This window comes from Leclercia barmai (assembly GCF_049312895.1).
Classification (GTDB): Bacteria; Pseudomonadota; Gammaproteobacteria; order Enterobacterales; family Enterobacteriaceae; genus Enterobacter; species Enterobacter barmai.
Window position 1 is genome coordinate 171,332 of record NZ_JBMNWZ010000005.1, and the last position, 56,461, is coordinate 227,792.

Genomic DNA, 56,461 nt, shown 5'->3' on the forward strand with positions numbered 1-56,461 from the left:
AAAGTTATCACACCAATTTCCAGAGGCCGATGATTTTTTCGTGAGTTAGATCAATAAACGTCGACAAATAATCTACATCTAAAGTGTTAAATAACGCCTAACCCCGCGCCAGCTCTGGCCTGACAGAGCCTCGACATTACCCTTACAATTATTGACACTTTTGTGATGTCACTCACCTTTTAAAGTTGTATGACAAGTTATCGTTCTGCCGTCGCAAATTATAAGCCGACGGAATGCATTACCGGTGCCTCAGGCGTCGGACTCAGCGGTAAGGATACCGAATTATGCAAGTTACTTATGGCAAGGTTCGGGCCGTACCGGGAGTATTTCCGGTTACGCCCTCCCGTTAAAAACATCTCACGCCATGCGTAGAGATGCCCGTACTCCGGTGCGGCAATAACATAACGATGAGGTTTTACATGCGTAAAATTAAAGGGTTACGTTGGTACATGATCGCACTGGTGACGCTTGGCACCGTGCTGGGCTACCTGACGCGTAACACCATAGCGGCGGCTGCGCCAACGCTGATGGAAGAGCTGCACATCTCCACACAGCAATACTCCTATATCATCGCGGCCTATTCCGCGGCTTATACCATCATGCAGCCGGTAGCGGGCTACGTGCTGGATATCCTGGGGACTAAAGTTGGCTACGCCGTGTTTGCCGTCACCTGGGCAATCTTCTGCGGCGCAACCGCGCTGGCAGGGAGCTGGGGTGGCCTGGCGCTGGCACGTGGCGCGGTCGGTGCAGCTGAAGCTGCGATGATCCCGGCGGGCCTGAAAGCGGCCTCCGAGTGGTTCCCGGCGAAAGAGCGTTCCATTGCGGTAGGCTACTTCAACGTGGGTTCCTCTATTGGCGCGATGATTGCTCCGCCGCTGGTGGTGTGGGCTATCGTGATGCACAGCTGGCAGCTGGCGTTTATTCTCTCCGGCGTGCTGAGCTTCGCCTGGGCGATGTCCTGGCTCATCTTCTACAAACACCCGCGCGATCAGAAGAAGCTCTCTGACGAAGAACGCGACTACATCATTAACGGCCAGGAATCCCAGCACCAGACCAATAACGGCAAGAAAATGTCCGTGCTGCAGATCCTCGGCACCCGTCAGTTCTGGGGTATCGCCCTGCCGCGTTTCCTGGCTGAGCCAGCATGGGGGACCTTCAACGCCTGGATCCCGCTGTTCATGTTTAAAGTGTACGGCTTTAACCTGAAAGAGATCGCCATGTTCGCCTGGATGCCAATGCTGTTCGCAGACCTGGGCTGTATCGTCGGCGGCTACCTGCCACCGCTGTTCCAGCGCTGGTTTGGCGTGAACCTGATTGTCTCCCGTAAAATGGTTGTCACCATGGGCGCCCTGCTGATGATTGGCCCGGGCATGATCGGCCTGTTCACCAGCCCGTATGTTGCTATTGCCCTGCTGTGCGTCGGTGGTTTTGCTCACCAGTCCCTGTCCGGTGCGCTGATTACCCTCTCTTCCGACGTGTTCGGTCGTAATGAAGTGGCGACAGCGAACGGCCTGACCGGGATGGCTGCCTGGACCGCAAGCACCCTGTTTGCCCTGGTCGTCGGTGCGCTGGCTGACACCATCGGCTTTAGCCCGCTGTTCGCGGTTCTGGCTGTCTTCGACCTGATGGGCGCGGTGCTTATCTGGACGGTGCTGAAAAGCAAATCCGCTGAAGAGCTGCAGAAAGAGTCCCTCGGAAGGCCGGCGACGCAGAGTTAGATTTATTGCCGCCATACAACCAAAAAGCCGCTTCCGGGCGGCTTTTTTGCGAGCCAAATCTGGAGACAAATGGGTAAAAGTGGTATAACAAATAATTCGCCGTACCCTGCCTGGAGCGCATATGGAAATCAACGAACCCCGTCGTCTTTATCAGCAACTTGCCGCTGAGCTGAAAACTCGCATCGAGCAAGGCGTTTATCTGGTGGGTGACAAATTGCCTGCCGAGCGCTTTATTGCTGATGAAAAAAGCGTCAGCCGCACCGTGGTTCGTGAAGCCATCATCATGCTGGAAGTGGAAGGCTATGTTGAGGTGCGTAAAGGGTCCGGCATTCATGTGATCTCCAGCCAGGCAAAACACTCCCCGGCCCCGGATGAAAATCTGGAATTTGCTAACTACGGCCCGTTCGAGCTGCTCCAGGCTCGTCAGCTTATCGAGAGTAATATCGCCGAGTTTGCGGCGACCCAGGTGACCAAGCAGGACATCATGAAGTTGATGGAGATCCAGGATAACGCGCGCAAAGAGAAATGCTTCCGCGACTCCGAATGGGACCTGCAGTTTCACGTTCAGGTGGCTTTAGCGACGCAGAATACCGCCCTGGCTGCAATCGTGGAAAAAATGTGGACTCAGCGCGTTCATAACCCGTACTGGAAAAAACTGCACGATCACATCGATTCCCGTACCGTGGATAACTGGTGCGACGATCATGACCAAATTCTTAAAGCGCTGATTCGTAAAGACCCTCATGCGGCAAAACTGGCAATGTGGCAACATCTCGAGAACACCAAACAGATGCTGTTCAATGAAACCAGTGATGACTTCGAATTTAATGCCGACCGCTATCTTTTTGCTGAGAATCCGGTCGTTCACCTCGATAGCGCCGTCAGTCACGCAAAATAGTTTCCTTCTTCCTCTGGCAGGCGCTTCGCTGCGCCTTCCGCACCCGGTGGGTAAGTAAACATCTATAGTGTCAGCCTTTGTAAATAGCCTCGCGTCCTCTCCCTGGGTTAAGACAAAATCACTCTTCGACATACGCAATTTCTGTGACGGATCCCATTGGGGTTTGTTACAATTAGATGCAAATTGCCGTTTAGCTTGTTAGTTAGTGCTTGCTTACCTAGCCATTTAACAGGGAACAGTTCTGGCCACACACTGTGTCCGCGAGCGACCATAATGAAATCATAAAAAATGTCGCCGTGCTGTTTGACCCGGTTGACAGGTGCGTCGTTAACCGATTTCCAGGAACACTGAATGGAACTTTTGACCCAACTACTTAATGCCTTATGGGCTCAGGATTTCGAAACGCTGGCCAATCCTTCCATGATTGGCATGCTCTATTTTGTCCTGTTTATGATTCTGTTTCTTGAAAACGGTCTGCTGCCGGCCGCTTTCCTGCCAGGCGATAGTCTGCTGGTGCTGGTTGGCGTGCTCTGTGCAAAAGGGGCAATGCAGTTTCCGCAAACCGTGCTGCTGCTGACTATCGCGGCCAGCCTCGGCTGCTGGTTGAGCTATATCCAGGGGCGATGGCTTGGCAATACGCGCATCGTGCAGAACTGGCTGTCGCATTTACCGGCGCACTATCACCAGCGTGCGCATCATCTGTTCCACAAGCACGGGCTCTCTGCGCTGCTGGTCGGCCGCTTTATCGCCTTTGTCCGCACCCTTTTGCCAACGATTGCCGGTCTTTCCGGTCTCAGCAGCGCGCGTTTCCAGTTCTTTAACTGGATGAGCGGCCTGCTGTGGGTGCTGATCCTCACCACGCTTGGGTATCTGCTCGGCAAGACGCCGGTGTTCCTGAAGTATGAAGATCAATTGATGTCCTGCCTGATGCTGCTGCCGGTTGTGCTGCTGGTGTTCGGGCTGATTGGTTCGCTGGTTGTTCTCTGGAAGAAAAAACATGGAAGTCAGGGCTAACGTAATAGCCAGTTCAAACGCGTCACTGCGTCGTCTCTCTTATGCCATGATCGCGCTGGTGATGTTCAGCGCGCTCTTGCTGGCCTGGTCTGCTCTGCAAAAGCAGGAGTCGACGCTCGCTATCCGCGCCGTCAGTCAGGGCGTCAGCATGCCGGATGGTTTCTCCATCTGGCATCATCTGGATGCCAATGGCATTCAGTTCAAAAGCATTACCCCACAGAACGACGTGCTGCTGATCACCTTCGACTCCAGCGTAGAGAGCGCTGCCGCGAAGAAGGTGCTCGATCGCAGCCTGCCGCATGGCTACATCATTGCCCAGCAGGATGACAACAGTCAGACGGCAGCATGGCTGACGCGTCTGCGAGATACGTCGCGCCTGTTAGGTTAAATTTCCACTATTCTGAATCTTTTCACTCACTTTGGTGATATCACCGTTTACTTACTATGCTTAAGTACGCGGAGCACCTCTCATTCGTACTCCGCACGACCCTGGAAATCGACATTCCCGCAGGTTATGTCGAAAACAATGGAAGGTTTCAACAATGAAATACCGCATCGCCCTGGGCCTCGCCCTTTTTTCTTTGAGCACAGCATCGTTCGCTTCATCTCTTTGTCAGGAGAAGGAACAGGATATCCAACGCGAGATCAGTTACGCTGAAAAGCATAACAATCAGAGCAGAATCAATGGATTGAAAAAAGCTCTGAGCGAAGTAAAAGCTAACTGCTCCGACAGTAAATTGCGCGCCGATCATCAGCGCAAGATTGACGAGCAGAAAGAGGAGATTGCTGAACGCCGTCGGGATCTGGCGGAAGCAAAAGAGAAAGGCGATGCGGATAAAGTTGCCAAACGTGAGCATAAACTGCAAGAAGCGCAGAACGAACTGAAAGCGCTTGAGTCTCGCGACTACTGATCTAATGGACATCGTAACAGGAGAGAATCATGTCAAAAGATACCACGTCAGACCATTTACGCGCTGAACTGAAGTCCCTGGCGGATACCCTGGAAGAGGTGCTGAGCTCCTCAAGCGACAAGTCGAAAGAAGAGCTGAGCAAACTGCGCAATAAAGCGGAGAAGGCCCTGCACGAGAGCCGCTATCGCCTGGGTGAAACCAGCGACGTGCTGGCAAAACAGACCCGTGAGGCCGCCGCGCGCGCTGATGAGTACGTGCGTGAGAATCCTTGGGCCGGCGTAGGCATTGGTGCTGCGGTGGGCGTTGTCATCGGCATGCTGCTTACGCGACGTTAATTATGGAAGATTCACGTCAACCACAAGGGCCCGCAAAAAACGTCCTCGGTATCGGACAGCGGATTTTAACCACACTTGTCGGCATCGCTGAGACGCGAATCCGGCTGGCAGTGGTTGAACTGGAAGAAGAGAAAGCTAACCTCTTCCAGCTGCTACTGATGTTGGGGTTGACCATGCTCTTCGCCGCTTTTGGCCTGATGAGCCTGATGGTATTGATTATCTGGGCAGTCGATCCGCAGTATCGTCTTAATGTGATGATTGGCACCACCGTGGTGCTGCTGCTTGCCGCCCTGATTGGGGGAATATGGACGATGCGCAAAGTGCGCCACTCCACCCTGTTACATCATACCCGTAAGGAACTGGCCAACGATCGGTCGTTGCTGGAGGATGACAAAAAGTGAGCAGAAGCCGATCGGAACGTGAGCGAGAAAAAGCATTTTTGCTGAGCCAGATCCAGCAGCAAAGGCTGGATCTGTCGGCCGGCAGCCGTGACTGGCTGGAAGCGACGCACAGTTACGATCGCGGATGGACGATGTTCCTCAACCTGCGCGCCTGGGCGCTGGTAGGGAGCAGTATCCTGGCGGTGAAAGCTGTCCGCCATCCGAACAGGCTGATCCGCTGGGCGCGTCGTGGCTTTGGTATCTGGAGCGCCTGGAAGCTGGTTAAAACCACACTTACCCAGCAACAGCTTCGCAAATCCGAAACGCACTGACGTTTAGCCTGCTCCACTCGTAAAGCGCCTGAGGGCGCTTTATTTTTATCCCCTCCCCCTCTGCTTGCTCAATATCTTTGATAAAGATTGACAGTTTTCCTTGCTAACAATCGGCATTCGCCCCGTTTATGATTCTCTCCATCGACAGCGAGACCGCGGCATCCGCCCGATTTTGCACATTAAATAGGTTTCACAGCCCAAATGGTTCCCTGGAGAGTAAGATGAAAAAATTAGAAGATGTTGGTGTACTGGTAGCGCGCATTCTGATGCCAATCCTGTTTATTACTGCAGGCTGGGGCAAAATCGGTGGTTATGCCGGTACCCAGCAGTATATGGAAGCAATGGGCGTTCCAGGGTTCTTGCTGCCGCTGACCATTCTGCTTGAACTGGGTGGTGGTCTGGCAATCCTGTTCGGTTTCCTGACTCGTACTACCGCGCTGTTCACCGCAGGCTTCACCCTGTTGACCGCGTTCCTGTTCCACAGCAACTTTGCGGAAGGCGTGAACTCTCTGATGTTCATGAAAAACCTGACCATCGCGGGCGGTTACCTGCTGCTGGCTATCACCGGTCCGGGTGCGTTCAGTATCGACCGCGTCCTGAATAAGAAGTGGTAAGCACGCTATACTGAATCAAAAAGCGAGGAGATCTCTCCTCGCTTTTGCTATCTAAGGAGGAATAAATGGGACAACTCGTAGACGGCGTCTGGCAGGATACCTGGTATGACACCAAATCAACCGGGGGACGTTTCAAACGTTCTGTTTCGGCCTTCCGTAACTGGCTCACCGCCGACGGTGCGCCTGGCCCGAGCGGTGAAGGCGGCTTTGCGGCCGAGAAAGATCGTTATCACCTCTATGTTTCTCTGGCCTGTCCGTGGGCGCACCGTACCCTGATCGTCCGCGCCCTGAAGGGGCTGGACTCGCTGATCCCCGTCTCGGTGGTGCATCCGCTGATGCTGGAGAACGGCTGGACCTTTGGCGATGACTTCCCGGCGGCCACCGGCGACTCGCTCTATCACCATGATTTTCTTTACCAGCTCTACCTGCGCGCCGATCCGCACTACACCGGCCGCGTTACCGTTCCGGTACTGTGGGACAAGAAAAATCAGACCATCGTCAGCAATGAGTCCGCCGAAATCATCCGCATGTTTAACACCGCGTTTGATGCCCACGGAGCCCGGGCGGGCGATTATTATCCGCCTGCGCTGCGCGATAAGATTGATGACCTGAATAGCTGGATCTACGACAACGTCAATAACGGCGTCTATAAGGCCGGTTTTGCCACCAGCCAGGAAGCCTATGATGAAGCCGTGACTAACGTCTTTAAGTCGCTGGAGCGTCTGGAGCAGATCCTGGGCCAGCACCGCTATCTGACCGGCAACCAGCTGACCGAAGCGGATATTCGTCTGTGGACCACGCTGGTGCGCTTTGACCCGGTTTACGTCACCCATTTTAAGTGCGACAAACACCGGATCAGCGATTACCTCAACCTGTACGGTTTCCTGCGCGACATTTATCAGATGCCGGGGATCGCGGAGACGGTGGATTTTGACCACATCCGTAACCACTACTATCGCAGCCATAAAACCATCAATCCGACGGGCATTATTTCCATTGGCCCGTGGCAGGATCTGAACGAACCGCACGGGCGCGACGTCCGCTTCGGCTAAGCCTCAGGGGCGCTGTTCCGGCGCCCTTTACACCCCTTTATTCCCGTCTATGCTTTAGTGGATCGCTTAGAAAACAAGTGATTAATTGCTATTGAGGTCAAAAACATGGACTGGTATCTGAAAGTACTGCGGAATTATATTGGGTTTAAAGGTCGCGCCCGGCGCAAAGAGTTCTGGATGTTCACCCTGGTGAACTTCATTCTGATTTGCGTGCTGGGGCTGATCGACAAGATGCTGGGCTGGGAACGGGCTGGCGGCGAAGGTATTCTGACCACCCTGTATGGCTTGCTGGTGCTGCTGCCCTCATGGGCCGTGCTGTTTCGCCGGCTGCATGATACCGACCGAACGGCGTGGTGGCTGCTGCTGGCGCTCATTCCGATTATCGGCTGGTTGATCATTGTGATCTTCAACTGCCAGCGCGGTACGGAAGGTGAAAACCGCTTTGGGCCGGATCCACTGCTGAACAAATGACAGGTTGCCCGGCGGCGCTATGCTTGCCGGGCCAACAGGTTACTTCTGGGTAAAGAGCTTCTGGATCTCGCGCAGACACCAGGATTTGGCCTCGCCCATGCTGTCACGACGCCACGCCATAATGATATCCACTTCGCTTGTGTACTCCGGGCTGACAACCCGCAGACGCCCTTCGGCAATATCTTTTTCGACAAACGGATACGGCATGGTGGCCACGCCCAATCCGGCCAGCAGCGCCTGACGCTTATCTTCCAGCGTACTGACGGTGAGGCGCGGCTGTTTATCCAGCAGCTGAACGGTTAATACCGGACGCTCGCGGGCGGTATCGGCCACCGCCACGCCGCGGTATTTTACGCGGGTTACTTCAGACAGCGGCTCGGGTTCCTGATGAATCGGGTGATCCGGCGCGGCAACGTACACGTTCATTACGGTATAGAGCTTGCGGGAGTTGATCTCCGACGAAGAGCGGAAGTGCATGTCCGGCGCAATCACAATATCCGCCCGGCCCTGCTCCAGACGCTCCCACGCCCCGGCGAGCACTTCGGTGATAATGGAAAGCTGGGTATTGGCTTTATCCGCCAGACGCTCCACCAGCGGGTAGAGTGCCGCAGTAGGTACCAGCGCTTCGGTGACCAGCGTCAGGTGCGTTTCCCAGCCGCGGGCCAGCGCTTCGGCGTCGGTGGTCAGCTTATCCGCCGCTTCCAGCAACACGCGCCCGCGCTCCAGCAGCATTCGCCCGACGTTGGTGAATTTTGTTCGGTGACCGGAGCGGTCAAACAGCACCACATCCAGCTCTTCTTCCAGCTTCTGCATGGTGTAGCTCAGGGCAGATGGCACGCGCCCCAGTTCATCTGCTGCTGCAGCGAAGCTACCGCGACGATCGATGGCGTCCATCACGCGCAGCGCTTCAAGGGTCAATGCTCTCTCTTTAGCCATGGCGTTCTCATTCAGGAAATTTGAACATACCGGGCAGAATATCTGGCTAACAATGCAGCGTCCATACCTTTACCATTGTTTTAGTGTAAAGAGAGGTCAAGTTTTATGATTACGACAAGAACAGCTAAACAGTGCGGACAAGCCGATTTCGGTTGGCTGCAGGCCCGCTACACCTTTTCCTTTGGACACTACTTTGACCCGAAACTGCTGGGCTATGCCTCTTTGCGTGTACTGAACCAGGAAGTTCTCGCACCGGGGGCCTCGTTCCAGCCGCGTACCTATCCAAAAGTGGATATCCTGAACCTGATCCTTGAAGGCGAAGCAGAGTACCGCGACAGCGAGGGCAACCATGTCCAGGCGAAAGCCGGTGAAGCATTGTTGATAGCCACCCAGCCCGGCATCAGCTATAGCGAACATAACCTCAGCAAAGACAAGACGCTGACGCGTCTGCAGCTGTGGCTGGATGCCTGCCCGGAGCGGGAAAACCCGCTGCTGCAGAAGATCGACCTGCTGGATGCGAAACAGCAGCTGCTGGCCTCGCCGGATGGCAGTTCAGGCAGCCTGCAACTTCGCCAGCAGGTGTGGCTGCACCATATCGAGCTGGATAAAGGGGAGCGTCTGAGTTTTCAGCTGCACGGCCCGCGCGCCTACCTGCAATCTATTCACGGCACGGTACATGCGCAGACCCCAGCAGAGGAGCGTGAAGCGTTAACCTGCGGGGATGGGGCGTTTATCCGCGACGAGGCGAATATCACGCTGGTAGCCGACACGCCTTTGCGTGCGCTGCTGATTGATTTGCCTGTCTGAGTCCATGCTGCCGGGTTTGCTCATGCTTACCCGGCCTGCACGAATGGCTTACTGGCTCATGGCCTGGGCGATCTGTGAGCGTACCTCGGCGCGCTGTTCCGGAGTCAGAACCTGGCTCACATCGAAGTAATATTTCACGCGATAGTAACGCGCCTGCTCCTCAATGTGGCCGATCGCAGCCAGCTGGCCCTTCACCGCTTTCTCATCCCATTTACCAGACTGGATCACGTCGATCAGCGTGCCATTTTTCACGTCGTTGGTCGGGATCTTATTGACGTTTTCTTCCAGCTGCTGGTGCAGAGCCTTAATCTTAGCGGTCTGCTCACTGCTGAGTTTCAATTGCTGAACGACAGGATCCTGGGCAGGCTGCGGCGCAGTTGTCACCTCTGCCGCCTGTGCCACGCCAGCAAAGCCTGTCAGCGATGCCGTCAGCAGCGCGATACGGAAAATCTTTTTCATCTCACAATCCTTAATTATCTGTCAGGGAAGAACCCGGGGAGTATTTTTCAATTACGGATGAGGATCTGTGAGGAAGTATATAAACAATTTTGTATGTAAGCACAGGGATCTTACGAGCCTTACGCCTGATAGTTGCCAGTACTAAAAATCATGTGGCAGGGTCCTGTCGATTGAAATCAGTTTCCCTTTTTTAACGGTGATATATTGCCCTTCCTTTAATTCTGCAAGCACCCGAAAAACATAACTTCTGGAGAGATTGGTTCTGCGAATGATAAAGTTCGCAATCCCCTCATTTTCCTTGGTATTCACGCTTCTTCGGTAAAGATAGCGCCGTAACATGGCTTTGATAGTGTGATAGCCAGAATCTGTTCTTCTCTCGACATGAACATCTAAAGCCACAATGAGCATATAGGAAAGAATTGTCGTCAGCTCTTTCATATAACTCTTAGATGTGTCGTAAAATATCCGTTCAAAATCATCCACACTTATTTGTAATATTGTTGCAGCAGTAAGCGTCATATAGTTGAAGGAGATGACCGGGCACATCCACTCCAGTAGGCCGACGGGCATAAATTCGATAGTAGTGCCAATGATTCTGGGATCTTCATCCATTGCGATTGATAATACGCCTTCCGAAACATAATAAATTGAACCTGGCTCTATAATAAGTGGTTCATTTGCGTTGAGTGAAAAAGTTTTTGCACAAGCAATAACGTCCTCCTGGTGCTTATTAAGGTCAAGAGTCCGGTAGTGCTCATGAATTTTTTCAAAGACAAACTGCATCGAACTCTCCGTTAGTAATAATGCAAATTGACATTATAGCCCTCAGGGCAACACCGGGCGTCAATTTCGGCATAAGTCCCGGCATGGACTATCGCAAACAAAAAATGCGCGTAAACTAATAAACCAGATTAAGCAACACGCATTCAAATACCTTAACCGTTTTTATTGTTAAAAACGAGAGCGCCGCTATGCCTTTCTTTGACAAAAGTGAGGCGTGCTCATTATCGACCTTAACCCATTGCTTAATTGAATTTTAATGAAGATATCCGGCCCCCTGACGACCTGGTACAAACAAATAAGTAAGGTGTTCAATTATGAAGCTTAAATATCTGACAGTAGCGACCGCCCTGATATTCAGCGCTGGCGTAACGGCACAGTCCGCTCCTTTAACCATTCCTCAGGCGACAAAGTTTGATGAACTGGCAACCACACCGGCAGAAGTGACGATGCCGGAATCTTATGTCAAAGCCATCGCGCAGCAGGCCTATATCTGGGGCTGGCCGATGGTAAACCAGTTTAACCGTCGCGAGACGATCACCAAAGCGCCGTATCCTGCGCTGAATGGCGGCATGGTACCCGTCGCGCCGATGGGTCAGCTGAGCATGCTGACCGACTATATCAAGCCGCAGGAGACCTTTGTGACCTGTCCAAACCAGGATGTGGCTTACGGCCTGGGCTTCTTTGAACTGGATAAAGAGCCGGCGGTCATTCAGGTTCCTGATTTTGGCGAGCGCTTCTGGGTCTATGCTATCTATGACGCGCGTACGAATCAGATTGGTAATGTGGGCAAACCCTACGGGACCAAACCGGGCTTTTACCTTTTGGTTGGGCCTAACTGGAAAGGGGAGACGCCAAAAGGCTTCGCAGGCGTAATACATTCATCCACTGAGATGGCGAACGTTATCCCGCGCATTCAGATGGATGATACCCCAGAGGATCGCGCCGCAATTCAGGCCCCCATCAAAGAGGTGATGACGTACCCGCTCAGCGAATTCACGGGCAAAATGAAGTCATATGAATACTCTACAATCCCGGCGATTGGTGATAAACCGGATCCAAATTCCGGTGAAACCCGGTGGGTTGTTCCAGAAAAATTCTTTGACCAGTTTGCTAACGTGTTGAATAAAGTTCCGCCACTGCCGGGTGAAGAGGCCATGTATAACCAGTATCGTCATCTGGTTGAGGCCGGTAAAAAGGATCCGCAAATTCGTAAATGGATGGACGAAGCCGCAGTTCAAACGGATAAAACCGTCATCGCCGATTTCTTTAAATGGAAAAATAATGGCGTACCGGCGGGCAACGGCTGGAACCGTTCGAAGAATAATGCCCAGTTCGGGGTCGATTATTACAACCGTACCGGGACGTCAAAATCGAATATGTTCGATAATAAGCCTGATGAAACCCAATATTTCTACACGGACAATGCGGGTAACGGCAGCCAGCTTTCAGGCGATCATGATTACACGGTGACATTCCCGCAAGGGGGTCTTCCGCCTGTTAAGGGATTCTGGTCATTGACGCTGTACAACAGTAAGCATCTGTTCAGCCCGAACGAACTGAATCGTTATTCGCTGGGGACAAAAAATCAGAATCTCAAATATAACGCCGATGGTTCGCTGACGCTGTATGTGAGTAAAACCAATCCGGGTGAGGCAAAAGTGAATAACTGGCTTCCGGCGCCTGACGGAGTTTTCTCACTCTATATCCGCGCCTACTGGGGTGAAAAAGCCATTCTTGATGGCACCTGGCAGCCACCAAAAATTGAAATGACGAAGTAACTCCTGCCAGCTACAAAGCAAAAACCCCGCCGAAGCGGGGTTTTATAAAGAGTTGAAGCTGACCGATAAGCCGGGTTCTGTCGTGGACAGTCATTCATCTAGGCCAGCAATCGCTCACTGGCTCAAGCAGCCTACCCGGGTTCAGTACGGGCCGTACCATGTGAACCCCTATTTGGCCTTGCTCCGGGTGGAGTTTACCGTGCCACGGACTGTTACCAGCCGCGCGGTGCGCTCTTACCGCACCCTTTCACCCTTACCTGATCCCACTTGCGTGGGCCATCGGCGGTTTGCTCTCTGTTGCACTGGTCGTGGGTTTCCCCCCCAGGCGTTACCTGGCACCCTGCCCTATGGAGCCCGGACTTTCCTCCCCTCCGCCCGTCTCCCCCGAAAGGGACGACGACGAAGCGGCGACTGTCTGGTCAGCTTCGGCGCGCAGTATAGAGGGTTTGTACGTCGCTGTCACCCTTCCGTGCGCATCCCCACCTGCAGGGTGGCGGCAATATTGCGCGAGGCGCGATAAATATTGTCAAACGCGCCGCGGAACGCCTCCTCCAGGGTGCTGATGCTGGTCAGAACGCTGAATACCGCGTCGATGCCATACTGATGCACCACGCCGACATCCGTGGTCAGGCTGCCGGCAATGCCGATCACCGGCTTGCGGTATTTGCTGGCGACGCGCGCCACGCCCACCGGCACTTTGCCGTGAATACTTTGACTGTCCAGGCGCCCTTCACCGGTCACCACCCAGGTACAGTCGTGAATATGCTCTTCGAGATTCAGCGCCTGGGTGACGATTTCGATGCCGCTTTTCAGCTCCGCACCCAGAAACGCCATTAGCGCGGCGCCCATGCCGCCTGCCGCGCCTGCGCCAGGGACATTTTTGACATCAATACGCAGTGCGGTATTAATCACATCGGCGTAGTGGGAAAGATTGTTGTCGAGCTCCAGGATATTGGCTTCTGTCGCCCCTTTCTGCGGGCCAAAGATGCGGGATGCGCCCTGCTCGCCGATCAGCGGATTGCTCACGTCGCAGGCCACGCGGATCGCACAGGATTTAAGGCGCGGATCGAGAGCCGTAATATCAATGTTGTTCAGCGCCATCAGGCTGCCGCCGCCGTGGCCGATCTCGGTGCCGTTGGCGTCCGTCAGTTTTGCGCCGAGGGCCTGAACCATTCCCGCGCCGCCGTCGTTGGTCGCGCTGCCGCCAATCCCGATAATGATATTGCGCGCGCCTTTATCCAGTGCCGCGAGGATCAGCTCCCCCGTCCCGCGGGTAGTGGTGATTAACGGGTTGCGCTGTGCCGGTGGAACCAGTGCCAGACCGCTGGCAGACGCCATCTCGATAAATGCCGTCACGCCATCGCCGGAGATCCCCCAGCAGGCATTGACGCTTTCGCCCAGTGGGCCCGTCACAACTGCGTGCTGCATTGTGCCGTTGGTGGCGGCAATCATCGCTTCAACCGTTCCCTCCCCGCCATCCGCCACGGGAACCGAAACATACTCTGCATCGGGAAAGATCTCCCGAAAGCCTTTTTCTATCGCCCGCGCTACCTCGGTGGCAGACAGGCTTTCTTTATAAGAGTCAGGGGCGATTACGATTTTCATAGTTATAGCCTGTTACCGCTTAAGGCAAAAATAGCGGGCGCGTTCCCGCGCCCGTCTTTGTTAGCGAGTGACTTCCACTTTCGCCAGTTTTTCGTAATAGCATGCGATGGCGCTGTGGTCTGCCGTCCCCAGCCCGTCGGCACGCAGGGCCTGCATCATCTCCATCACCGCCGCGGTCAGAGGCAGCTGCGCGCCCACACCGTGAGACGTGTCCAGCGCGTTGGCCAGATCCTTGATGTGCAGATCGATACGGAAGCCAGGCTTGAAGTTACGATCCATCACCATTGGCGCTTTGGCATCCAGCACGGTGCTGCCTGCCAGGCCGCCGCGAATGGCCTGATAAACCAGATCCGGGTTCACGCCCGCTTTGGTCGCCAGGGTCAGCGCTTCGGACATCGCCGCAATGTTCAGGGCCACAATCACCTGGTTTGCCAGCTTGGTTACGTTACCCGCGCCAATCTCACCGGTATGCACCACAGAACCGGCCATCGCTTTCAGCAGGTCGTAGTACTTGTCGAAAATCGCCTTATCGCCGCCCACCATCACCGAGAGGGTACCGTCGATGGCTTTCGGCTCGCCGCCGCTGACCGGCGCATCCAGCATGTCGATGCCCTTCGCTTTCAACGCTTCGCTGATTTCACGGCTGGCCAGCGGTGCGATGGAGCTCATGTCGATCACCACGGTGCCCGGTTTGGCTCCTTCAATGATGCCGCCTTCACCCAGCGCCACCTCTTTTACGTGCGGGGAGTTTGGCAGCATGGTGATGATCACATCGCACTGCTCGGCAATGGCTTTTGCCGTGGCGGCGGTTTCTGCGCCTGCGGCAATCACGTCGGCAATGGCTTCAGGGTTACGGTCTGCAACCACCAGTGAGTAACCTGCTTTGATGAGGTTTTTACTCATTGGTTTACCCATGATACCCAGGCCAATAAAACCAACTTTCAGTGTCATATTTGCGTCTCTCTTTATTCAGTGGTGGTGGTTATTTCTTGAAGGAATCAGCTAACTTCTGGGTGGCGGAGCGGAACACGCCAAGGTCGCTGCCAACGGCAACAAAGGTCGCGCCCCATTCCAGGTAACGGCGGGCATCGGCCTCAACCGGCGCCAGAATACCGGACGGCTTACCGTGCGCTTTGGCGCGGGCAAAGATGTGCTGAATGGCGCGCTGCACTTCCGGATGGTTAGCGTTACCCAGGTGGCCAAAGGCCGCCGCCAGATCGCTTGGGCCGACGAAGATGCCGTCTACGCCGTCAGTGGCGGCAATGGCATCAACGTTATCCACGCCCTGCTGGCTCTCAATCTGTACCAGGATGGTGATGTTCTTGTTCGACTGGGTCAGGTAGTCCGGCACGGTGCCGAACATATTGGCGCGATGGGAGACCGACACGCCGCGAATGCCTTCTGGCGGATAGCGGGTAGAGGCCACCGCCTGCACCGCCTCTTCGACGTTCTCTACAAACGGGATCAGGAAGTTGTAGAAACCGATATCCAGCAGGCGCTTGATAATCACCGGCTCGTTGGTCGGGACGCGCACAACCGGCGCGCTGTGGCTGCCTTTCAGCGCCATCAGCTGCGGGATAAACGTGGTGACGTCGTTCGGCGCATGTTCACCGTCCAGCACCAGCCAGTCAAAACCTGCCAGCCCCAGCACTTCGGTGCTGATTGGGCTTGCCAGCGCGGACCAGCAGCCGATCTGAATCTGATGCGCCGCGAGGGCCGCTTTAAATTTGTTCGGGAAAATATCGTTACTCATCGCTTATACCTTTGCTTATTTCTGCAATTCCATACGTTTGATGTCACCCACTACGAACAGGTAGCAGAACATCGCCATCAGCGCCGAACACCCGACGAATACTAGGGCCGCGTTGAACGAATGCAGTTCACTGACCAGATAGCCAATCACCAGCGGAGTGACGATTGACGCTACGTTGCCAAAGACGTTAAACACACCACCGCACAGGCCGACAATCTCTTTTGGCGCGGTATCGGAAATAACCGGCCAGCCCAGAGCGCCAAACCCTTTACCGAAGAAGGCCAGCGCCATCAGCCCTACCACCAGCGCGGTGTTGTTGGTGTAGTTGCACAGAATGATTGAGGAGGCCAGCAGCATACCCAGCACAATCGGCAGCTTACGCGCCAGGGTAATCGACTTCCCTTTCTTAATCAGGTGATCCGAGAAGACGCCGCCCAGTACGCCACCGGCAAAACCGCACAGCGCCGGGATGGAGGCCACCAGACCCACCTTCAGAATCGACATCCCCTTCTCCTGCACCAGGTAAATCGGGAACCAGGTGAGGAAGAACCAGGTGATGGTGTTGATAAAGTATTGCCCGAAAAACACGCCCAGCATCATGCGGTTGGACAATAGCTGTTTGATGTAATGCAGCTTCGGACCGCTGGCCGCTTTGTCGCCCGGCTTTTTGTGGTCCATGTCGACCACCGCGCCGCCGTCCTTGATAAACTTCAGCTCCTCAGCGCTCATACGTGGGTGGTCGGTTGGGTTGTGAATCAGTTTCACCCACAGGCCGGTCAGCACAAAGCCAATCACGCCCATCACGGTAAAGACATGTTCCCAGCCCCAGGCGAAGGTGAGCCAGCCGAGCAGCGGGGAGAACAGCGCCAGCGAGAAATACTGGGCGGAGTTAAAAATCGCCGATGCCGTGCCGCGCTCTTTGGTCGGGAACCAGGCCGCCACGATGCGGGCGTTAGCCGGGAAGGATGGCGCCTCGGAGAAGCCGAGCATAAAGCGCATAAAGAACATCGAAACGCCTGCCCACGCCAGCGGGAAGAGATCCACAAAGCCCTGCAGGAAGGTGAACAGCGACCAGAAGAACAGGCTGTAGGTATAAACCTTTTTCGAACCGAACTTATCCAGCAGCCAGCCGCCGGGGATCTGCATCAGCAGGTAGGCCCAGCCGAAGGCGGAGAAGATGTAGCCCATCGACACGGCGCTTAACTGCAGCTCTTTGGCGACTTCCGTTCCGGCAATAGAGAGCGTGGCGCGGTCAGCGTAATTGACTGCGGTAACAATAAAGATAATGAGCAATATTAAATAACGGGTAGGGGCACCCTTTTTTGTTTCAACGGTAGTATCCAGCAACATATTTATTTCCTCTGGTACATCAATGAAAGTGTTTTTATTATTTTTAGAGCGAGGCATTCCTGATTATTTTGCTAATAACAGGTAATCGCGGTTAATTAACCGAATCCATGAAAGCGTTAATGAGTATAATCAAGCGCCCTGCACCGCGCATTGTGTCAACGCTCAATTATCGGCGGCGTGATGAATATTATTTTGAGCATATGCACAACCCCCTGGGCGCTGATGCACAGATTTCACCATTGCCCCCCTTATGCGCAGGCGAAGGTCAAAAATGAGTGATCGCGATCACATTATTAATTCCCAGCGCCTGACATTCTTTATTCCACTGAGCAGAGTCTTTATTTCCTATAACAAGAAAATAGACGTACTCTTTTACCCATTAATTATCCCCCATTCGCTGGAGAATACTGGACAATGGCCGACATTGAAATTCGACAAACGTCGCCGACCGCGTTTTATATTAAGGTGCACGACACCGATAACGTGGCGATTATTGTTAACGATCAGGGGTTAAAAGCCGGAACGCGTTTCCCGGACGGGCTTGAGCTGATCGAGCATATTCCGCAGGGCCATAAAGTGGCGCTGGTCGATATCCCGGCGCAGGGCGAAATCGTGCGTTACGGCGAAGTCATCGGCTATGCCGTGCGGGCGATCCCGCAGGGCAGCTGGATTGATGAATCGCTGGTCGCCCTGCCGGAAGCCCCGCCGCTGAATACCCTGCCGCTGGCAACCCGCGTACCGGAGCCAATGCCAGCCCTGGAAGGATACACCTTTGAAGGCTATCGCAATGCGGACGGCAGCGTGGGCACCAAAAACCTGCTTGGCATCAGCACCAGCGTGCACTGCGTGGCGGGGGTGGTCGATTTCGTGGTGAAGATCATCGAGCGCGATCTGCTGCCAAAATACCCGAACGTCGACGGCGTGGTGGGTCTGAACCACCTTTACGGCTGCGGCGTGGCGATCAACGCCCCGGCGGCCATCGTGCCGATCCGTACCGTCCACAATATCGCCCTGAACCCGAACTTTGGCGGTGAAGTGATGGTGGTCGGCCTCGGCTGCGAAAAACTCGTGCCTGAGAAACTGCTGCAGGGGACCGAAGATACCCAGGCCATTCCTGTCGACAGCGCCAGCATCGTGCGTCTGCAGGACGAGCAGCACGTCGGCTTCCGCTCCATGGTGGATGACATTCTGCAGGTCGCGGAGCGCCATCTGACAAAACTCAATCAGCGCAAGCGTGAAACCTGCCCGGCTTCTGAGCTGGTGGTAGGCATGCAGTGCGGGGGCAGCGACGCCTTCTCCGGCGTGACCGCTAACCCGGCCGTGGGTTATGCCTCGGACCTGCTGGTGCGCTGTGGCGCCACGGTGATGTTCTCCGAAGTGACCGAGGTGCGCGATGCGATCCACCTCCTGACGCCACGCGCCATCAACGAAGAGGTGGGCAAACGCCTGCTGGAAGAGATGGCCTGGTACGATAATTATCTCGATATGGGTAAAACCGACCGTAGCGCCAACCCCTCTCCAGGCAACAAGAAAGGCGGCCTGGCGAACGTGGTGGAAAAAGCGCTGGGCTCTATCGCCAAATCGGGCCAGAGCGCCATCGTTGAGGTGCTCTCTCCGGGCCAGCGTCCAACCAAACGCGGCCTGATCTACGCCGCCACGCCTGCCAGCGATTTCGTCTGCGGCACCCAGCAGGTGGCCTCCGGGATCACCGTTCAGGTGTTCACCACCGGGCGCGGCACGCCGTACGGCCTGATGGCGGTTCCGGTGATCAAAATGGCAACCCGCACCGAGCTGGCTAATCGCTGGTTCGATCTGATGGATATTAACGCGGGCACCATCGCCACCGGGGAAGAGAGCATTGAGGACGTGGGCTGGAAGCTGTTCCATTTCATCCTCGACGTGGCGAGCGGCCGTAAGAAGACGTTCTCCGATCAATGGGGATTACATAACCAGCTGGCGGTATTTAACCCGGCACCGGTGACCTGAGTTTTGCAGTAAACCTCACTTTAGCATGGCTTCGGCCATGCTTTTTTTTTGCCTTTCGTTCTTTCGCAACCTTCCTTTCACTTTCGCTTCTTTCGTTTTTACGATATCAATCACAAAAAAGCATTCCGAAACACTATATCTTCTTTCGAAGAAAACAAACGAAAGGTTTCGGAGGAAGGATGTACATCATTTCGACCAAAGCGATGCTCACCAAAGCCCAGCGGGAAGGTTATGCGGTGCCGGCTTTCAATATTCATAACCTCGAAACGCTGCAGGTGGTTGTCGAGACGGCTGCCGAGATGCGCTCGCCGCTGATCGTCGCCGGTACGCCCGGCACCTTCAGCTACGCCGGGATCGGCAACATCGTGGCCATCGCTGACGCGCTGGCAAAAACCTGGAACCAGCCGCTGGCGATCCACCTCGATCATCACGAAACGCTCGATGATATTGCACAGAAAGTGCAGGCCGGTGTGCGCTCGGCGATGATCGACGGCTCGCACCTGCCCTTTGCCGACAACGTGGCGCTGGTGAAGGAGGTCACCGACTACTGCCACCGGTATGACGTCAGCGTGGAGGCGGAACTGGGCCGCCTCGGCGGGCAGGAAGATGACCTGGTGGTCGACAGCAAAGACGCCCTCTATACCCATCCGCAGCAGGCCCGCGAGTTCGTGGCGCTGACCGGTATCGACTCCCTCGCGGTCGCCATCGGCACCGCCCACGGCCTCTATACCGCCACGCCAAAACTCGATTTTGAGCGCCTGGCGGAGATCCGCAGTCAGGTGGAGGTGCCGCTGGTGCTGCACGGTGCCTCTGGCCTTTCAGCCGCTGATATCCGCCGGGCAATCGATCTCGGCATCTGCAAAGTGAACGTCGCCACCGAGCTGAAAATTGCCTTTTCCGACGCCCTGAAAACCTGGCTGGCCGAACACCCCGAGGCCAGCGATCCCCGTCACTACATGATCCCCGCCAAAGCCGCCATGAAAGAGGTGGTGCGCAAAGTCATTAACGACTGTGGCTGCGAAGGCAAACTGTAAACCACGCGAACCGGAGGAAACGGTGAAAAATATTATTGCCCGCCACAAGGCGGGAGAACATCTCGGCATCTGTTCAGTCTGCTCAGCGCACCCGCTGGTGATCGAGGCGGCCCTGCGCTTCGATCTGGACACTGACAACAGCGTGCTGATTGAAGCCACGTCCAATCAGGTGAATCAGTACGGCGGCTATACCGGCATGAAACCAGCTGATTTCCGCGATTTTGTGCTCAACATAGCCGAAAAAGTCGGGTTCCCGCAGCAGCGGTTGATCCTCGGCGGCGACCATCTGGGCCCCAACTGCTGGCAGAACGAGCCCGCAGAGACGGCGATGGAGAAAGCCGTCGCGCTGATTAAGGCTTATGTGGCCGCGGGCTTCAGCAAAATCCATCTCGACGCGTCGATGTCCTGCGCCGACGATCCGGTGCCGTTGGATCCGGTGGTGGTGGCGCAGCGTGCGGCGCGGCTGTGCCGGGCGGCGGAAGAGACCGCCACCGACGCGCAGAAGGCGGCGCTGACCTACGTGATTGGTACCGAAGTGCCGGTGCCGGGCGGGGAGGTCAGCAGCATCGACAGCGTGCACGTCACCCGCGTAGAAGATGCCGCCCGCACTCTTGAAACGCACCAGACCGCGTTCCACGCCCTGGGGCTGGATGAGGCGATGACCCGCGTGATTGCCATCGTGGTACAACCCGGCGTGGAGTTCGACCATACCCAGATCATCCACTATCAGCCGCAGGCCGCCAAAGCGCTCTCGGGCTGGATCCGCCAGACGCCGATGGTCTATGAAGCCCACTCTACAGATTATCAGTCCCGTCAGGCCTACCGGGAGCTGGTGCGGGATCACTTTGCGATCCTCAAGGTCGGCCCGGCCCTCACCTTCGCCCTGCGCGAGGCGATTTTTGCCCTGGCGCAGATGGAAGCGGCGCTGATCGCCCCGGAAAACCGCAGCCGGGTGCTGGAGGTGATCGACGAGGTGATGCTCAACGAGCCGGATTACTGGAAAAAATACTATCGCCCGACCTGGAGCCAGGCGATGGTGGACATTCACTTTAGCCTGTCCGACCGCATTCGCTACTACTGGCCGCACCCGCGTATTCGTCAGAGCGTGGAGAAACTGCTCGCGAATCTGGGCACCCAGACCCTGCCGCTGGGGCTGATCAGCCAGTATCTGCCCATGCAGTTTGAACGCGTCACGGCCCGCACTATCGCCACGACGCCACAGGATCTGGTCATCGACAAAATACAGGACGTGTTACGCGCGTACCGCTACGGCTGCGCCCCTGACGCCCACGGAACCCCGGAGACGCTATGAGCAAACTGTTTGTCCGTACCGGCATTGATTTTGCCACCTGCCAGCAGGCGCTGGCCCATATTGGCGAGGAGATGCTGGCGAAAGGGGTGGTGCATGCCACCTACCCCGCCGCGCTGGTAGAACGGGAAGCGGTATTCCCGACCGGCATCGCCCTTGAAAAACATGCCGTGGCGATCCCGCACTGTGAGGCGGTACATGCAAAAGAACCGGCTATCTACCTGATTCGACCGGACAAGCCGGTGAATTTTCAACAGGCGGACGACGATGCAGAGATCGCCGTGTCGCTGATTATCGCCCTGATCGTTGAAAACCCTGCGGCGCAGCTCGTTCTCCTGCGCCGGTTATTTAGTGAGCTGCAAAACCCAACCACGCTGGAAGCGCTGCTTAACGCGCCGGACCACCAGCTGGGGGCGCTGTTTGAAGAGGCCATCATGATGGCGGAACCCTGCAAGCAGGCCTCATAACATACTGATAATAAGAAGGAGTACCCTATGAAACGCAAAGTTATCGTTGCCTGTGGCGGTGCCGTCGCGACCTCCACCATGGCCGCAGAAGAGATCAAAGAGCTGTGTGAAGCCCACAACATCACGCTGGATCTGGTCCAGTGCCGGGTCACCGAAATTGAGACCTATATGGACGGGGCGGATCTGATCTGCACCACCGCGAAAGTCGATCGCACCTTTGGCGACATCCCGGTGGTCCACGGCATGCCGTTTGTGTCGGGCGTCGGCATTGAAGCCCTGCAGCAAAAAATCCTGACCATCCTCGAGGGGTAAGATCATGTTTACCGAAATCATGCGGTATATCCTCGATCTGGGGCCGACGGTCATGCTGCCCATCGTCATCATCATCTTCTCGAAGCTGCTGGGGATGAAGCTGGGCGACTGCTTTAAATCCGGCCTGCATATCGGGATTGGCTTTGTCGGGATCGGGCTGGTTATCGGCCTGATGCTCGACTCCATCGGCCCGGCGGCCAAAGCGATGGCCGAGCAGTTCCAGATCAACCTTCACGTGGTGGACGTCGGCTGGCCGGGCTCATCCCCCATGACCTGGGCCTCGCAGATTGCGCTGGTAGCGATCCCGGTGGCGATTGGCGTTAACGTGCTGATGCTGGTCACCCGCATGACCCGCGTGGTGAACGTCGATATCTGGAACATCTGGCACATGACCTTTACCGGGGCGATGCTGCACCTGGCGACCGGCTCTTACTGGCTCGGCATTCTCGGCGTGGTGGTTCACGCGGCCTTTGTCTACAAGCTGGGCGACTGGTTTGCGAAGGACACGCGGGACTTCTTTGGTCTCGACGGGATCGCCATTCCGCACGGGTCATCCGCTTACCTTGGCCCCATCGCGGTGCTGGTCGACACCCTTATCGAGAAGATCCCGGGGCTCAGGAACATTCACTTCAGCGCCGACGATGTGCAAAAACGCTTTGGCCCGTTTGGTGAGCCGGTCACCGTCGGGTTCGTGATGGGGCTGGTCATCGGCCTGCTGGCGGGATACGACGCGAAAAACGTCCTGCAGCTGGCGGTGAAAACCGCCGCCGTGATGCTGCTGATGCCGCGCGTCATCAAGCCCATCATGGATGGCCTGACGCCGATTGCCAAACATGCCCGTAAGCGTCTGCAGGCGAAGTTTGGCGGCCAGGAGTTCCTGATCGGCCTCGATCCGGCGCTGCTGCTGGGTCACACCTCGGTGGTCTCCGCCAGCCTAATCTTTATCCCGCTCACCATCCTGATTGCGGTGCTGGTGCCGGGTAACCAGGTCCTGCCGTTTGGCGACCTCGCGACCATCGGCTTCTTCGTCGCCATGGCCGTGGCGGTGCATCAGGGCAACCTGTTCCGCACCCTGATCTCAGGCGTCATCATCATGGGCATCACCCTGTGGATCGCCACCCAGACCATCAGCCTGCACACGCAGCTTGCGGAGAATGCCGGGGCGCTGAAAGCGGGCGGGATGGTGGCCTCCATGGACCAGGGCGGCTCGCCCGTCACCTGGCTGCTGATCCAGCTCTTCACCTGGCAAAACGTCGTGGGATTCGTGGTGATTGGCGCCATCTACGCCAGCGGCGTGCTGCTCACCTGGCGTCGCGCCCGGGCCTTTACGGCGGCCGAAAAAGCACGGGCGCTACAGAGCCAGACGGCTTCTTAATATCCGGGGAGCGCTGCTCCCCTCTTTTTTCTGGAGTGAATCATGAAATCAGTGGTAATTCATGCTGAGGGACTCGTGCGCGTAGAAGAGCGCCCTGTCCCGCACATTCAGGCTGAGGATGACGTGCTGGTGCGGGTCGTCTGCTCGGGGCTCTGCGGTTCGGATATCCCGCGTATTTTTGCCAAAGGAGCGCACTACTATCCCATCACCCTGGGCCATGAATTTAGCGGCTATGTCGACGCCTGCGGTGCTGGCGTTAAGGATTTGCAGGCTGGCGATGCGGTGGCCTGCGTGCCGCTGCTGCCCTGCTTTACCTGCCCAGAGTGTGAAAAAGGCTTTTTCTCGCTCTGTAAGCAGTATCAGTTTGTCGGATCGCGCAGCGAAGGGGGCAACGCGGAGTACATCGTGGTGAAGCGCGCCAACCTGTTCCGCCTGCCCGCAGAGATGACCATTGAAGACGGCGCGTTTATCGAGCCCATTACCGTGGGGCTACATGCGTTCCATCTTGCCCAGGGCTGCGAAGGCAAAAACGTGATTATCGTCGGGGCGGGCACCATTGGCCTGCTGGCCATGCAGTGCGCCCTGGCGTTAGGTGCGGCAAGCGTTACCGCCATTGATATCAATGACGACAAGCTGGCGCTGGCGACAGCCCTGGGGGCGACGCAGGTCTACAACAGCAAAACCCTGAGCGCGGAAGAGATACTGGCAGCCCTTCACGACACCCGTTTCGATCAGCTGGTGCTGGAGACGGCCGGTACGCCGCAAACCGTCGCCCTTGCTATCGACATTGCCGGGCCCCGCGCCCAGGTGGCGCTGGTGGGCACCCTGCATCACGACCTGACGCTATCCTCCGCGACCTTCGGCAGGATCCTGCGTAAAGAGCTGACCCTGCTGGGCAGCTGGATGAACTACTCCGCGCCCTGGCCGGGTGAAGAGTGGGAAACCGCGGCCCGTCTTCTCAACGAGAAAAAATTGCAGCTCGCGCCCCTGATCGCCCATACCGGCAACAGCGAAAGTTTTGCCAGCGCCATTCAGGCTCTGAATGGTTCGCCGATGCAGGGCAAAATCCTGCTGCGGCTGGATTGAGCCCACGAGCCAGCAACCGGAGCTGGCTCACATTTACTTTCGAACGCTAGCGTTCACCTTTCGCATCCCTTCGATTAAACTGGAGCGAGTTAATTATCAGGCAAAACAAAATGAACTCATTTGAGCGAAGGAACAAAATCGTCGATCTGGTGAATGCCAACGGCAGCGTGTTGGTGCTCGACCTTTCGAATTCTTTTGGCATCTCCGAGGTGACCATCCGCGCCGATCTGCGTCTGCTGGAAGAGAAAGGTCTGGTGACCCGTTTTCACGGCGGAGCCGCCAGGCCGGGCAGCAATCTGGCCGAGAACGAAAGCCAGGAGGTGCTGCTGGAAGATCGCTACAGCCTCGCCAGCGACCCGAAAAAACGTATCGCCCTTGCCGCCGTGGCAATGATTGAAGAGGGGATGACGGTGATTTTAGACAGCGGCAGCACCACCATGCTGATCGCTGAAGCGCTGGCGAAGAAGGCCAATATCACGGTGATCACCAACAGCCTGCCCGCCGCCTTTGCGCTCTCCGACAATAAAGACATCACCCTAGTGGTGTGCGGCGGCACGGTGCGCCACAAGACTCACTCCATGCATGGCACCATCGCCGAACGCTCGCTGGCGGGCATCAGCGCCGACCTGATGTTTGTTGGCGCCGACGGGATCGACACCACTAACGGTATCACCACCTTCAACGAAGGCTATTCGATCAGCAGCGTAATGGCGGCAGCCGCGCATAAGGTAGTTGCGGTGCTGGACGCGAGCAAATTCAACCGTCGCGGGTTTAACCAGGTGCTGCCGATGGAGAAGATTGACTGCGTGATTACCGATCAGGGCATCAGTCGGCAGGATAAAGAGTTACTCAGCAAATGCGGTGCCGAGGTGGTTATCGTCTGACAGTACCGGCAGGCTATTACATGACCTGCCAGTATCCTCCTTTTCTTGGGCCTACGCGTTGCACCCGCCCTTTTTGTTGTAACGCGCTGAGATAGCGCTCTATTGTACGAGACGTTACTCCCAGCATCGCTGCCAGCGCTGAGGCTGTTATCGTCGGTTGGGCAGTCAGAAGTTGCAAAACAGTGGCTTCTTTTTCCGACATTTTATCCGACATTTTTTCCGACACTGGATTAGGTGCCGAGATGCTTTCCCGCAGCGCATCGGCAATATTTTGCAGCATAAACTCTACAAACGCTGTGCAATCACTGGCTTTATCGCATTGACCGAGGATCGCGTAATACTGCGTTTGCTGGAAATGGATCACCGTTTCGACGGGTAACCAGGCCAGTTCAGGACGCCACTGACTCAAAATTAGCGTTTGCCAAAGACGCCCCATACGACCGTTTCCATCGGCAAAGGGATGTATAAATTCAAACTCATAATGGAAAACAGAACTGGCTATCAGGGGGTGTAAATCTGTGGTGCTTAACCAGCCGAGAAGATCGTCCATCAGACGCGGCACCTGGGAGGCCGGCGGCGCCATGTGTACTAGCTGATTACCACGATAGATACCAACATCTCCCCGCCTCAGTTGCCCGGGGCTGTCCACCAGCCCTCTCATGAGGATCCGATGGGCATGTAATACATCCTCCAGACGGCTCGCATGCCAGATATTCAGGTGTTCATAGGCCTGAATAGCGTTTCTGACTTCCTGGATATCTTTCTCCGGCGCCAGAACCCGTTTCCCATCCATAATTGCCGTCACCTGTCCGGTAGTCAGCGAATTATGTTCTATGGCTAGCGATGCCTGGATGGTGCGAATACGATTCTCTTTGCGCAGCAAAGGCGAAGCGCGACCGGCATGCGCGGCCCAGTGCCCCAACAACTCCCCCGTCTCAATCACCAGATTAAGGATTGCCGGCGTGATCGTAAAAGGGGGTTGATAGCGGCTCACCGGCTTACTCCCCCTGCTGCTCCAGGGCGTACTTATACAGCGCGTTCTTTTTCACGCCGTGGATCTCCGCCGCCAGCGCCGCCGCTTTCTTCAGCGGCAGTTCGGCCTGCAGCAGCGCGAGGGTGCGCAGGGCATCGGCAGGCAGGGCGTCCTCCTCGGCTTTGTACCCTTCGACAATCAGCACCATCTCGCCCTTGCGGCGGTTTTCGTCCTCTTTTACCCATGCCAGCAGCTCGCCCACCGGCAGGCCGTGGATGGTCTCCCAGGTTTTGGTCAGCTCGCGGGCCAGGACCACGTAACGCGCTTCGCCCCAGACGGCGACCATGTCTTCCAGGCTCTCCAGCAGACGGTGGGTGGATTCGTAGAAGATCAGCGTGCGCGGCTCGGCTTCCAGCGCCTTGAGCACGTCGCGACGGCCCTTGGATTTAGCGGGCAGGAAGCCTTCGTAGCAGAAGCGATCCGACGGCAGGCCCGCCGCGCTCAGGGCGGCAATGGCGGCGCACGGCCCCGGCAACGGCACCACACGGATGCCCGCCTCGCGGCAGGTGCGCACCAGGTGATAGCCCGGGTCGTTAATCAGCGGCGTTCCGGCATCGGACACCAGGGCGATGCTCTGCCCCTCTTTCAGCTTCGCCACCAGCATGGCCGCTTTTTGCTGCTCGTTATGATCGTGCAGAGCAAACATTCGGGCGTTGATGGCGAAATGTTGCAGCAGCAGGCCAGTATGGCGGGTATCTTCAGCCGCAATAAGATCAACGCTTTGCAAGACGGTGAGGGCACGTTGGGTAATATCAGATAAATTCCCGATAGGAGTAGGTACAATATAAAGCTGACCCTGAGAATTATCTGCCGTTTCGTGTTGTTTCATTGTTTCATCCGTATTGCCGATTTAATATTGAGCATTGCGTAAAAAATATTACTGGATACAGTATGGTACCCTTAACGTTTCTTCATAATAAAGTCGCGCGCAGCCTTCCGCTGGTGCTGGCAGCCCTGTTCTTTGCAGGCTGTGGCACACAGGCGCCCGATCAAAGTGCTGCCCATATGGAGGGTACAGCGCAGGCTGACTCCGGCTTCTATCTGCACCAGATGGAGCAGAGCTCGAATGATACCCGGATCAACTGGCAATTACTCGCCATTCGTGCACTGCTGAAAGAAGGTAAAACCCAGCACGCCGCCGATCTCTTTAACCAGCTGCCGCAGGATTTGAACGATACCCAGCGCCGCGAGCAGTCGCTGCTGGCCGCCGAGCTGAAAATTGCCCAGAACGACGTTGCCGGCGCGAAAAAGATCCTCGGCAGTATCGACATCGGTACGCTGGATAAAAACCAGCAGGCGCGTTTCTGGCAGGCCGGTATCGCCGCGGAACAGGGGCGCCCTTCCCTGACGCTGCTGCGGGCGCTGATTGCCCAGGAGCCGCTGCTCTCCGCTGCGGAAAAACAGAAAAATATCGACGCCACCTGGCAGACGCTCTCCGCGATGAATCCGGATCAGGCCAATGCGCTGGTGATCAACGCTGACGAAAATGTCCTCCAGGGCTGGCTGGATCTGCAGCGCGTCTGGTTCGATAACCGCAACGATCCGAACATGCTGAAAGCCGGGATCAAAGACTGGCAGACCCGCTATCCGAACAACCCGGGCGCCACCATGCTGCCAACGCAGCTGGTTAACGTGCAGAACTTCAAGCCTGCTTCCACCAGCAAAATCGCCCTGCTGCTGCCGTTAGGTGGCCAGGCCGCCGTCTTTGGCCGCACTATCCAGCAAGGTTTTGAAGCGGCGAGAAACGGCACCGCCGCCGTCGCAGGCAGCGCGGTTCCCGCCCAGGTCGCCCAGGCGGCTAACGCCGGAGATGTGGTGAGCCCGTCCGCCGCTGAAACCACCGATCTGACCACCGCCCAGCCTGTCGCCGCGCCGGAAAGCAGCGTGCAGGAGCCGGTACAGACTCCGGCGACGACAGACACAACGCAGACCGTCGCTCAGCCACAGGCCGTGGCTAATCCCTCTGCCGAGATAAAAGTGTATGACACCAGCACCCAGCCGCTCGATCAGGTGCTGAATCAGGTGCAGCAGGATGGCGCCAGCATCGTGGTCGGCCCGCTGCTGAAAAATAACGTAGAAGAGCTGGTGAGAAGTAACACCCCGCTGAACGTGCTGGCACTGAACCAGCCGGAGCAGGTGCAGAATCGCCCGAACGTCTGCTACTTCGCGCTGTCACCGGAAGACGAAGCTCGCGATGCGGCGCGCCATATCCATGAGCAGGGCAAGCAGGCTCCCCTGCTGCTGACCCCGCGTAGCCAGCTGGGCGATCGCGTTGCGACCGCCTTTGCCCAGGAGTGGCAACAGCTGGGCGGCGGCATCGTTCTGCAGCAGAAATTTGGCTCAACCTCAGAACTTCGCGCGGGCGTTAACGGCGGAGCAGGTATTGCCCTCAGCGGCAGCCCGGTTACGGCCAGCCTGCCACAGCAGCAGGGCGTGACCATCGGCGGCCTGACCATTCCGGCACCGCCAACGGATGCGCAGATTAGCGGCGGCGGAAACGTGGATGCGGCCTACATCGTCGCCACCCCGGAAGAGATCGCCTTTATCAAGCCGATGATCGCCATGCGTAACGGCAGCCAGGCGGGCGTGTCGCTGTATGCCAGTTCCCGCAGCGCACAGGGCACCGCCGGTCCGGACTTCCGTCTCGAAATGGAAGGGCTGCAGTACAGCGAAATCCCGATGCTCGCCGGGGCGAATCCTGAGCTGATGCAGCAGGCGCTCAGCAGCGTGCGTAACGACTACTCCCTGGCGCGCCTGTATGCCATGGGCGTGGATGCCTGGGCGCTGGCGAACCATTTCACCCAGATGCGCCAGGTGCCGGGCTTTACCCTTAACGGCAACACCGGCGATCTCACCGCCACCCAGGACTGCGTGATTAACAGGAAGTTATCATGGCTCAAATACCAGCAGGGACAGATCGTTCCGGCCAGTTAACCCGCAAACAGACCGGCGACGCGCGCGAATTACAGGCGCGTCGCTGGCTTGAGAGCAAAGGACTGCGCTTTATCGCCGCCAACGTCCGCGGACGCGGCGGCGAAATTGACCTTATCATGCAGGATGGCCCGGCTATCGTCTTCATTGAGGTGCGTTACCGCCAGTCATCCCGTTACGGCGGGGCCGCCGCCAGCGTGACCCGGGCCAAGCAACATAAATTATTACACACCGCCCAGTTGTGGCTTGCCCGGCATAATGGCAGCTTTGACACTGTGGATTGCCGGTTCGATGTGGTAGCCTTCACCGGAAACGCCATCGAATGGCTCAAAAACGCCTTCGGCGCAGACGCGTAAATCAGATCGTTAAGGGATACCGTGCTCGAAAGAATTAAGGTTTGCTTCACGGAAAGCATTCAGACTCAGATTGCAGCAGCAGAAGCGCTGCCGGACGCCATCTCCCGCGCGGCGATGACCCTGGTTCAGTCCCTGCTTAACGGCAACAAAATCCTCTGTTGTGGCAACGGCACCTCAGCCGCCAACGCACAGCATTTTGCTGCCAGTATGATCAATCGTTTTGAGACAGAGCGTCCAAGTTTACCTGCCATTGCACTCAACACCGATAACGTGGTCTTAACGGCGATTGCCAACGATCGTCTTCATGATGAGATCTACGCCAAACAGGTGCGCGCGTTAGGGCATGCCGGTGATGTATTGCTGGCAATCTCCACGCGCGGCAACAGCCGCGACATCGTCAAAGCCGTTGAAGCGGCCGTTACGCGCGATATGACCATCGTGGCGCTGACCGGCTACGATGGCGGCGAACTGGCGGGGCTGTTGGGTCCGCATGATGTTGAGATCCGTATTCCTTCCCACCGCAGCGCGCGCATTCAGGAGATGCACATGCTGACGGTGAACTGTTTATGCGATCTGATCGATAACACGCTTTTCCCTCACCAGGATGATTAAGGAGTATACATGAAGGCACTTTCGCCCCTCGCAGTCCTTATTTCTGCGCTGCTGCTTCAGGGATGTGTCGCTGCAGCGGTAGTGGGTACCGCCGCTGTGAGCACCAAGGCCGCGACTGACCCGCGTACCGTGGGCACGCAGGTGGATGACAGCACCCTGGAACTGCGCGTGAACAGCGCATTGTCCAAAGACCAACAGATTAAGAAAGAAGCGCGCATTAACGTCACGGCTTATCAGGGCAAAGTTCTGCTGGCCGGACAGGCACCGAACACTGAACTGGCCTCCCGCGCGAAGCAGATCGCGATGGGCGTAGACGGCGCGACCGAAGTGTTTAACGAAGTGCGTCAGGGCCAGCCGATTGGCCTGGGCGAGGCCTCAAACGACACCTGGATCACCACCAAAGTGCGCTCCCAGCTGCTGGGCAGCGATCAGGTGAAATCCTCTAACGTGAAGGTGACTACCGAGAACGGCGAAGTGTTCCTGCTCGGCCTGGTGACCGATCGCGAAGGCAAAGCGGCGGCGGATATCGCCAGCCGGGTGAGCGGCGTGAAACACGTCACCACCGCCTTTACCTACATCAAGTAAGCTCCCCCGCCCTCTGCCATCGGCAGGGGGCTGTTATCCCTCTCCCTTTGCCCTCTCCCTGATCTTCGCTGACGGAATAATGTTAACCCCAGCCGGTGACGCGCTGAGCGCCTCCTGCAGCATCACCTCCGCCACATCCCGCGCTTCGACAGACTTCCAGTTACCAGGCAAAAAGCTAAACAGCGGCGCAAACAGCGACTCGCTGAAGCGATGCTTTTCCCGCTCGCCAAGCAGCATTGACGGGCGCACGATGGTCAGCCGCTCCCACTTCTGGGCGATCAGCGCCTCTTCCATTTTGCCTTTTACCTTGTTGTAGAAGAACGGCGAGTGCGCGTTGGCACCCATGGCGCTCACCACCAGCAGATGCTTCGCCCCGAGCCGTTTCCCGGTCAGCGCCGTGTCCACCACCAGGGTGTAATCGGCATGAATAAAGGCCTCTTTGCTGCCCGCCTCACGCCGGGTGGTGCCCAGACAGCAAAAGACGGTATCGACCGGATCCTGGACCTGCGCCAGGGCATCGGTCAGCTGTGGATCGTGAGGATTAAACACCCCTTCGATATCCCCAAGCGGACGACGCGTCGGGGCGGCGATATAGTTAATTTTCCGCTCCTGGATGAGCATACGCAGCAGGTGTCCGCCCACCAGGCCGGTCGCGCCGGTAATTAAAACCTGACTCATTACTCCTCCTTTGCAGATTAGTCCGTATGCGATTTCACGCTGCTCTACCACACTTAGTGGTCTGAACGTTAAGTATTTACCACAAGCTGAGAAAAAGCTGTCTGAAGCCAAAACAACGGAGGAAGCATGAGCAAGAAAATTGCGGTCTTGATCACCGACGAGTTTGAAGATTCAGAATTTACCTCGCCTGCCGAAGCGTTTCGCAAAGCGGGGCACGAGGTGATTACTATTGAGAAGGAAGCGGGCAAAACGGTAAAAGGCCATAAGGGTGAAGCCAGCGTGACCATCGATAAAACCATCGATGAGGTGAGTCCGTCTGACTTTGACGCCCTGCTGCTGCCGGGCGGCCACTCCCCCGACTCCCTGCGCGGCGACGATCGTTTCGTTACCTTTACCCGCGATTTTGTCTCCAGCGGGAAACCGGTGTTTGCCATCTGCCACGGCCCACAGCTGCTGATCAGCGCTGAGGTTGTGCGCGGGCGTAAGCTCACCGCCGTGAAACCGATCGTTATCGATCTGAAAAACGCCGGGGCCGAATTCTTCGATCAGGAAGTGGTGGTCGATAAGGATCAGCTGGTCACCAGCCGGACGCCGGACGATCTGCCCGCCTTTAACCGCGAGGCATTACGCCTGCTCGGCGCGTAGCCAGTGAAGTTTTTTACCAAAGCCCAGCGTGTTGTCAGTGAACTTCAGCTCATCCAGACGGATTTCCCAGACCGGGGCTGACATCGCGGCGGCAACCGGAAAGCGGCGAATGTAGTGTTTACGCATCGCGTCGCTTTCCTCCCCTTCCAGACGACGGATCTCCCCTTTGAACTGCAGACCGCGGATCAACGCCACGGTTTTGGGCTGGCCGTTGACCGTGCCTGCGACCTTCGCCTGCTGGCCTGTCATCTGCGCGTGACGGGTTTTATCTTCGCTTAACACGTAAAACGCGACGCGCTGCGGATCGTAATAGTAAAAGGCGTTGGCGCACCACAGCTCATCGTCATGATGCACACACCAGGTGACCACGTGCTGCTTCGCCAGCCAGCGATTGATGGCGGCCAGAGTTTCCATTTCGCTTCTCTCTCATGCTAAGGTGCGTTCACCTTAACATAATGAATCTGTCGCCGTGTGCTGGTTTCTCTATCTGGTTCGAACCGCTGATAATGCGCTCTATACGGGCATCACAACCGATGTGCCGCGCCGCTTCCTGCAACATCAAACGGGAAAAGGGGCGAAGGCGTTACGTGGCAAAGGGGAGCTGACGCTGGCGTTTTCCGCGATCGTTGGGGATCGCTCGCTGGCGCTCCGGCTGGAGTACCGCATAAAACAGCTGACGAAGCGCCAGAAAGAGCGCCTCGTCAGCGGAGACGGGTCGTTTGAGGCGCTACGCGAGAGCCTGCAAACGTCGCTGATTAAAAGCGATTAAAGTGGTCGTGGTAATCCACCAGGCCGCTGACGCCGTTAAGCGCGTCGTCGGCAAGACGGTGGAGCTGGAACGCCGACTCGGTGCCCGGCCAGCGGCAGCGCAAATCGTAGTGCGCCGCTTTCTCGAAGCCCAGACGGCTGTAGAATTCCGGATCGCCCAGCGTCACCACGGCGGCATAGCCGAACTCATTGAGTGAATCCAGTCCTTCGTAAACCAGCTGGCGCGCCAGACCTTGTCCACGATAGTTTTCATCCACCGCCAGCGGTGCCATGCCAACCCACTGCAGATCTTCACCCTGCACGATGACCGGGCTGAAGGCGACATAGCCGATAACCTGCCCTTCATCATCGGTGGCGACCAGGCCCAGCGTAATCAGGCCGTCTTCACGAAGATCGCGAACCAGTTGCGCTTCAGCCTCACTTTCGAACGACCGGCGTAATAAGGCATCAATACCCGGGGCATCGATCCCAATTTCTACTCGAATCAACATGGCTCACCTACAGAAGTGTGTTTACTTTCCGGCGGCGTTTTCAGACCCGCCTCGACAAAATCGGCCAGTTGCATCAGCGCTACACGCAGCGTCTTCGGCATCTGTTCCAGTTCAATCGCATCCATCAGGTTTTTGACATACAGACCTAACTCGGTATCGCCTTCAATCACCAGACGACGCTGGAAGAAGAGCGTGTCAGGATCCTGCTTGCGTGCCGCGATCATCAGCAGGTCGCTGGCGTCAGCGCTGAAGCTGACGTCCGCCTCAGCGGATTCGCGCACCACCAGCTGCTCATTTTCAACGGAGGTGTACCAGCGCAGACCAATGTCCCGCACCTCGATACTTAACCAGCGCCCTTCCAGAAATTCCAGCTCGCCATCCGCCAGCGCCTGGCGGAACTGCCAGCTTAGCACCTGCTCCAGCACCTGGCTCTTCAGCGCAAAGGGGGCCAGCTTAACCGGCACGCTCAGCAGCGACGGGCCAAATTGTACGAGACGTGAACGCAGTTTATCCAGCACGAGCAATACTCCCTGATATCTATAGTCCTGATATTTTGCCATATCCAGTCGTCGGTATAGCGGCGTAAATCAACAAACCGACTTTCGATGTAACCCATTATTGGTGCCATCAATACGCCATTAGCTGCCTTAAATCAAAAATTGTCGCCGGATGGTTAACTAAAATCCCTGTTCGATAACAATTTTGCATCCCCGTGGGGCTGCGAACGTCAGGATAAATTATGGAGCTGCTCTGCCCTGCCGGGAACTTACCGGCGCTTAAGGCGGCCATCGAAAACGGCGCCGATGCGGTCTATATCGGGCTGAAGGACGATACCAATGCCCGTCACTTCGCTGGTCTCAATTTTACCGAGAAAAAGCTGCAGGAAGCGGTGAGCTTCGTACACCAACACCGCCGTAAGCTGCATATCGCTATTAATACCTTTGCCCACCCCGACGGCTATCAACGCTGGCAGCGCGCGGTGGATATGGCGGCCCAGCTGGGTGCCGACGCGCTGATTCTGGCGGATCTCGCCATGCTGGAGTACGCCGCGGAACGCTATCCGCACATTGAGCGCCATGTCTCCGTGCAGGCCTCAGCCACCAACGAAGAGGCCATTCGTTTTTACCATCGCCATTTCGACGTGTCGCGCGTGGTGCTGCCGCGCGTGCTCTCTATTCATCAGGTTAAGCAACTCGCGCGGGTCACGCCAGTTCCGCTGGAGGTTTTTGCCTTTGGCAGCCTGTGCATTATGGCTGAAGGGCGCTGCTACCTCTCCTCTTATCTCACCGGCGAATCCCCCAATACGGTGGGTGCCTGCTCTCCTGCACGCTACGTGCGCTGGCAGCAGACGCCGCAGGGGCTGGAATCGCGCCTGAATGAGGTGCTGATCGACCGCTATCAGGACGGTGAAAACGCCGGCTATCCAACCCTGTGCAAAGGCCGCTATCTGGTGGATGGGGAGCGCTATCATGCCCTGGAGGAGCCCACCAGCCTCAACACCCTCGAGCTGCTGCCTGAGCTGCTGGCCGCCAACATCGCATCGGTGAAAATCGAAGGCCGCCAGCGCAGCCCGGCGTACGTCAGCCAGGTGGCAAAAGTGTGGCGCCAGGCGATCGACCGCTGCATGGCAAACCCGCAGAACTATGCCCCGCAACCGGCGTGGATGGAGACCCTCGGCGCGATGTCCGAAGGCACACAAACCACGCTGGGTGCGTATCACCGTAAATGGCAGTGAGATAAAGCATGAAATATTCATTAGGACCGGTGCTCTACTACTGGTCAAAAGAGACGCTGGAAGACTTCTATCAGCAGGCGGCAGCCAGCCAGGCCGATGTGATTTACCTCGGCGAGGCGGTGTGCAGTAAGCGTCGCGCCACCAAAGTGGGCGACTGGCTGGAGATGGCGAAAACCCTGGCCGACAGCGGCAAGCAGGTGGTGCTGTCAACGCTGGCGCTGGTGCAGGCCTCATCGGAACTGAACGAGCTGAAGCGCTACGTGGACAACGGCGAATTTCTGCTGGAAGCGAGCGATTTGGGCGTAGTGAACCTGTGCGCCGAGCGCAAGCTGCCATTTGTCGCCGGGCATGCGCTGAACTGCTATAACGCCGTGACCCTGCGCCTGCTGCTCAAACAGGGCATGACGCGCTGGTGCATGCCGGTGGAGCTTTCCCGCGACTGGCTGGTGAACATTCTGGCGCAGTGTGACGAACTGGGGATCCGCAATCAGTTCGAGGTGGAGGTGCTCAGCTACGGGCATCTGCCGCTGGCCTACTCCGCCCGCTGCTTTACCGCGCGTTCAGAGGATCTGCCGAAAGACGAGTGCGAAACCTGCTGCATCAAATACCCGAACGGGCGCAGCATGCTGTCCCAGGAGAACCAGCAGGTGTTTGTCCTGAACGGCATTCAGACCATGAGCGGCTACGTTTATAACCTCGGCAACGAGCTGGCCTCAATGAAAGGGCTGGTGGATATGGTGCGTCTGTCGCCGCTCGGCACTGACACCTTTGCGATGATTGACGCCTTCCGCGCCAATGAAAATAGTACTGCCCCGCTGCCGCTGACTGCGAACAACGAATGTAACGGCTACTGGCGACGTCTGGCCGGGCTGGAGCTGCAGGACTAAAAAAAGCTCACTTTGTTAACAATGACTGTGAAATTTTAATGCACTATTAAAGATTCACCGTCGACAAAGTGAGCTGTTATGACTGATAAATCCATTCCGTTTTCGGTGCTGGACCTGGCGCCGATCCCTGAAGGCTCCTCGGCACGGGAAGCCTTTTCACACTCTCTGGATCTCGCCCGCCTGGCTGAACAGCGCGGCTACCATCGCTACTGGCTGGCGGAGCATCACAATATGGTCGGTATCGCCAGTGCGGCCACCTCGGTGCTGCTTGGCTATCTGGCGGCAAATACCACCACGCTGCATTTAGGCTCTGGCGGCGTGATGCTGCCTAACCACTCCCCGCTGGTGATTGCCGAACAGTTTGGCACCCTCAACACCCTTTACCCGGGCCGCATCGATTTGGGTCTGGGCCGTGCGCCGGGCAGCGATCAGCCGACCATGCGCGCGCTGCGTCGCCATATGAGCGGGGATATCGATAACTTCCCGCGCGACGTGGCAGAGCTGGTGGACTGGTTTGACGCCCACGACCCGAACCCTCAGGTGCGTCCGGTGCCGGGCTACGGCGAGCAGATCCCGGTCTGGCTTTTAGGCTCCAGCCTCTACAGCGCGCAGCTGGCCGCACAGCTGGGCCTGCCGTTTGCTTTCGCCTCACACTTTGCGCCGGACATGCTGCATCAGGCGCTGCATCTTTATCGCACGAACTTTAAGCCCTCGGCGCGGCTGGAAAAACCGTACGCGATGGTGTGCATCAACATCATTGCGGCCGACAGCAATCGCGATGCGGAATTCCTGTTTACCTCCATGCAGCAGGCCTTTATGAAGCTGCGTCGCGGCGAGACGGGCCAGCTGCCACCACCGGTGGAGAATATCCATCAGCTGTGGTCGGCCTCAGAGCAGTATGGCGTCCAGCAGGCGTTAAGCATGTCGCTGGTAGGGGACAAAGCGAAGGTGCGTCACGGGCTTGAAGCGGTGCTGCGCGAGACGCAGGCCGATGAGATCATGGTGAACGGGCAGATTTTCGATCATCAGGCGCGCCTGCATTCGTTCGATCTGGCAATGCAGGTGAAAGAAGAGTTGGTGGGGTAGCCTTTTTGCCGGATGGCGGCTTCGCCTTATCCGGCCTACGCGCTCCATGTAGGCCCGGTAAGCGAAGCGCCACCGGGCAATGTGTTTACTGGTAAACAGGCAACAGATTAAAGCTCGACAGCACGTGGACCACTGCGTTGCCAATGCCGAACACCAGAATCAGCGCAATCATCGGCTTACCGCCCCAGACGCGGAATTTTGGGCTACCGAAGCGCTTACGTGATTTGCGTGCCAGCAGCGCCGGGACAATCGCCGCCCAGACGGTCGCCGCCAGCCCGGCATAGCCAATGGCATACAGGAAACCGTTTGGCCACAGCAGGCCACCGATCACCGGCGGCAGGAAGGTCAGCAGCGCGGTTTTCAGACGCCCCAGGGCTGAATCATCAAAACCACACAGGTCGGCCAGATAGTCAAACAGGCCCAGGGTCACGCCGAGGAATGAGCTCGCCACGGCGAAGTTGGAGAAGATCACCAGCAGCAGATCCAGGCTACGGCTGTTCAGCACCCCGCTCAGCGCCTGCACCAGCACATCAATGTTACCGCCCTTCTGCGCGATGCCGATGAATTCCGGACGTGGGATGTTGCCCATTGTCCCCAGTAGCCAAATCACATACAGCCCCAGCGCCAGCAGCGTGCCATAGACCAGGCAGCGGGTGATGGTGCGCGGATCTTTGCCGTAATACTTCATCAGGCTTGGGACGTTTCCGTGGTAGCCAAACGAGGCCAGACAGAACGGCAGGGTCATCAGCAGATACGGGGAGTATGAGGTGTTGCTCTGTGCCACGTTAAACAGGGTCGCTGGCGTAACGTGTCCCAGCAGGCTGCCAAAGGTCAGGAAAAAGGTGATGACCTTCGCGCCCAGCACAATGGCCGTCATCCGGCTCACCGCTTTGGTGCTCATCCAGACGATAAATGCCACGCCAAGGGCAAAGCATAACCCCGCCACGCGCGCCGGCACATCCAGCGACATCTCTGAGAAGGTGTGATGCAGAATCGAACCGCTCGCCGAGATATAGGCGTAGGTCAGGATATAAAGCACGAAGGCAATGGAGATGCCGTTGACGACATTCCAGCGTTTGCCCAGCAGGTCGCGGGTGATGGTGTCGAAGCTCGAACCAATGCGGTAGTTGAGGTTAGCCTCAAGGATCATCAGGCCGGAGTGCAGCATGCAGAACCAGGTGAAGACCAGCGCTGCCAGCGACCAGAAGAACCACGCCCCGGACATGACCACCGGCAGAGAGAACATCCCCGCGCCTATGATGGTGCCGCCGATAATCACCACACCGCCGAGCAGTGAGGGTGACGTTTGGGTGGTGGTTAGTGTCGCCATACAGCCTTTTCTCCAGTCAATAATTTGGGACCTGCATTTTAATGTGCTGCACTGTACCAGTACAATAGTACAAAGGGAATAAAAAAAGCCCCGATAAGAATATCGGGGCTGTATATTTTACTTTACGACTGAAGCGTAAGGCTTACGCGTCACGGCGACGGCTTGGGCCATCTTCGCGACGTGGGCCACGGCTTTCGCGACGCTCACCGCTGAAACGACCTGCTCCCGGTGCAGCGCCTTCACGACGAGGACCACGGCCGCCTTCACGACGCTCACCGCCGAAACCACGGCCAGCAGGACGATCGCCATCACGACGCGGACCACGGTCCGGACGCGGCTGAGCATCACCCAGCAGCTGCATGTTCATCGGCTTGTTCAGGATGCGGGTACGGGTAAAGTGCTGCAGAACCTCGCCCGGCATGCCTTTTGGCAGCTCGATGGTAGAGTGAGTACCGAACAGCTTGATGTTACCGATGTAACGGCTGCTGATGTCGCCTTCGTTAGCGATAGCGCCAACGATATGACGAACTTCAACACCATCATCACGGCCCACTTCAATGCGGTACAGTTCCATTTCGCCAGCATCACGACGTTCGCGACGTGGACGGTCTTCACCACCACGCTCTGGACGGTCGCCACGTGGGCCACGATCGTTACGGTCGCCACGACGTTCGAAACGATCGTCACGGTCACGGAATTCACGCTTAGGACGCATCGGTGCATCTGGCGGTACGATCAGAGAACGTTCGCCCTGCGCCATCTTCAGCAGTGCAGCGGCCAGCGTTTCGACATCCAGCTCTTCGCCTTCGGCGGTCGGCTGAATCTGCGCCAGCAGCGCACGGTACTGATCCAGATCGCTGCTTTCCAGCTGCTGCTGAACTTTAGCGGCGAATTTTTCCAGACGGCGTTTGCCCAGCAGATCTGCGTTTGGCAGGTCAGCTTCTGGAATGGTCAGCTTCATGGTGCGTTCGATGTTACGCAGCAGACGACGCTCGCGGTTCTCAACGAACAGCAGCGCACGGCCCGCACGACCTGCACGACCGGTACGGCCGATACGGTGAACGTAAGACTCGGAGTCCATTGGGATGTCGTAGTTAACAACCAGGCTGATACGTTCTACGTCCAGACCACGTGCTGCCACGTCGGTTGCAATCAGGATATCCAGACGACCGTCTTTCAGACGCTCCAGAGTCTGCTCACGCAGGGCCTGGTTCATGTCGCCGTTCAGCGCGGCGCTGTTGTAGCCACTACGTTCCAGGGCTTCAGCCACTTCCAGGGTCGCATTTTTGGTACGAACGAAGATGATCGCCGCATCAAAATCTTCTGCTTCCAGGAAACGCACCAGCGCTTCGTTTTTACGCATGCCGTATACAGACCAGTAGCTCTGGCTGATGTCCGGGCGAGTAGTTACGCTGGACTGGATGCGCACTTCCTGCGGCTCTTTCATGAAGCGGCGGGTAATGCGACGGATCGCTTCCGGCATGGTCGCAGAGAACAGAGCGGTCTGATGACCTTCCGGGATCTGCGCCATAATCGTTTCTACGTCTTCGATGAAGCCCATGCGGAGCATTTCGTCAGCTTCATCCAGAACCAGACCGCTCAGTTTAGAGAGATCCAGCGTACCGCGCTTCAGGTGATCCAGCAGACGACCCGGCGTACCGACGACGATCTGTGGGCCCTGACGCAGGGCGCGTAACTGCACGTCGTAACGCTGGCCGCCGTACAGGGCAACCACGTTTACGCCACGCATATGTTTAGAGAATTCAGTCATAGCTTCCGCAACCTGAACAGCCAGTTCACGGGTCGGAGCCAGTACAAGGATCTGCGGTGCGCGCAGGTCCGGATCGATGTTGTTAAGCAGCGGCAGCGAGAATGCTGCAGTTTTACCGCTACCAGTCTGGGCCATGCCCAGCACGTCACGACCGGAGAGCAGATGTGGGATACATTCTGCCTGGATCGGAGATGGTTTTTCGTAACCCAGATCGTTAAGGGCTTCAAGGATAGGAGCCTTCAGGCCCAGATCTGCAAAAGTGGTTTCGAATTCAGCCATGTAGTACGAGTGCCTCAATGTCAATGGCGGCCAGTCTACATAACTCGTCGTGAAAATTTTCGGTAATTTTCATTAAAAGTGTGAACCGGCTCAAAGTAGGTGTATTGACGAACAACAACGCCCTCACCCGTTAAGATGATGGCAATCAAAAAATGATTACGGGCTGATGTTTATGTCGTCAGCTATTGCTGGTCCGATTCTGCCAGGTCGTCATGCTCCTGGCCCAAGAGCGATAATTCCAACAATGCATAACGGTGCTCAACGTAGTTGTGTACGTTATTAGCGACCGCTAATTTGAACAGTGCCGTGGCGCTGTCCATATCCCCCAGACTTAGGTAGTACTTACCTAAATAGAAGTTGGTTTCACTGAGATGCTCAGCGAGCGAGGTGTTATCCGTTGCGTCTGCCTTGAGCCTTTCCATCAGCGTTGCTTCGCTGATGTTGCCCAGGTAGAACTCGACAATATTCCATCCCCACTGTTCCTTGTCCGATTTTTCGAAGCGTTGCTTTAACGCGTCTTTAGCCTGCTTTTCGTCGAGCTTCTGCTCAACAATGAAAAGCCACAGGCTACGGAAAGGATCGTTAGGATCGTCTTGATAAAACGCCAGCAGATCATCTTGCGCTAACTTGTCACGACCGCCGTAATACAGGGCGATCCCGCGATTCAAGTGCGCGTAGTTGTAAGTTGGATCAAGCTCAAGTACAGAATCAAACGCTTCATAGGCAGCATCAAAATTGCCTGCCTGCGTTAAATAAATGCCTAAGTAATTGAATACTTCAGGCATATCCGGTCGGATCGCCAACGCTTGTGAAAAATCATTTCGCGCCAGTGCCCTCAGACCGAGACTATCATACAACACTCCGCGCTCATATAAAAGCTGTGCGCGTTCGTCATCGGTTAAAGCCCGACTGGCAAGAATTTGTTCCATGCGTGCCAGAATCACTTCCTGCTGCAAAGTCGGTTGCAGTGGCACTGCGAGGACTTCACTTTTACGCCAGGCAGAGTTGCTGCATCCTGCCAGCGTCAAAGCTGTCGCAACGAAACACCAGCGCAGAAAAGGCTTCATTTCCCACTCCCGAAGACAACTATTGGATGAACGTCCTGTCCCCCGGCGGCTCAACAAGGCGTCCTGCCTGATAACAAGCCCCCCGCTTGCGCGGAGGGCAAAAGGCAACCTTACTCGCCCTGTTCTGCTGCCGGAGCTTCCGGCGCAGCGGCAGAGGATTGCTCGGTCGCTTCTTTAATGCTCAGACGGATACGGCCCTGGCGGTCAACTTCCAGAACTTTAACCGGAACTTCCTGACCCATCTGCAGGTAATCGGTCACTTTCTCAACGCGCTTGTCAGCGATCTGAGAGATGTGAACCAGACCTTCTTTACCGCCACCGATGGCAACGAATGCGCCAAAGTCAACGATACGGGTCACTTTACCGCTGTAGATACGGCCCACTTCGATCTCTGCAGTGATCTCTTCGATACGACGAATAGCGAATTTCGCTTTCTCGCCGTCGGTCGCTGCGATCTTCACAGTACCGTCATCTTCGATTTCGATGGTGGTGCCGGTCTCTTCGGTCAGAGCACGGATAACAGAACCGCCTTTACCGATAACGTCTTTGATCTTGTCCGGGCTGATCTTGATGGTATGGATACGTGGTGCGAACTGAGAAATGTCGCCACGCGGCGCATTAATCGCCTGTTCCATTACGCTCAGGATGTGCAGACGTGCACCTTTCGCCTGGTTCAGCGCAGCATGCATGATCTCTTTGGTGATGCCTTCAATTTTGATATCCATCTGCAGGGCAGAGATACCTTCGCGGGAACCCGCAACTTTGAAGTCCATATCACCCAGGTGATCTTCGTCGCCCAGGATGTCAGACAGAACAACGTAGTTGTCGCCTTCTTTCACCAGACCCATCGCGATACCCGCAACGGCTGCTTTCACAGGAACACCCGCGTCCATCAGTGCCAGAGAAGCACCACACACGGAAGCCATGGAAGAAGAACCGTTAGATTCGGTAATTTCAGAAACCACGCGAACGGTGTACGGGAATTTATCAGCATCTGGCATTACAGCCAGCACGCCGCGCTTCGCCAGACGACCGTGACCAATTTCACGACGCTTCGGCGAGCCAACCATACCGGTTTCACCTACGGAGTACGGAGGGAAGTTGTAGTGGAACAGGAAGCTGTCAGTGCGCTCGCCCATCAGTTCATCGATGTTCTGTGCGTCACGGGCAGTACCCAGGGTCGCGGTAACCAGCGCCTGCGTTTCACCACGGGTGAACAGTGCGGAACCGTGAGTACGTGGCAGAACGCCAGTACGCACATCCAGACCACGGATCATATCTTTTTCACGGCCATCGATACGCGGCTCGCCTGCCAGAACGCGGCTACGAACAACGTTTTTCTCGATAGCGTGCAGAATTTCGCTCAGCTCGTTAGCGTCCAGGGACTCATCTTCTGCAACCAGCGTAGCGATGGTTTCAGATTTGATGACGTCAACCTGAGCATAACGTTCCTGCTTGTCGGTGATGCGGTAAGCATCGCTCAGACGTGCTTCTGCCAGGGCTGCAACGCGTGCATTCAGCGCGTCGTTTACTGCTTCTGGCTGCCAGTCCCAACGTGGTTTACCGGCTTCTTTCACCAGGTCGTTGATGTTCTGGATAACGATCTGCTGCTGGTCGTGGCCAAATACCACAGCGCCCAGCATCTGGTCTTCGCTCAGCAGTTCTGCTTCGGATTCAACCATCAGTACCGCAGCTTCTGTACCGGCAACTACCAGATCCAGCTTGCTCTCTTTCAGCTCGTCCTGAGTTGGGTTCAGAACGTACTGGTCATTGATGTAACCAACGCGCGCAGCACCGATAGGACCGTTGAATGGAATACCAGACAGGGACAGGGCTGCAGATGCGCCGATCATCGCAACGATGTCCGGGTTAACCTGTGGGTTAACGGAAACAACGGTGGCGATAACCTGGACTTCGTTCACGAAGCCTTCCGGGAACAGCGGACGAACCGGGCGGTCAATCAGACGCGCAATCAGGGTTTCGCCTTCGCTTGGACGGCCTTCACGACGGAAGAAACCACCCGGGATTTTACCGGCAGCGTAGGTACGCTCCTGGTAGTTTACGGTCAGTGGGAAGAAGTCCTGACCTGGTTTTGCTTTTTTCTGGCCAACTACGGTTACGAATACCGCGGTGTCATCCATGCTTACCATAACGGCAGCAGTAGCCTGACGTGCCATCATGCCGGTTTCCAGCGTAACGGTATGTTGACCGTACTGGAATTTACGAACGATCGGATTCAGCAAGATTCTGTCCTTTCTTAAATGAATGACAGCACACCAGAGGCGTGCTGACTTTTACCGGACCTTCTTCGCATCCTCGCGACTAATGACAACCGACACCCTCATGGGTGAAGCCTCTCATTAGCCGCGCGAACCTCTGCAATGAAGATCATTTATAGCAACAATACATTAGTTTCCAGTGAATTGCTGCGGTCTGGTTGAAAAAAGGGGCCATAAGGCCCCCTTTTCTGAAACTCGCAAGACTTAGCGACGCAGACCCAGACGCTCGATCAGCGCGGTGTAGCGTGCAACATCTTTACGTTTCAGGTAGTCGAGCAGTTTACGACGCTGAGAAACCATACGCAGCAGACCACGACGGCTGTGGTGATCTTTTTTGTGCTCTGCAAAGTGACCCTGCAGGTGGTTAATCTGTGCAGTCAGCAGTGCAACCTGAACTTCGGTAGAACCGCTGTCGTTAGCATCACGACCAAACTCAGAAACGATTTTAGCTTTAGCTTCAACGCTTAGAGACATTTTAAAACTCCAAAATATAAAGAATGAAAGGAAGCCGATCTCTAATTCAGCTTTCCCATGTATAACGCATGTCAATTGTTAAACAATTTTCCAGACGTTAAGCCGCAATATTCTACCCGCCTCCCCTGCTTATCGCAAGGTGAGGCGTCAGCTTATGCCGGATATTCAACCACCAGACGACGTGGTGCGACGCGACCTTCGTCGTCGATTTCACCCATACCGATAAAGGTGTTCTCATCCCCTTCCGTTACGCGTACCAGCCCCTGCGCAGGCACACTCGCCGTGCGCACCGGGTTGCCGTTTTTAAAGTAAACGGAGGAGGTTAACGGCAGATTCACCACCGGATAGTCCGAAGCAGGACTGTCCATCGGCATCAGTAAAGGGTCCAGCAAATCCGCGACTTCAGCGCCCTGCGCCTGGGCCTGATCTACCAGCGCCTGCAGCTGCTCCAGCGTCACCATCCGCTCAGCCGGGTACTTACTGACCGCCAGACGACGCAGATAAATGACGTGTGCGCCACAGCCCAACTTTTCACCCAGGTCGTCGATGATGGTGCGGATGTAGGTGCCTTTTGAACAGTGCACTTCCAGCTCCAGCTCATCGCCTTCGTGACGGATGAACAGCAGCTCATACACCGTAATCGGACGGGCCTCGCGAGGTACTTCAATCCCCTGACGCGCATACTCATAGAGCTTTTTGCCCTGGTACTTCAGCGCCGAATACATTGACGGCACCTGCTGGGTATCGCCACGGAAGCTCTCCAGCGCAGCCTCAAGCTGCTCAGCGCTGAACGTCACCGGACGCTCTTCAACAACCTGACCATCCGCATCGGAGGTGTCCGTACGCTGGCCCAGCTTTGCAATCACGCGGTAGCGTTTGTCCGAATCCAGCAGATACTGGGAAAACTTCGTCGCTTCACCCAGGCAAATCGGCAGCATACCGGTCGCCAGCGGATCCAGCGCACCGGTATGTCCAGCACGGTTAGCATTGTAGAGACGCTTTACTTTTTGCAGCACGTCGTTGCTGGAAGCCCCCTGAGGTTTATCCAGCAGCAGCACGCCGTGCACGTCGCGGCCGCGACGACGAGGACGACTCATCAGTCCTCCTTTTTATCGTCCGGGTTCACACGACGCTCATCATCCTGCTTCACCACGCTGGTGACCAGGTTGGACATGCGCATCCCTTCAACCAGTGAGTTGTCGTAGAAGAAGGTCAGTTCCGGCACGATACGCAGACGCATAGCTTTGCCCAACAGGGAACGGATAAAACCGGATGCATCCTGCAGTGCTTTGATACCCAGCTTAACCGCCGCTTCATCCTGATCGTTCAGGAAGGTGACAAACACTTTGGCATAGGCAAGATCGCGGGAGACTTCGACACCGGATACGGTGGTCATCATGCCCAGACGTGGGTCTTTAATTTCGCGCTGCAGGATGATTGCGATCTCTTTTTGCATTTCCTGCGCTACGCGCTGAGGGCGACCAAATTCTTTCGCCATAATAAATTCTCCAGACAAAAAAGGGGCTAAAGCCCCTTTTTAAAATTATTGCCGGGTGGCGCTTCGCTTACCCGGCCTACGCAGTTGCGGCCCAAAAGCCCACAAAGATTACGCGATGGTACGCTGAATTTCGATGATCTCGAACACTTCGATCATATCGCCAACGCGAACGTCGTTGTAGTTCTTCACGCCGATACCACATTCCATACCGTTACGGACTTCGTTAACGTCATCTTTGAAGCGGCGCAGGGATTCCAGCTCGCCTTCGTAGATAACCACGTTGTCACGCAGTACGCGGATTGGGTTGTGGCGCTTGATGTTACCTTCGGTAACCATACAGCCCGCGATCGCACCGAATTTCGGTGATTTGAACACGTCACGAACTTCAGCCAGACCGATGATCTGCTGTTTCAGTTCCGGAGACAGCATACCGCTCATCGCTGCTTTCACTTCGTCGATCAGGTGATAGATGACGGAGTAGTAACGCAGATCCAGGCTTTCCGCTTCGATCACGCGACGCGCAGAAGCATCGGCACGAACGTTGAAGCCAACCAGAATTGCGTTGGACGCTGCTGCCAGGGTTGCGTCGGTTTCGGTGATACCACCTACGCCGGAACCGATGATCTTCACTTTCACTTCGTCGGTAGACAATTTCAGTAAAGAGTCGGAGATCGCTTCCACAGAACCCTGAACGTCTGCCTTCAGAACGACGTTCACTTCGTGAACTTCGCCTTCGGTCATGTTGGCGAACATGTTCTCGAGTTTAGATTTCTGCTGACGAGCCAGTTTAACTTCACGGAATTTGCCCTGACGGTACAGCGCAACTTCACGCGCTTTCTTCTCGTCACGAACAACGGTCACTTCATCACCGGCAGCCGGAACACCGGACAGACCGAGGATTTCCACAGGAATGGATGGACCCGCTTCCAGCACTTCACGACCCAGTTCGTCACGCATTGCACGAACACGGCCATATTCGAAGCCACACAGAACGATGTCGCCTTTGTTCAGGGTACCTTCACGGACCAGAACGGTAGCCACCGGGCCACGGCCTTTATCCAGGAAGGATTCAATTACCGCGCCGCTCGCCATACCGTTGCGAATCGCTTTCAGCTCCAGAACTTCAGCCTGCAGCAGGATTGCGTTCAGCAGGTCATCGATACCGGTACCGACTTTTGCAGAAACCGGGATGAACTGAGACTCACCGCCCCACTCTTCCGGCATAACACCGTACTGGGACAGTTCGTTTTTAACGCGATCCATGTCCGCTTCTGGCTTATCGATTTTGTTCACAGCAACAACCAGAGGCACCTGCGCCGCTTTCGCATGCTGGATAGCTTCGATGGTCTGTGGCATCACGCCATCGTCTGCCGCAACCACCAGAACAACGATATCCGTTGCCTGAGCACCACGAGCACGCATAGAGGTAAACGCGGCGTGGCCCGGGGTATCCAGGAAGGTGATCATCCCGTTATCGGTTTCTACATGGTATGCACCGATGTGCTGGGTAATGCCGCCTGCTTCGCCAGAGGCGACTTTGGTGGAACGAATGTAGTCCAGCAGAGAGGTTTTACCGTGGTCAACGTGACCCATGATGGTCACAACTGGAGCACGCGGCTCAGCTGCTGCGCCAGTGTCACGGTCGCTCATTACCGCTTCTTCCAGCTCGTTTTCACGACGCAAGATAACTTTGTGGCCCATCTCTTCGGCAACCAGCTGTGCGGTTTCCTGGTCGATGACCTGGTTGATGGTCGCCATAGCGCCCAGCTTCATCATTGCTTTGATGACCTGAGAGCCTTTAACGGCCATCTTGTTCGCCAGATCGCCAACGGTGATGGTTTCGCCGATGATAACGTCACGGTTAACGGCCTGAGCTGGCTTCTGGAAGCCCTGCTGCAGCGCGGAACCTTTACGCTTGCCACCTTTACCACCGCGACCCGCTGCACGCGCTTCTTCGCGATCGGCTTTGGATTCAGCGTGCTTGTTGCCTTTCTTCTGAGGACGCGCAGTTTTGGATGCGGTGCGGGTACGGCCACGGCCACCTTCAACCTCACGGTCGTTTTCGTCTTCTGCCTGACGCGCGTGCTGAGAAGTGGTTACGTGGTAATCGCTGTTGTCTTCAGACGGTTCAGCGGTATTCACGCCGTTCTTCTCGTTTTCTTCTGCCATACGGCGCGCTTCTTCAGCAACACGACGTGCGTCTTCTTCCAGCTTACGGCGTGCTTCTTCTTCCGCTTTACGCTTCAGTTCGGCAGCTTCATTTTCACGACGGGCTTTTTCCGTCTGGGCTGTTTTGGTCATTTCGTCAGTCTGTTGATTGCTCACTTTGTCTTTTTCCGCCGCGTCACGCTTCGCTTTATCACTGGCATCGCGCTTCGCTTTTTCTGCGGCCTCACGTTCAGCTTTTAATTCTGCCTCACGTTTGGCGGCTAATTCCGCCTCACGCTGAGCTTGTTCTTCCGCTTCACGCTGTGCCTGCTCTTCCGCTGCAAGGCGTTCAGCCTCTTGCGGATCACGTTTTACAAAGGTGCGCGTCTTGCGGACTTCGATTTGTACCGATTTGCTTTTTCCACCGGTACCTGGAACATTTAACGTACTACGCGTTTTACGCTGTAACGTCAGTTTATCAGGCGCTGAGCCGTGCTCACGGTTCAGGTGCGATAATAAGGTTTGTTTTTCTTGCGCGGTCACTGAGTCATCAGCAGACTTAGGGATCCCTGCATCAGCAAATTGCTGTACCAGGCGGTCCACGGAAGTCTGAATCTCAGCAGCCAGCGTTTTTACAGTTACATCAGTCATGCTGTTCCTTCCTGCTACAGTTTATTACGCTTCGTCGCCGAACCAGCAGATATTACGTGCGGCCATGATGAGCTCGCCGGCTTTCTCGTCGGTTAAACCGTCGATATCAGCCAGGTCATCAACGCCTTGTTCAGCGAGATCTTCCAGCGTACAAACACCACGGGCAGCCAGCTTGAACGCGATCGCACGATCAAGACCTTCCAGATTCAGCAGGTCATCAGCCGGCTTGTTATCACCAAGGCTTTCTTCCTGAGCCAGTGCCAGGGTGGTCAGTGCGTTTTTAGCGCGGTCACGCAGGGCTTCAACGGTTGCTTCGTCCAGACCGTCAATTTCCAGCAGTTCTTTCATTGGCACGTAGGCCAGTTCTTCCAGCGTTGAGAAACCTTCTTCAACCAGAACGGTGGCGAAGTCTTCGTCAATGTCCAGGTATTTGGTGAAGGTATCAATGGCTGCATGGGCTTCAGCCTGGTGCTTAGCCTGCAGGTCGTCAACAGTCATTACGTTGAGTTCCCAGCCGCTCAGCTGCGAAGCCAGACGGACGTTCTGACCGTTACGGCCGATAGCCTGCGCCAGGTTACCTGCTTCGACGGCGATATCCATGGTGTGCTTGTCTTCGTCTACAACGATAGAGGCAACGTCAGCCGGAGCCATCGCGTTAATCACGAACTGCGCCGGGTTGTCGTCCCACAGAACGATATCAATACGCTCGCCACCGAGTTCAGTCGAAACGGCCTGAACACGCGCGCCACGCATACCGACGCAAGCACCGACAGGATCGATACGCTTGTCGTTGGTTTTCACCGCAATTTTCGCACGAGAACCCGGATCGCGGGCAGCGGCTTTAATCTCGATCACTTCTTCGCCAATTTCTGGCACTTCAATGCGGAACAGTTCGATCAGCATTTCAGGTTTAGAACGGGTCACGAACAGCTGAGCACCACGCGCTTCTGGACGCACAGCGTACAGAACGCCGCGGATACGGTCGCCCGGACGGAAGTTTTCACGCGGCAGCATGTCTTCACGCAGGATAACGGCTTCAGCGTTACCGGCCAGCCCTTCGGATTTGATCTCCAGAGAGATGTTGTCGCGGTTAACTTTTTTCACCACACCAGTGACGATTTCGCCTTCCTGATCGCGGAACTGGTCAACGACCATGGCGCGCTCAGCTTCACGTACTTTCTGGACGATAACCTGTTTAGCAGTCTGGGTGGTGATACGGTCGAAGGTGACGGATTCGATCTGATCTTCAACGTAATCGTCAACGTTCAGGCTCTCATCTTCGAAACGTGCCGCTTCCAGAGTGATCTCTTTCGTTGGCTGAGTCACTTCTTCAACGATAACCCAACGACGGAAAGTATCGAAATCGCCGCTCTTACGATCGATGCTTACGCGAACATCAATCTCTTGTTCGTATTTTTTCTTGGTTGCCGTAGCCAGTGCACTTTCCAGCGCTTCAAAAATCTTCTCGCGCGGCAGTGATTTTTCGTTGGAGACGGCTTCAACAACAGCCAAAATTTCTTTGTTCATCGCGGGCTTTTCACCTCATCCAGACTGTTAAAAGTGGGGAACCAGGTTCGCCTTCTGGATATTACTCAGCGCGAACACTTCATCTTTGCCTTCGACTGTTACTGTGATCATCTCACCATCAACGGCCTTAATAACGCCCTGCCATTTACGGCGGTTTTGTACAGCCATGCGCAGAACGATAGCCGCTTCTTCACCAATGTAGTGCGTGTAGTGTTCAGCAGTGAACAGCGGGCGATGCAGACCAGGCGAGGAAACTTCCAGGTTATAGGCGACGGTAATAGGATCTTCAACATCAAGAACCGCACTCACCTGGTGGCTAACATCAGCACAATCATCAACATTGATGCCATCTTCACTATCAATATAGATGCGCAGCGTGGATGTACGGCTGCGAATGAATTCGATGCCGACCAGTTCGTAGCCCAGTGCTTCGACTGGTGCTTTAATCATCTCTGTTAATTTTTGGTCTAATGTGGACAAGCCCACCCCCAAGACGTAAAAAAAGGGCATAAAGCCCAGTTATTCTGTAGTCAGATAACAAAAAACCCCGATAAATCGGGGCTTTAGATAACTGAACCCTATAGCCACAACTGTGGCCTGGAGCACTTTCAAAAAGAATTTTTTCAAATCCAGCTACGAAGGCGCTAAGTCTTCACAGTATATTTGAAAAAGGACTTTATAGGAAAGTGGTTGCGGGGGCCGGATTTGAACCGACGACCTTCGGGTTATGAGCCCGACGAGCTACCAGGCTGCTCCACCCCGCGCCTGAAACGTGGCAAATTCTACTCGCTGTGGGTAAAAAATGCAAATAATGCTGGGATTTGGTACCGAGGACGGGACGTAAAATCGGCATACAGTATATTGATAGCGTAGGCCCCCTGTCAACCCTGTGAACCGCAGCGATTCAGACGGGAAATTTTTACAAAAAATACACGAATCTCTTTCGGTACTTGCCAAAAGATGATTAAATGAAAACTCACTTATTCTGCATAAAAATGCATTTTAGGGTGAAGCGATCACTCATCAGTCAATCAAGCAGGGTTTTATTTTATGACGACGATTCTCAAGCATCTTCCGCAAGGACAACGTATTGGCATCGCTTTTTCAGGCGGCCTGGATACCAGCGCTGCACTGCTGTGGATGCGCCAGAAGGGAGCGGTTCCGTATGCATATACTGCGAACCTGGGTCAGCCGGATGAGGACGATTATGACGCGATCCCTCGTCGTGCCATGGAGTATGGTGCAGAGAATGCTCGCCTGATTGACTGCCGTAAGCAGCTGGTTGCCGAAGGTATCGCTGCCATTCAGTGCGGTGCTTTCCACAACACCACCGGTGGCCTGACCTATTTCAACACCACTCCGCTCGGCCGCGCAGTTACCGGCACCATGCTGGTTGCCGCCATGAAAGAAGATGGTGTTAACATCTGGGGCGATGGCAGTACCTATAAAGGCAACGACATCGAGCGTTTCTACCGTTACGGTCTGCTGACCAACGCTGAACTGCAGATCTACAAGCCGTGGCTGGATACTGACTTCATCGACGAACTTGGTGGCCGTCATGAAATGTCTGAATTTATGATCGCCTGTGGCTTTGATTACAAAATGTCAGTCGAGAAAGCCTACTCCACCGACTCCAACATGCTGGGTGCCACGCACGAAGCAAAAGACCTCGAGTTCCTGAACTCCAGCGTGAAGATCGTAAACCCGATCATGGGCGTGAAGTTCTGGGACGAAAACGTCAAAATCCAGGCAGAAGAAGTGACAGTACGTTTCGAGCGCGGCCACCCGGTTGCCCTGAACGGCCAGACCTTCTCTGACGACGTGGAGCTGATGCTGGAAGCTAACCGCATCGGCGGCCGTCACGGCCTGGGTATGAGCGATCAGATTGAAAACCGTATCATTGAAGCGAAAAGCCGTGGCATCTACGAAGCTCCGGGGATGGCGCTGCTGCACATCGCTTACGAGCGCCTGCTGACCGGTATCCATAACGAAGATACCATCGAGCAGTATCACTCTCACGGTCGTCAGTTGGGTAAACTGCTGTATCAGGGCCGTTGGTTCGACCCGCAGGCGCTGATGCTGCGTGATGCCCTCCAGCGTTGGGTGGCAAGCGCCATTACCGGTGAAGTGACCCTGGAACTGCGTCGCGGCAACGACTACTCGATCCTGAATACCGTCTCTGACAACCTGACCTACCAGGCAGAACGTCTGACCATGGAAAAAGGCGAGTCCGTCTTCTCCCCGGACGATCGTATTGGTCAGCTGACCATGCGTAACCTGGATATCACCGATACCCGTGCCAAGCTGTTCACCTATACCGAGAACGGTCTGCTTTCCGTATCCACCGGCAATGGTCTGCCGCAGGTTGAGAATCTTGAAAAGTAATCGCGAATTAACAAAGACAAATTAACAAAGACAAAAGGCGCCTGAGGGCGCCTTTTTTAATGTCTGCTATTTCTGTTTTCGTAGGCCCGGCAAGCATCGCCCGCCGGGCAAAACCATAAACTTCAGACGAAAAAAAAGACGTCTTTCGACGTCTTTCTTTCGGAATATTGGTACTGAGGATGGGACTCGAACCCACAAGCCCGTTAGGGCACTACCACCTCAAGGTAGCGTGTCTACCAATTCCACCACCTCAGCACGGATACTTCTCTTACTGCGGGATATCGCTGGTCGGCTTAGCCGGTGCAGCTGGCTGAGTCTGCTCAGATTTCGCTGGCGCGCTCAGATTGTCCCACTCGCTTCCTTTGTTGATCTTGTTGCTATTGATATTGCCAAGCGCCAGACTGATGATGAAAAACAGCGTTGCCAGAATCGCCGTTGCGCGGGTCATGAAGTTACCAGAACCACTTGAACCGAACAGCGTACCAGAAGCGCCTGCTCCAAAGGAGGCCCCCATATCAGCGCCTTTACCTTGCTGCAGCATGATCAGCGCTACCAGAGCGATGGCTACAATAAGGAAAACTACCAAAAGAGCTTCGTACATAATCAACCTGTTCCTTGCGGATTTGCCGCATACCAATGCTTCAACCAATAAGCAGGAAATTTGCTTTCCCACTGAAGCGGGTGTGAATACTAACCAAAGCGAATGACCTTCGCAAGGGCAATTTCGGCTCATTGTATCAAGTGCGGAAAAAAACAGCAAAACCACCACAACTGTACAAAACAAAGGCGGCACAGGCCGCCTTTTTAAGCACTTAACCGGATTTACGCTGCTTTGACCGCATCAGCGATACGATGGGCAAATTCGGTGACCTGCGCTTCGTCTTCCCCTTCCACCATTACGCGGATCAGCGGTTCTGTACCTGACTTACGCAGCAGGACGCGCCCACGGGAGCCCAGCGCCGCTTCCACCTCGGCCATTACCGCTTTCACATTCTCGTTTTCCAGCGGGTCGCCCTTACCTGCGGTAAAGCGGACGTTAACCAGGATCTGCGGGAACATTTTCATACCGCTGCACAGATCGTGCAGGGACATATGGTTACGCACCATCGCCGCTACTACCTGCAGGCTTGCGACAATACCGTCACCGGTAGTGGTTTTGTCGAGCAGGATCACGTGGCCGGAGTTTTCGGCCCCAATGCGCCAGCCTTTCTCCTGAAGTTTTTCCAGTACGTAGCGATCGCCCACTTTCGCGCGCACAAACGGGATGCCCAGCTGCTTGAGCGCCAGTTCGAGGCCCATGTTGCTCATCAGGGTACCGACGGCGCCGCCGCGCAGTTGCCCCTGGCGCAGACCTTCTCGGGCAATGATATAGAGGATCTGATCGCCGTCGACTTTATTGCCTTCGTGGTCGACCATGATGACGCGGTCGCCGTCGCCGTCGTAAGCGATACCCAGATCGGCCTTTTCTGCCAGCACGCGCGCCTGCAGGGCGCGGACATCCGTCGCCCCCACTTCGGCATTGATGTTCAGCCCGTTTGGTTCGCAACCGATAGCCACAACCTGCGCGCCCAGTTCACGGAACACATTAGGCGCGATGTGGTAGGTGGCACCGTTCGCGCAATCGACCACAATTTTCAGATGACCCAGGCTCAGCTCGTTCGGGAAGGTACCTTTGCAGAATTCAATGTAGCGACCCGCAGCATCGACGATACGGCTGGCTTTACCCAGCTCAGCGGAGTCAACGCAGGTGAGCTCTTTTTCCATTTCCGCTTCAATCGCTTCTTCAACATCATCCGGCAGCTTGGTACCGTCAATGGAGAAGAATTTGATGCCGTTATCGTAGAACGGGTTATGCGACGCAGAGATAACAATGCCCGCTTCCGCACGGAAAGCGCGGGTGAGGTAAGCAACTGCCGGCGTTGGCATTGGGCCGGTGAAAGAGGCCGACAGCCCGGCAGCTGACAGACCCGCTTCCAGCGCAGATTCGAGCATATAGCCGGAAATACGGGTGTCTTTACCGATAATGATTTTGCGCGAGCCGTGGCTTGCCAGCACCTTGCCAGCCGCCCAGCCTAACTTCAGCACAAACTCAGGCGTAATTGGCGCATCGCCCACGCGTCCACGAATGCCGTCGGTACCAAAAAATTTACGATTACTCATAGCGGGAGTTTTCCTTAGCTGCCAGTGTGGCTTCCACCACTCGCATGGCTTCTGCTGTTTCTTTTACGTCATGAACGCGAATTATATTTGCTCCCTGCATCGCTGCAATCACCGCACAGGCCAGACTACCACTCAGGCGCTCTGATGGCCCAACATTAAGCAGTTGCCCTATCATGGATTTTCTCGACATTCCGACCAGCAGCGGCAGGCCAAAATGGTGAAACTCAGATAAGCGAGCAAGAAGTTCGTAGTTATGAGAGAGATTTTTACCGAAACCGAAGCCCGGGTCGAGCAGCAATTTCTCTTTTGCGATACCGGCACGTTCACAGCGCGCAATATGCTCTTTGAAGTAGCGGTTCACGTCTGCAAACACGTCACTGTATTTCGGTGCATCCTGCATGGTTTTCGGCTGACCCTGCATATGCATCAGGCAGACCGGCAACCCGGTCTCGGCAGCCGCCTCAAGCGCGCCGGGTTCGGTGAGGGAGCGAATGTCATTAATTATGTGAGCACCCACTCTGGCCGATTCGCGGATCACCTCTGGCTTTGAAGTATCTACCGAGATCCAGACTTCGAAACGCTGGGCAATTGCCTCCACCACCGGAATGACGCGCGACAACTCCTCATCAACGCTGACATCCGCCGCCCCTGGACGCGTCGACTCTCCACCTACATCGATAATCGTCGCGCCGGCATTTATCATCAGATTCGCATGCCTGACCGCATCAATAAGCGAGTTATGCGTGCCGCCATCTGAAAAAGAGTCTGGCGTGACGTTCAGGATCCCCATCACATGCGGATGAGAAAGATCGAGATAAGAATCCTGGGCGAAGAGTTTCATGGCAAGTCCCTGATTTTTTGGTTAAGCAGACAAGAAAAACCCCGGGGCAAGCCCCAGGGTTTCAGGTAAAGAGAACTTCATTTACAGCGGTGACTTATTTGTCGCCCAACTGTTCTGACATGGTGTTGCCCGGGTTCGGCGTACGCGGTTCATCGACCGGACGCGGCGCACGTGGCGTACCGTTGTTGTCAGAGTTGTTGGAAGCGCCTGGATCTTCCCAGCCCGCCGGTGGACGAACATCACGGCGTGCCATCAGGTCGTCGATCTGCGGCGCATCGATGGTCTCATATTTCATGAGCGCATCTTTCATGGCGTGCAGGATATCCATATTGTCATTCAGGATCTGACGGGCGCGACCGTAGTTACGTTCAATCAGCGCTTTCACTTCCTGGTCGATGATACGTGCTGTTTCATCGGACATATGTTTCGCTTTCGCCACGCTGCGGCCGAGGAACACTTCGCCTTCTTCTTCCGCATACAGCAGCGGACCAAGTTTGTCGGAGAAGCCCCACTGGGTCACCATGTTACGCGCCAGGTTTGTCGCGACTTTAATGTCGTTAGACGCGCCGGTCGAAACATGTTCCACACCGTAGAT

At 55.8% G+C, this 56,461-nt stretch carries 58 protein-coding genes, 2 tRNA genes, 1 other RNA gene and 1 pseudogene (1 of these 62 only partly in view); 31 read left to right on the top strand and 31 right to left on the bottom strand.

Annotated features, from left to right (window positions below):
• Window positions 1–419: 419 nt before the first annotated feature.
• From ACOYA6_RS18280 to ACOYA6_RS18330, 11 genes are all read left to right on the top strand, one after another.
• The gene (locus ACOYA6_RS18280; RefSeq protein WP_422655174.1) at window positions 420–1,718 is read left to right on the top strand and encodes an MFS transporter; all 1,299 of its coding nucleotides are present in this window, start codon (window positions 420–422) and stop codon (window positions 1,716–1,718) included.
• 121 nt (window positions 1,719–1,839) lie between these two features.
• On the top strand, window positions 1,840–2,616 hold the full coding sequence (exuR, locus tag ACOYA6_RS18285; protein WP_138370285.1) for a transcriptional regulator ExuR: 777 nt from the start codon (window positions 1,840–1,842) through the stop codon (window positions 2,614–2,616).
• A gap of 351 nt (window positions 2,617–2,967) precedes the next feature.
• The gene (yqjA, locus tag ACOYA6_RS18290) at window positions 2,968–3,630 is read left to right on the top strand and encodes a DedA family general envelope maintenance protein YqjA (protein ID WP_039031697.1); all 663 of its coding nucleotides are present in this window, start codon (window positions 2,968–2,970) and stop codon (window positions 3,628–3,630) included.
• Entirely contained in the window at window positions 3,614–4,018 is a 405-nt protein-coding gene (gene mzrA / locus ACOYA6_RS18295; protein ID WP_422655175.1) for an EnvZ/OmpR regulon moderator MzrA, read from the top strand. Before yqjA ends, mzrA begins: the two co-directional genes overlap by 17 nt.
• Window positions 4,019–4,172: 154 nt before the next feature.
• Complete coding sequence (locus tag ACOYA6_RS18300; RefSeq protein ID WP_223074567.1) at window positions 4,173–4,541, top strand: DUF1090 domain-containing protein; 369 nt, start codon at window positions 4,173–4,175, stop codon at window positions 4,539–4,541.
• Window positions 4,542–4,570: 29 nt separating this feature from the next.
• Window positions 4,571–4,876 carry an ElaB/YgaM/YqjD family protein gene (locus tag ACOYA6_RS18305; protein WP_039031694.1) on the top strand — a complete coding sequence of 102 codons (306 nt, stop codon included), beginning with the start codon at window positions 4,571–4,573 and terminating at the stop codon, window positions 4,874–4,876.
• 2 nt (window positions 4,877–4,878) lie between these two features.
• The gene (locus ACOYA6_RS18310; protein WP_039031693.1) at window positions 4,879–5,277 is read left to right on the top strand and encodes a phage holin family protein; all 399 of its coding nucleotides are present in this window, start codon (window positions 4,879–4,881) and stop codon (window positions 5,275–5,277) included.
• Window positions 5,274–5,588 carry a YqjK-like family protein gene (locus ACOYA6_RS18315; protein ID WP_039031692.1) on the top strand — a complete coding sequence of 105 codons (315 nt, stop codon included), beginning with the start codon at window positions 5,274–5,276 and terminating at the stop codon, window positions 5,586–5,588. The genes ACOYA6_RS18310 and ACOYA6_RS18315 overlap by 4 nt, the downstream gene beginning before the upstream one ends.
• 221 nt (window positions 5,589–5,809) lie before the next feature.
• The gene (locus ACOYA6_RS18320; protein ID WP_039031691.1) at window positions 5,810–6,202 is read left to right on the top strand and encodes a DoxX family protein; all 393 of its coding nucleotides are present in this window, start codon (window positions 5,810–5,812) and stop codon (window positions 6,200–6,202) included.
• Between the two features lie 65 nt (window positions 6,203–6,267).
• Window positions 6,268–7,254 carry a glutathione S-transferase family protein gene (locus ACOYA6_RS18325; RefSeq protein WP_039031690.1) on the top strand — a complete coding sequence of 329 codons (987 nt, stop codon included), beginning with the start codon at window positions 6,268–6,270 and terminating at the stop codon, window positions 7,252–7,254.
• A 105-nt stretch (window positions 7,255–7,359) separates the two neighbouring features.
• Entirely contained in the window at window positions 7,360–7,725 is a 366-nt protein-coding gene (locus tag ACOYA6_RS18330; RefSeq protein WP_039031689.1) for a DUF805 domain-containing protein, read from the top strand.
• 39 nt (window positions 7,726–7,764) lie between these two features.
• Here ACOYA6_RS18330 and ACOYA6_RS18335 read toward each other — a convergent pair whose 3' ends face one another.
• Complete coding sequence (locus ACOYA6_RS18335) at window positions 7,765–8,661, bottom strand: LysR family transcriptional regulator (protein ID WP_039031688.1); 897 nt, start codon at window positions 8,659–8,661, stop codon at window positions 7,765–7,767.
• Window positions 8,662–8,766: 105 nt separating this feature from the next.
• Between ACOYA6_RS18335 and ACOYA6_RS18340 the strand changes: the two genes are divergently transcribed.
• Entirely contained in the window at window positions 8,767–9,468 is a 702-nt protein-coding gene (locus ACOYA6_RS18340) for a pirin family protein (protein WP_039031687.1), read from the top strand.
• A gap of 48 nt (window positions 9,469–9,516) precedes the next feature.
• Here ACOYA6_RS18340 and ACOYA6_RS18345 read toward each other — a convergent pair whose 3' ends face one another.
• Entirely contained in the window at window positions 9,517–9,927 is a 411-nt protein-coding gene (locus ACOYA6_RS18345; RefSeq protein WP_039031686.1) for a Spy/CpxP family protein refolding chaperone, read from the bottom strand.
• Between the two features lie 141 nt (window positions 9,928–10,068).
• On the bottom strand, window positions 10,069–10,710 hold the full coding sequence (locus ACOYA6_RS18350; protein ID WP_223074566.1) for a helix-turn-helix domain-containing protein: 642 nt from the start codon (window positions 10,708–10,710) through the stop codon (window positions 10,069–10,071).
• Between the two features lie 314 nt (window positions 10,711–11,024).
• Here ACOYA6_RS18350 and ACOYA6_RS18355 point away from each other — a divergent pair, with 314 nt between their 5' ends.
• Window positions 11,025–12,488 carry a DUF1254 domain-containing protein gene (locus ACOYA6_RS18355; RefSeq protein ID WP_422655176.1) on the top strand — a complete coding sequence of 488 codons (1,464 nt, stop codon included), beginning with the start codon at window positions 11,025–11,027 and terminating at the stop codon, window positions 12,486–12,488.
• A 50-nt stretch (window positions 12,489–12,538) separates the two neighbouring features.
• Here the strand turns inward: ACOYA6_RS18355 and rnpB are convergent.
• From rnpB to garP, 5 genes are all read right to left on the bottom strand, one after another.
• Window positions 12,539–12,915, bottom strand: an RNA gene (gene rnpB / locus ACOYA6_RS18360) — RNase P RNA component class A.
• A gap of 32 nt (window positions 12,916–12,947) precedes the next feature.
• Window positions 12,948–14,093 carry a glycerate 2-kinase gene (gene garK / locus ACOYA6_RS18365; RefSeq protein WP_422655177.1) on the bottom strand — a complete coding sequence of 382 codons (1,146 nt, stop codon included), beginning with the start codon at window positions 14,091–14,093 and terminating at the stop codon, window positions 12,948–12,950.
• Between the two features lie 60 nt (window positions 14,094–14,153).
• Entirely contained in the window at window positions 14,154–15,044 is an 891-nt protein-coding gene (garR, locus tag ACOYA6_RS18370) for a 2-hydroxy-3-oxopropionate reductase (protein ID WP_039031684.1), read from the bottom strand.
• Between the two features lie 31 nt (window positions 15,045–15,075).
• On the bottom strand, window positions 15,076–15,846 hold the full coding sequence (garL, locus tag ACOYA6_RS18375; protein WP_422655178.1) for a 2-dehydro-3-deoxyglucarate aldolase: 771 nt from the start codon (window positions 15,844–15,846) through the stop codon (window positions 15,076–15,078).
• 15 nt (window positions 15,847–15,861) lie between these two features.
• On the bottom strand, window positions 15,862–17,196 hold the full coding sequence (gene garP, locus ACOYA6_RS18380; RefSeq protein WP_039031682.1) for a galactarate/glucarate/glycerate transporter GarP: 1,335 nt from the start codon (window positions 17,194–17,196) through the stop codon (window positions 15,862–15,864).
• 414 nt (window positions 17,197–17,610) lie between these two features.
• Between garP and garD the strand changes: the two genes are divergently transcribed.
• The 8 genes from garD to ACOYA6_RS18420 all read left to right on the top strand — a co-directional run bounded on the left by garD (window position 17,611) and on the right by ACOYA6_RS18420 (window position 25,649).
• The gene (garD, locus tag ACOYA6_RS18385) at window positions 17,611–19,182 is read left to right on the top strand and encodes a galactarate dehydratase (protein ID WP_039031681.1); all 1,572 of its coding nucleotides are present in this window, start codon (window positions 17,611–17,613) and stop codon (window positions 19,180–19,182) included.
• A gap of 179 nt (window positions 19,183–19,361) precedes the next feature.
• Window positions 19,362–20,216, top strand: coding sequence for a tagatose bisphosphate family class II aldolase (locus ACOYA6_RS18390; RefSeq protein WP_422655179.1), 855 nt, complete (start codon window positions 19,362–19,364; stop codon window positions 20,214–20,216).
• A 22-nt stretch (window positions 20,217–20,238) separates the two neighbouring features.
• The gene (gene gatZ / locus ACOYA6_RS18395) at window positions 20,239–21,528 is read left to right on the top strand and encodes a tagatose-bisphosphate aldolase subunit GatZ (RefSeq protein ID WP_422655180.1); all 1,290 of its coding nucleotides are present in this window, start codon (window positions 20,239–20,241) and stop codon (window positions 21,526–21,528) included.
• A complete protein-coding gene (gene gatA, locus ACOYA6_RS18400; protein WP_138370293.1) occupies window positions 21,525–21,992 on the top strand; it encodes a PTS galactitol transporter subunit IIA in 468 nt (155 codons plus the stop codon). Before gatZ ends, gatA begins: the two co-directional genes overlap by 4 nt.
• 27 nt (window positions 21,993–22,019) lie before the next feature.
• Window positions 22,020–22,304, top strand: a complete 285-nt coding sequence (gene gatB, locus ACOYA6_RS18405) for a PTS galactitol transporter subunit IIB (protein WP_139563692.1) — start codon at window positions 22,020–22,022, stop codon at window positions 22,302–22,304.
• Window positions 22,305–22,308: 4 nt separating this feature from the next.
• Entirely contained in the window at window positions 22,309–23,679 is a 1,371-nt protein-coding gene (locus tag ACOYA6_RS18410) for a galactitol-specific PTS transporter subunit IIC (RefSeq protein WP_422655181.1), read from the top strand.
• A gap of 42 nt (window positions 23,680–23,721) precedes the next feature.
• Entirely contained in the window at window positions 23,722–24,765 is a 1,044-nt protein-coding gene (gene gatD, locus ACOYA6_RS18415) for a galactitol-1-phosphate 5-dehydrogenase (protein ID WP_422655182.1), read from the top strand.
• Between the two features lie 110 nt (window positions 24,766–24,875).
• Window positions 24,876–25,649 (top strand): DeoR/GlpR family DNA-binding transcription regulator, encoded by a 774-nt coding sequence (locus ACOYA6_RS18420; RefSeq protein WP_039031674.1) that lies wholly within the window; start codon window positions 24,876–24,878, stop codon window positions 25,647–25,649.
• Between the two features lie 16 nt (window positions 25,650–25,665).
• Here ACOYA6_RS18420 and ACOYA6_RS18425 read toward each other — a convergent pair whose 3' ends face one another.
• Window positions 25,666–26,643 (bottom strand): Fic family protein, encoded by a 978-nt coding sequence (locus ACOYA6_RS18425; RefSeq protein WP_422655183.1) that lies wholly within the window; start codon window positions 26,641–26,643, stop codon window positions 25,666–25,668.
• Between the two features lie 4 nt (window positions 26,644–26,647).
• A complete protein-coding gene (gene rsmI / locus ACOYA6_RS18430) occupies window positions 26,648–27,511 on the bottom strand; it encodes a 16S rRNA (cytidine(1402)-2'-O)-methyltransferase (RefSeq protein WP_422655184.1) in 864 nt (287 codons plus the stop codon).
• 62 nt (window positions 27,512–27,573) lie between these two features.
• Between rsmI and ACOYA6_RS18435 the strand changes: the two genes are divergently transcribed.
• Genes ACOYA6_RS18435 through dolP form a run of 4 tightly spaced genes read left to right on the top strand, consistent with a single transcriptional unit; the run spans window position 27,574 to window position 31,166 of the window.
• Entirely contained in the window at window positions 27,574–29,616 is a 2,043-nt protein-coding gene (locus tag ACOYA6_RS18435) for a penicillin-binding protein activator (protein ID WP_422655185.1), read from the top strand.
• Window positions 29,574–29,969 carry a YraN family protein gene (locus ACOYA6_RS18440; RefSeq protein WP_422655186.1) on the top strand — a complete coding sequence of 132 codons (396 nt, stop codon included), beginning with the start codon at window positions 29,574–29,576 and terminating at the stop codon, window positions 29,967–29,969. The genes ACOYA6_RS18435 and ACOYA6_RS18440 overlap by 43 nt, the downstream gene beginning before the upstream one ends.
• 21 nt (window positions 29,970–29,990) lie before the next feature.
• Window positions 29,991–30,581 carry a DnaA initiator-associating protein DiaA gene (gene diaA, locus ACOYA6_RS18445; protein WP_032614385.1) on the top strand — a complete coding sequence of 197 codons (591 nt, stop codon included), beginning with the start codon at window positions 29,991–29,993 and terminating at the stop codon, window positions 30,579–30,581.
• 9 nt (window positions 30,582–30,590) lie between these two features.
• Window positions 30,591–31,166, top strand: a complete 576-nt coding sequence (gene dolP, locus ACOYA6_RS18450; RefSeq protein WP_039031669.1) for a division/outer membrane stress-associated lipid-binding lipoprotein — start codon at window positions 30,591–30,593, stop codon at window positions 31,164–31,166.
• A 33-nt stretch (window positions 31,167–31,199) separates the two neighbouring features.
• On the opposite strand, the gene ACOYA6_RS18455 is transcribed toward dolP, so the two are convergent.
• Window positions 31,200–31,844 (bottom strand): NAD(P)H-binding protein, encoded by a 645-nt coding sequence (locus ACOYA6_RS18455; protein WP_039031668.1) that lies wholly within the window; start codon window positions 31,842–31,844, stop codon window positions 31,200–31,202.
• Window positions 31,845–31,970: 126 nt separating this feature from the next.
• Between ACOYA6_RS18455 and ACOYA6_RS18460 the strand changes: the two genes are divergently transcribed.
• A complete protein-coding gene (locus ACOYA6_RS18460) occupies window positions 31,971–32,489 on the top strand; it encodes a type 1 glutamine amidotransferase domain-containing protein (protein ID WP_039031667.1) in 519 nt (172 codons plus the stop codon).
• Here the strand turns inward: ACOYA6_RS18460 and ACOYA6_RS18465 are convergent.
• Complete coding sequence (locus ACOYA6_RS18465; protein WP_039031666.1) at window positions 32,469–32,903, bottom strand: YhbP family protein; 435 nt, start codon at window positions 32,901–32,903, stop codon at window positions 32,469–32,471. The genes ACOYA6_RS18460 and ACOYA6_RS18465 overlap by 21 nt on opposite strands.
• A gap of 14 nt (window positions 32,904–32,917) precedes the next feature.
• Between ACOYA6_RS18465 and ACOYA6_RS18470 the strand changes: the two are divergent.
• Window positions 32,918–33,258: pseudogene (locus tag ACOYA6_RS18470) on the top strand (GIY-YIG nuclease family protein).
• Here the strand turns inward: ACOYA6_RS18470 and ACOYA6_RS18475 are convergent.
• Both ACOYA6_RS18475 and ubiT read right to left on the bottom strand, forming a co-directional pair.
• On the bottom strand, window positions 33,245–33,748 hold the full coding sequence (locus ACOYA6_RS18475) for a GNAT family N-acetyltransferase (protein WP_039031664.1): 504 nt from the start codon (window positions 33,746–33,748) through the stop codon (window positions 33,245–33,247). The pseudogene ACOYA6_RS18470 and the gene ACOYA6_RS18475 overlap by 14 nt on opposite strands.
• Window positions 33,742–34,266 carry a ubiquinone anaerobic biosynthesis accessory factor UbiT gene (ubiT, locus tag ACOYA6_RS18480; protein WP_422655187.1) on the bottom strand — a complete coding sequence of 175 codons (525 nt, stop codon included), beginning with the start codon at window positions 34,264–34,266 and terminating at the stop codon, window positions 33,742–33,744. Before ubiT ends, ACOYA6_RS18475 begins: the two co-directional genes overlap by 7 nt.
• A 221-nt stretch (window positions 34,267–34,487) precedes the next feature.
• On the opposite strand from ubiT, the gene ubiU reads away from it, so the two are divergent.
• From ubiU to ACOYA6_RS18495, 3 genes are all read left to right on the top strand, one after another.
• Window positions 34,488–35,483: a ubiquinone anaerobic biosynthesis protein UbiU gene (gene ubiU / locus ACOYA6_RS18485; protein ID WP_422655188.1), complete on the top strand. Its 996-nt coding sequence runs from the start codon at window positions 34,488–34,490 to the stop codon at window positions 35,481–35,483.
• An 8-nt stretch (window positions 35,484–35,491) separates the two neighbouring features.
• Window positions 35,492–36,370 (top strand): U32 family peptidase, encoded by an 879-nt coding sequence (locus ACOYA6_RS18490; RefSeq protein ID WP_422655189.1) that lies wholly within the window; start codon window positions 35,492–35,494, stop codon window positions 36,368–36,370.
• 78 nt (window positions 36,371–36,448) lie between these two features.
• Entirely contained in the window at window positions 36,449–37,456 is a 1,008-nt protein-coding gene (locus tag ACOYA6_RS18495) for a luciferase-like monooxygenase (RefSeq protein WP_223074552.1), read from the top strand.
• 85 nt (window positions 37,457–37,541) lie between these two features.
• Here ACOYA6_RS18495 and mtr read toward each other — a convergent pair whose 3' ends face one another.
• The 12 genes from mtr to ACOYA6_RS18555 all read right to left on the bottom strand — a co-directional run bounded on the left by mtr (window position 37,542) and on the right by ACOYA6_RS18555 (window position 51,244).
• A complete protein-coding gene (mtr, locus tag ACOYA6_RS18500; RefSeq protein WP_138370302.1) occupies window positions 37,542–38,786 on the bottom strand; it encodes a tryptophan permease in 1,245 nt (414 codons plus the stop codon).
• Window positions 38,787–38,928: 142 nt separating this feature from the next.
• Complete coding sequence (locus ACOYA6_RS18505) at window positions 38,929–40,836, bottom strand: DEAD/DEAH family ATP-dependent RNA helicase (RefSeq protein WP_039031658.1); 1,908 nt, start codon at window positions 40,834–40,836, stop codon at window positions 38,929–38,931.
• Window positions 40,829–40,909, bottom strand: coding sequence for a protein YrbN (gene yrbN, locus ACOYA6_RS18510; protein ID WP_138370335.1), 81 nt, complete (start codon window positions 40,907–40,909; stop codon window positions 40,829–40,831). Before yrbN ends, ACOYA6_RS18505 begins: the two co-directional genes overlap by 8 nt.
• Before the next feature lie 109 nt (window positions 40,910–41,018).
• Window positions 41,019–41,903 carry a lipoprotein NlpI gene (gene nlpI, locus ACOYA6_RS18515; RefSeq protein WP_039031657.1) on the bottom strand — a complete coding sequence of 295 codons (885 nt, stop codon included), beginning with the start codon at window positions 41,901–41,903 and terminating at the stop codon, window positions 41,019–41,021.
• A gap of 110 nt (window positions 41,904–42,013) precedes the next feature.
• The gene (pnp, locus tag ACOYA6_RS18520; protein WP_039031656.1) at window positions 42,014–44,146 is read right to left on the bottom strand and encodes a polyribonucleotide nucleotidyltransferase; all 2,133 of its coding nucleotides are present in this window, start codon (window positions 44,144–44,146) and stop codon (window positions 42,014–42,016) included.
• Window positions 44,147–44,386: 240 nt separating this feature from the next.
• Window positions 44,387–44,656 carry a 30S ribosomal protein S15 gene (gene rpsO / locus ACOYA6_RS18525; protein ID WP_032614416.1) on the bottom strand — a complete coding sequence of 90 codons (270 nt, stop codon included), beginning with the start codon at window positions 44,654–44,656 and terminating at the stop codon, window positions 44,387–44,389.
• 152 nt (window positions 44,657–44,808) lie between these two features.
• Entirely contained in the window at window positions 44,809–45,753 is a 945-nt protein-coding gene (gene truB, locus ACOYA6_RS18530) for a tRNA pseudouridine(55) synthase TruB (protein WP_139563700.1), read from the bottom strand.
• Entirely contained in the window at window positions 45,753–46,154 is a 402-nt protein-coding gene (gene rbfA / locus ACOYA6_RS18535) for a 30S ribosome-binding factor RbfA (RefSeq protein ID WP_039031654.1), read from the bottom strand. Before rbfA ends, truB begins: the two co-directional genes overlap by 1 nt.
• A 108-nt stretch (window positions 46,155–46,262) precedes the next feature.
• A complete protein-coding gene (infB, locus tag ACOYA6_RS18540) occupies window positions 46,263–48,953 on the bottom strand; it encodes a translation initiation factor IF-2 (protein WP_039031653.1) in 2,691 nt (896 codons plus the stop codon).
• Window positions 48,954–48,977: 24 nt separating this feature from the next.
• Window positions 48,978–50,480, bottom strand: coding sequence for a transcription termination factor NusA (gene nusA / locus ACOYA6_RS18545; protein ID WP_039031652.1), 1,503 nt, complete (start codon window positions 50,478–50,480; stop codon window positions 48,978–48,980).
• Between the two features lie 27 nt (window positions 50,481–50,507).
• Window positions 50,508–50,960 carry a ribosome maturation factor RimP gene (gene rimP / locus ACOYA6_RS18550; protein WP_032614627.1) on the bottom strand — a complete coding sequence of 151 codons (453 nt, stop codon included), beginning with the start codon at window positions 50,958–50,960 and terminating at the stop codon, window positions 50,508–50,510.
• Between the two features lie 207 nt (window positions 50,961–51,167).
• Window positions 51,168–51,244, bottom strand: a tRNA-Met gene (locus ACOYA6_RS18555).
• Window positions 51,245–51,530: 286 nt separating this feature from the next.
• On the opposite strand from ACOYA6_RS18555, the gene argG reads away from it, so the two are divergent.
• On the top strand, window positions 51,531–52,865 hold the full coding sequence (gene argG, locus ACOYA6_RS18560) for an argininosuccinate synthase (protein WP_039031651.1): 1,335 nt from the start codon (window positions 51,531–51,533) through the stop codon (window positions 52,863–52,865).
• Window positions 52,866–53,033: 168 nt separating this feature from the next.
• On the opposite strand, the gene ACOYA6_RS18565 is transcribed toward argG, so the two are convergent.
• The 5 genes from ACOYA6_RS18565 to ftsH all read right to left on the bottom strand — a co-directional run.
• Window positions 53,034–53,120, bottom strand: a tRNA-Leu gene (locus tag ACOYA6_RS18565).
• Window positions 53,121–53,133: 13 nt separating this feature from the next.
• Window positions 53,134–53,466, bottom strand: a complete 333-nt coding sequence (secG, locus tag ACOYA6_RS18570) for a preprotein translocase subunit SecG (RefSeq protein ID WP_039031650.1) — start codon at window positions 53,464–53,466, stop codon at window positions 53,134–53,136.
• A 221-nt stretch (window positions 53,467–53,687) separates the two neighbouring features.
• Window positions 53,688–55,025, bottom strand: coding sequence for a phosphoglucosamine mutase (gene glmM / locus ACOYA6_RS18575; protein WP_114385673.1), 1,338 nt, complete (start codon window positions 55,023–55,025; stop codon window positions 53,688–53,690).
• Window positions 55,018–55,866 (bottom strand): dihydropteroate synthase, encoded by an 849-nt coding sequence (gene folP, locus ACOYA6_RS18580; RefSeq protein ID WP_039031648.1) that lies wholly within the window; start codon window positions 55,864–55,866, stop codon window positions 55,018–55,020. Before folP ends, glmM begins: the two co-directional genes overlap by 8 nt.
• Window positions 55,867–55,960: 94 nt before the next feature.
• Window positions 55,961–56,461: the 3' portion of an ATP-dependent zinc metalloprotease FtsH gene (gene ftsH, locus ACOYA6_RS18585; RefSeq protein WP_039031647.1), read on the bottom strand. Its footprint extends 1,434 nt past the window's final position; only the last 501 of its 1,935 coding nucleotides appear in the window; the start codon falls outside the window, past its right edge; the stop codon is at window positions 55,961–55,963.

Coding starts and splice junctions, on each gene's coding strand:
- ACOYA6_RS18280 (WP_422655174.1), top strand. CDS start 420: ATGCGTAAAATTAAAGGGTTACGTTGGTACATGATCGCACTGGTGACG.
- exuR (WP_138370285.1), top strand. CDS start 1,840: ATGGAAATCAACGAACCCCGTCGTCTTTATCAGCAACTTGCCGCTGAG.
- yqjA (WP_039031697.1), top strand. CDS start 2,968: ATGGAACTTTTGACCCAACTACTTAATGCCTTATGGGCTCAGGATTTC.
- mzrA (WP_422655175.1), top strand. CDS start 3,614: ATGGAAGTCAGGGCTAACGTAATAGCCAGTTCAAACGCGTCACTGCGT.
- ACOYA6_RS18300 (WP_223074567.1), top strand. CDS start 4,173: ATGAAATACCGCATCGCCCTGGGCCTCGCCCTTTTTTCTTTGAGCACA.
- ACOYA6_RS18305 (WP_039031694.1), top strand. CDS start 4,571: ATGTCAAAAGATACCACGTCAGACCATTTACGCGCTGAACTGAAGTCC.
- ACOYA6_RS18310 (WP_039031693.1), top strand. CDS start 4,879: ATGGAAGATTCACGTCAACCACAAGGGCCCGCAAAAAACGTCCTCGGT.
- ACOYA6_RS18320 (WP_039031691.1), top strand. CDS start 5,810: ATGAAAAAATTAGAAGATGTTGGTGTACTGGTAGCGCGCATTCTGATG.
- ACOYA6_RS18325 (WP_039031690.1), top strand. CDS start 6,268: ATGGGACAACTCGTAGACGGCGTCTGGCAGGATACCTGGTATGACACC.
- ACOYA6_RS18330 (WP_039031689.1), top strand. CDS start 7,360: ATGGACTGGTATCTGAAAGTACTGCGGAATTATATTGGGTTTAAAGGT.
- ACOYA6_RS18335 (WP_039031688.1), bottom strand. CDS start 8,661: ATGGCTAAAGAGAGAGCATTGACCCTTGAAGCGCTGCGCGTGATGGAC.
- ACOYA6_RS18340 (WP_039031687.1), top strand. CDS start 8,767: ATGATTACGACAAGAACAGCTAAACAGTGCGGACAAGCCGATTTCGGT.
- ACOYA6_RS18345 (WP_039031686.1), bottom strand. CDS start 9,927: ATGAAAAAGATTTTCCGTATCGCGCTGCTGACGGCATCGCTGACAGGC.
- ACOYA6_RS18350 (WP_223074566.1), bottom strand. CDS start 10,710: ATGCAGTTTGTCTTTGAAAAAATTCATGAGCACTACCGGACTCTTGAC.
- ACOYA6_RS18355 (WP_422655176.1), top strand. CDS start 11,025: ATGAAGCTTAAATATCTGACAGTAGCGACCGCCCTGATATTCAGCGCT.
- garK (WP_422655177.1), bottom strand. CDS start 14,093: ATGAAAATCGTAATCGCCCCTGACTCTTATAAAGAAAGCCTGTCTGCC.
- garR (WP_039031684.1), bottom strand. CDS start 15,044: ATGACACTGAAAGTTGGTTTTATTGGCCTGGGTATCATGGGTAAACCA.
- garL (WP_422655178.1), bottom strand. CDS start 15,846: ATGAGTAACGATATTTTCCCGAACAAATTTAAAGCGGCCCTCGCGGCG.
- garP (WP_039031682.1), bottom strand. CDS start 17,196: ATGTTGCTGGATACTACCGTTGAAACAAAAAAGGGTGCCCCTACCCGT.
- garD (WP_039031681.1), top strand. CDS start 17,611: ATGGCCGACATTGAAATTCGACAAACGTCGCCGACCGCGTTTTATATT.
- ACOYA6_RS18390 (WP_422655179.1), top strand. CDS start 19,362: ATGTACATCATTTCGACCAAAGCGATGCTCACCAAAGCCCAGCGGGAA.
- gatA (WP_138370293.1), top strand. CDS start 21,525: ATGAGCAAACTGTTTGTCCGTACCGGCATTGATTTTGCCACCTGCCAG.
- gatB (WP_139563692.1), top strand. CDS start 22,020: ATGAAACGCAAAGTTATCGTTGCCTGTGGCGGTGCCGTCGCGACCTCC.
- ACOYA6_RS18410 (WP_422655181.1), top strand. CDS start 22,309: ATGTTTACCGAAATCATGCGGTATATCCTCGATCTGGGGCCGACGGTC.
- gatD (WP_422655182.1), top strand. CDS start 23,722: ATGAAATCAGTGGTAATTCATGCTGAGGGACTCGTGCGCGTAGAAGAG.
- ACOYA6_RS18420 (WP_039031674.1), top strand. CDS start 24,876: ATGAACTCATTTGAGCGAAGGAACAAAATCGTCGATCTGGTGAATGCC.
- rsmI (WP_422655184.1), bottom strand. CDS start 27,511: ATGAAACAACACGAAACGGCAGATAATTCTCAGGGTCAGCTTTATATT.
- ACOYA6_RS18435 (WP_422655185.1), top strand. CDS start 27,574: ATGGTACCCTTAACGTTTCTTCATAATAAAGTCGCGCGCAGCCTTCCG.
- ACOYA6_RS18440 (WP_422655186.1), top strand. CDS start 29,574: ATGGCTCAAATACCAGCAGGGACAGATCGTTCCGGCCAGTTAACCCGC.
- dolP (WP_039031669.1), top strand. CDS start 30,591: ATGAAGGCACTTTCGCCCCTCGCAGTCCTTATTTCTGCGCTGCTGCTT.
- ACOYA6_RS18455 (WP_039031668.1), bottom strand. CDS start 31,844: ATGAGTCAGGTTTTAATTACCGGCGCGACCGGCCTGGTGGGCGGACAC.
- ACOYA6_RS18460 (WP_039031667.1), top strand. CDS start 31,971: ATGAGCAAGAAAATTGCGGTCTTGATCACCGACGAGTTTGAAGATTCA.
- ACOYA6_RS18465 (WP_039031666.1), bottom strand. CDS start 32,903: ATGGAAACTCTGGCCGCCATCAATCGCTGGCTGGCGAAGCAGCACGTG.
- ACOYA6_RS18475 (WP_039031664.1), bottom strand. CDS start 33,748: ATGTTGATTCGAGTAGAAATTGGGATCGATGCCCCGGGTATTGATGCC.
- ubiU (WP_422655188.1), top strand. CDS start 34,488: ATGGAGCTGCTCTGCCCTGCCGGGAACTTACCGGCGCTTAAGGCGGCC.
- ACOYA6_RS18490 (WP_422655189.1), top strand. CDS start 35,492: ATGAAATATTCATTAGGACCGGTGCTCTACTACTGGTCAAAAGAGACG.
- ACOYA6_RS18495 (WP_223074552.1), top strand. CDS start 36,449: ATGACTGATAAATCCATTCCGTTTTCGGTGCTGGACCTGGCGCCGATC.
- mtr (WP_138370302.1), bottom strand. CDS start 38,786: ATGGCGACACTAACCACCACCCAAACGTCACCCTCACTGCTCGGCGGT.
- ACOYA6_RS18505 (WP_039031658.1), bottom strand. CDS start 40,836: ATGGCTGAATTCGAAACCACTTTTGCAGATCTGGGCCTGAAGGCTCCT.
- yrbN (WP_138370335.1), bottom strand. CDS start 40,909: ATGAAAATTACCGAAAATTTTCACGACGAGTTATGTAGACTGGCCGCC.
- nlpI (WP_039031657.1), bottom strand. CDS start 41,903: ATGAAGCCTTTTCTGCGCTGGTGTTTCGTTGCGACAGCTTTGACGCTG.
- rpsO (WP_032614416.1), bottom strand. CDS start 44,656: ATGTCTCTAAGCGTTGAAGCTAAAGCTAAAATCGTTTCTGAGTTTGGT.
- truB (WP_139563700.1), bottom strand. CDS start 45,753: ATGAGTCGTCCTCGTCGTCGCGGCCGCGACGTGCACGGCGTGCTGCTG.
- rbfA (WP_039031654.1), bottom strand. CDS start 46,154: ATGGCGAAAGAATTTGGTCGCCCTCAGCGCGTAGCGCAGGAAATGCAA.
- infB (WP_039031653.1), bottom strand. CDS start 48,953: ATGACTGATGTAACTGTAAAAACGCTGGCTGCTGAGATTCAGACTTCC.
- nusA (WP_039031652.1), bottom strand. CDS start 50,480: ATGAACAAAGAAATTTTGGCTGTTGTTGAAGCCGTCTCCAACGAAAAA.
- argG (WP_039031651.1), top strand. CDS start 51,531: ATGACGACGATTCTCAAGCATCTTCCGCAAGGACAACGTATTGGCATC.
- secG (WP_039031650.1), bottom strand. CDS start 53,466: ATGTACGAAGCTCTTTTGGTAGTTTTCCTTATTGTAGCCATCGCTCTG.
- glmM (WP_114385673.1), bottom strand. CDS start 55,025: ATGAGTAATCGTAAATTTTTTGGTACCGACGGCATTCGTGGACGCGTG.
- folP (WP_039031648.1), bottom strand. CDS start 55,866: ATGAAACTCTTCGCCCAGGATTCTTATCTCGATCTTTCTCATCCGCAT.